Genomic DNA, 56,216 nt, shown 5'->3' with positions numbered 1-56,216 from the left:
CGGCATGCCCGCGGGCAATCCACTCGTCCGTCATTGCCAGCCCGTAGGCGGCCAGTGCGGGCACAAAGCCCTTCCACATCAGCAGCGCCGGGTGCCGCTGCCAGCCGTAATCCGGAACCACCAGTCCGCGCAGCAGCTGCAGGGTCTCCACCCGCTGCTTGCCCAGCCGCGCCTGGTCCAGCACTGCCGCGCTGCGGGCGAAGCTCTCATACGGGAGGAAGGTCTGCACCGGCCCAGTCTGTCACTGTTCGGCGGGCCGGGCCGCCCCGGGAACCGCACCGGCACCTGTACCCGGGCCCGGAGCGGCAGCGCCCAGCACACGGACCATGATCAGGTCACGGAAGGTATGGCTGCCCACCCGGAAGGAGCGGCGGCCGGACGCGTGGAACCCTGACTTGCGGTAGAAGGACTGCGCCCTGACGTTACGGTTGTTGGCGCCCAGCCACAGGGAGCGTGCCCCCACCGAAGCCGCGGCACCGGCGGCCGCTTCAAGCAGCCGGCCGGCCAGCCCGCTGCCGTGCGCGTCAGGGTGCAGGTAGAACTTGTTCAGCTCGACCGAGGGCCGCACCGCCCGGCCCTGATCCAGCGCTTCCAGCACCTCCGGGTCCGCCGGCGCCACAAATACCAAAAGGCAGTAGCCCATCAGCCGGTCGCCGTCCCGGGCCACCAGGACCAGGGCCTTTTCATCCTGGAGATACCCGGCAAAACGTTCAGCTGACAGGTTCTCCGTGACAAAGGCAGTGCTGTCCTCAGGCGTGACCTCCGGCGGACAGGCCAGCGGGAACGTCAGGGCTGCCAGTTCGACGAGCCCGGGGATGTCTTCGGGTGTTGCATGTGAAATCGAGGCTTGCACCACTCCAGCATAGGCATGCCCGGCAGATGCCTGCCCGGGTAGCCGGGCAGGCCGCCGGTTTAGTACCGGGCGTAAAGCTCTCCAACGGGAAGGGCAGCCTCGACGGTGTTCACCGGTCCCGGCAACGGGCAGGCCCAGGCCTCGTCATAGGCGCAGGACGGGTTGTAGAGATAATTGAAGTCCAGGATCAGGCTGCCGGGTACTTCGCCGGTGCCCAGATGAGCTCCCTTGATGGTGTCCAGCAGGTACCGTCCGCCGCCGTAGCTGCCGCCGTCAATACCGGCGGTTGCGTCCTTGACCGGAATGAAAATGCCTCCGCCGTAGGAATCCAGGTTCCAGACGGCCAGGGACCCCACTCCTTCAACGCTGACCGTGCCCAGCCGGGTAAACGGCACCACGCCGTCCGTGCCGGTGGCAACCTCCATGGACTCGCCGGCACCGGCGTCCTCAATCGTCGCCTCGAACCGGAACGCCGGATCGTAGCGGGCGGTGCGCAGACCGCGGAAACGGCGTCGGGTGTCCTCGGGGAGGGGCGACGCAGGGTGCGTACCGAAGAGCCGGTCCCGCCCGGTAGCCCACAGAGAGTGGGCATGGGACACGGAAATCGATTCGGAGGCGCGCCTGGCCTGCTCATAAAGAGCGAACACGTTACGGCGCCAGTCGGCGGTGGCAAGGGCAGTGACGGGGGATACCATCTGTCCAGCGTAGTGTGTTCCAGTGACTACCGGACTTCTTATTGTGGTGCTTGTCGCCATCTTCATCGGAGCGATAGCCCAGCGGATTGCCGGTCTGGGCTTCGCGCTGTTGATTTCCCCGTTCCTAGTGATCATCCTCGGCTCGCACGGCGGAGTGATCATGGTGAATATCTGCGGCCTGGTGTCCTCGCTGCTGATCATGAGCCGGGTGTGGCGGGACGTGGACTGGTCCATGTACCGCTGGCTTGCCGTTCCCGCAGTGATCGCCAGTGTGCCCGCTTCGGCGGCCGCGGTGTTCCTTCCTGCCGCACCGCTGGCGGTGACGGTAGGCGCCGTCGTCCTGGTGGCCCTGAGCATTTCGCTGCTCCTGCAACGGACCTCCGTGGTCCTGACCGGAAACGTCCCCAAGGCCGTGGCCGGTTTCGCGTCCGGGATCACCAACGCCATGGCCGGCGTCGGCGGCCCGGCCGTCAGCGTGTACGCGCTGCTGGCCCGGTGGCCGCAGCGGCCCTTCGCCGCCACCCTGCAGCCCTTCTTCGTCACCACGGCCGCCGTCACCCTGACCTCCAAACTCTTCCTGGACCCAGGACAGATGCCGCCGTTCCAGGCCTGGGCCTGGGCGCTGGTGGCGGTAATGATCGTGGGCGGCATCTACGCCGGGGAGAAGCTGCAGCGCTTCATCCGCGATGACCAGGCGCGCCTGGCCGTGATCGTGATTGCGTTCATCGGAGCAGCCGCTGCGCTGGCGAAAGGCCTGATAGACCTCTGACCCGGAGGCGTTAGCCGACTCACGCCGGAGCCTCGCCGGGCTGCGCGGGGCCGGATGGCACGATAGAAGGCGATGAAGATTTTATTGCGGCGCAAGAAGCCGGGTATGCCGCCCATGCCGCTGTGGCTGCAGGGAACGTTCGAACTGGGCCAGGCTGCCTTGCTCTCAGCACTGGTGGTGCTGCTGCCGCTGGTCGGCGTTTGGTTTGCCAACGGCTTCACCGACCGGGAGTTCTCCTCCCTGGCCCGGCTGGGCGGCCAGGCCTGGCTGCTGATTCACGGGGTTCCGCTGTCGCTGAGCTTTCCCGCAGGGGAACTCGGTGCGGCGCCCTCCACCGGGCTGCTTTCCCTCGTCCCGCTCGGACTGACGCTGATCCCGTTCTTCCTGTCCTGGCGTGCCGGGCGCCGGCTGGCCCGGGCCTCCTACACCGACCAGCTCTGGCAGGCCCTGCTCGGAGCACTGGGCACTTATGCCCTGCTCGGTGCTGCCGCGGCGTATTTGTGCAGCACCGACGGCGTCCGGATTTCCGTGGCAGCCGGCGCGCTCGTGCCCCTGATTGCCGCCGGTGCCGGCATCATCGTAGGCGCCCGGATCGAAGCCGGCTCGTGGGTGCGGCTCATTGGCATGGACCTGACCGACTGGATTGCCCGGACCAGCCAGCATTCGCGCTGGGCTGGCTCCTACCTCTGGTCCGCGCTGCGCGCCGGGGTGGTGGGAATCGTCGCCGCCCTCGGCCTGTCAGCGGTGCTGCTGGTAGTTGCCCTGGCACTGAACTGGGCCACCATTGCCTCGGTGTACCAGCGGCTCGACGCCGGGGTGATCGGCGGCGCGGTGCTCACCGTGGTGGAACTGGGGCTGATGCCGAACTTCGTGGTGTGGACCCTCGGCTGGGCCTCCGGCGCCGGGTTCTCCATGGGCACCGGCAGCATCATCAGCCCGCTGGAAACCACCGTGGGCCCGCTGCCCGCCGTCCCGGTGCTGGCCGCACTGCCCGCAGGCAGCATGGAATACGGCTACGTCGCGCTGCTGATCCCGGTGGCCGCCGGCGTGCTGGCCGGCTGGTGGTTCCTGCGCGAGGGGGAGAACCACTTTGACGAGTGGTTGTCCATCAAGATCCGTGCCCGCTGGTTCACCGCGCCGGTATCCACGCTGGTGCTGGGCGCCATCGTGGGGCTGGTTTCCGGTGTGCTGGCAGCGGCAGCCGGCTGGCTTTCGGACGGCTCGCTAGGCATGGGACGTTTTGTGGGCCTCGGCCCGGACCCGCTGTGGCTGGGCCTGTGGGTGGCCGCAGAGGTGGGGGCCGGCGTCGTGATCGGCTACGCCGTGGGCCCGTGGCTGGAACGCGAGCCTAAACAGGCACGCGAACCAGCGCTCAAGGCCTGAGGCAGGCTACGGCAGCTCGAAGCTCAGGTACTCCGACTGGCAGGATTCGGACGCGTTCAGGGTGATCGCTGACCGCATGCAGGATTCGTAGGTCACCGTCCGGTCCCACAGCAGGGCCATGGCCGCCATGCCAAGCGTGGTGACGAACGTGACGACCAGACCGATGGAGATCAGCACGGGCAGCACGGGCCGCATCTTGGCCCGGGCCGCTTTGACCAGCGCGATGATGCCGACGACGACGGCGGCGGTTCCGAGCGCTATCGGGACCAGTTTCCACGGCAGCACAAGATTGCTGCTCAGGAGGGTGGCGATTGCCAGCAGCCAGAAGATCCTGACGTACTGGACCGCGTTGCGCTTCTGCTCGTCGGGAACACCCTGGCGGCTGTTGTCCGGCCCGGCGGGGGACTTGGTCTGGGTCTGGGCACCGTCGTCGTTCATGCGTTTAACCCTAGGCGACGCGGCACCCTATGGTTGACGCATGCGCATTGTAGTTCTTGTGTCCGGCACCGGATCCAACCTCCAGGCCGTGCTGGACGCCGTCCGGGAAGGCCGGCTCGACGTCGAGATTGCGGCCGTGGGATCGGACCGGCCAGGCGCCTACGGCGTGGAACGCGCGGCCGACGCCGGGTACCCCACCTTTGTGGTGAACTTCCGCGACTACCCGGACCGGGCCGATTGGAACCGGGCGCTCACCCGGGAAGTGGCCGCCTACGCCCCGGACCTGGTGCTCTCCTCAGGGTTCATGCGGATAGTGGACGAGGAGTTCATCAACGCCTTCAACGGCCGTTACCTGAACACCCACCCGGCCCTGCTGCCCTCCTTCCCCGGCGCCCACGGGGTGCGGGACGCGCTTGCCTACGGGGTGAAGATCACCGGCTGCACCGTGCACTGGGCCGACGCCGGGGTGGACACCGGGCCGATCCTCGCCCAGGCCGCCGTCGAGGTGCTCGACGGCGACACGGAGGAAACCCTGCACGAACGCATCAAGGTGCAGGAACGCCGCCTGCTGATAGAAACCCTGGACCGCCTCAGCCGGGAAGGGCTCTAACCGGGTCACCGGACGCTCGTTCGCCGGGTTGCCGGACGCTTAGTCCAGCGCGGCGCCCTTGGTTTCGGGTGCAAAGCGGGCCATCCAGAGGACCGCCAGCAGCACCAGCACCCCGGCCAGCGCAAAGGAAAGCGGCAGCCCGAGGTACGGCCACAGGACCGACACGAAAATCAGCGGACCGAACCCGGCGCCGATCCGGGAGACGGTGGACGCCCAGCCGAACCCGCTGCCGCGCAGCTCGGTCGGGTAGAGCTCGGACACGTAGGCGTAGAGCACCGGAATGGCCACCTGCACCACAAAGCCGTAGACCAGCAGCCAGACGGTGGCAGCCGTGGGCACGTCCACCACCAGAGCGACCACCACCAGGATGGCGGCGGACAGCGGGCCGGTCACTGCCAGAATCCACTTCCGGCCCACCTTCTCCACCAGCAGGGCGGCAGCAATCACGCCCAGCAGCCCGACGGCGGCCATTCCGGAGGTGGTCAGGAACGCCCGGTATTCGGCGAACCCGGCGTCCACGAGGATCTTCGGCATCCACTGCAGCGCCAGGTAATAGACCAGCAGGATGGTCAGGAACAGGGACCATGCGGCAATGGTGGTTTTGGTGCTGAACCGCCAGAGGTCGGCAAGCTGGGTGCCCATGGTGCGCGGTGACAGCTTTTCCGGCTCCGCGGGTTCGGGCAGCCGCCAATCGGTCTGTGTGCCGCCGGTGCGCCGGATCAGGTCCTCAATGACGGCGGACGCCTCAGCGGTCCGGCCCTTCCGGACAAGGTAGAGCGGGGACTCCGGCACCGAGCGGCGCACCCAGAAAACCAGCAGCGCGGGCAGCACCATGATGAGCATGGTGTACCGCCAGTCGGCAAAGGTCGCCATGATCACTGCGGACGTGACGCCGCAGAGCGCGGCGCCCACCGGCCACCAGCCATCCATCGCGGTGAGTACCCGGCCGCGCTGCTTCTTGGGCGTGAACTCTCCGACCAGGGCATAGTCCACGGGCACGCAGCCGCCCAGACCGAATCCGGCCATAAAGCGGAAGATGCAGAACCAGACGATATCCGGCGAGAACGCTCCGAGGACCGTAAACAGGGAGAAAACCAGCAGCGTGGCCGAAAACGCCCGTTTGCGGCCGATCGCATCCGCGATGGATCCCCAGACGAAGGCGCCGATGGCCATGCCCAGCAGATTCGCGGTGCCGATCCACGCCGCCTGCGCCGGCACCAGATCCCATTCCTTGGAGAGCAGGGGAATCAGGACGCCGTTGAGCGTGACGTCCCAGGCATCGAACATAAAGCCGAGGCCGCCGATCAGGAAGATCCTGCCCTGGACTTTCCACCGCCACGGCAGGTTTTGCACAACCTGGTCACCCGTAGGCAGGGTGTTGGTGATCGACATGGCTGAAGGGACCTTCCGGAGGGTGTGCGCGGGCACACAAACGAGTTCGGGAAAACACTACCTCCACAGCACCCCACCTGTGGACAGCGCGCTGGTCCCGGTTTTCATCCGGGACGATAAGGCATGGCGACATCAGGCGGGAACCGATCCCGGGCGTCCTTCGGCGGCCTGCCCGGGCCGGTGTTTTCCGTGGCCGAGGCCCGGGCTGCCGGGATGCCGCCGCAATGGCTGCGCCGCAGGGAATACGACGCCGCCGGGCACGGCCTGCGGGCGGTCCGCGGCCTGGAACCCACTCTCCTTGACCGGGTGCGCCCGCTTGTTTCCGAGACCGGCCACACCGTAGCCAGTCACACCACGGCGGCGGCGCTATGGGGCATATGGCTTCCGTTGCGGCTGGACGCCGGTCCGCTGCATGTGACCCGGCCGCATCGGTATGCCCAGCAGCGGCGGAACGGGGTCAGCGGGCACAACGCTGCCCTTCAGCAGGCAGACGTGGTCCGGTGCGGCGGTCTGCTGGTGACCTCCCCGGCCTTTACCTGGACGGATCTCGCCGGGCTGCTGTCCGTGGATGAACTGGTCACGGCGGGGGATTCCCTGCTGCGCCGTCCCGACGCCCCGCAGCGCGGCGGGTTCCTCTACCGGCCGGATCCGCTGTGCAGCATTGATGCCCTCCGGCAGATCACAGACCGACGGGCCGGCGTCCGCGGAATGGTTGCGGCACGGACGGCGCTCGGGCTGGTTCGGCCCGGGGTGGACTCCGCACCGGAATCGCGGCTGCGGCTCCTGATCCGCCACTCCGGCCTGCCGGAACCGGAGGTCAATCAGTGGATCATCAATCCCGCCGGGCGGCCGGTCTCGCGGCCCGACCTGCAATACCGCCTCCTGCGGATAGCCCTTGAATACGAGGGGGAGCACCATCTGGTGGACCCGGATCAATGGCACCGCGATATTGAACGCGACGACAGGCTGCGGGCGATGGGGTGGACAGTGCTGCGGTTCAGCAAAAAGCACCTGCGTCCTGAGAATCAGGCGGCCGCCGCGGAAAAGGTCCGCAGTGCACTGCTGGCCCGTGGCTGGCATCCCGGACGGCAGGCATAACGTCCAATAGGCATCCTGGCCGGCAGCACTAAGCGGCCAATAGGCACCCGGGGGTGAGGCGGCAGAAGCGTCCACATGGCATCGGGGTGAGGCCGCACAAACGTCCACATGGCATCCGGGTGAGGCGGCACAAGCGTCGAAAACGGCTCCCAGCCCCCGGCTTGAGAATCGAGTCTGCAATTTTTACGGTTTTCAAGCCGGAAAACGGTAAATATTGCAGACTCGATCCGCGGACCCGTACTTTTTGCAGACTCGATGCGTGAATCGGTACTTTTTGCAGACTCGATGCCCCCAGAGCTCCAGACCCCGTGCACGCCACCCAAAGCGCTTCATCCGCATCCGAAGACACCGTGTTACACCGCCCGAGGGCGGGCCGGAGGGGTCAAGGCATAAACTTCTCGTGGGCCGCACGGCCTGCGCACGCCGTTCATCGAATCCTTGGAGTGTCAGTTGTGAGCAACCCCGTCCTTGACCGTGTCCCTATCCGCCGGGCCCTGATTTCGGTCTACAACAAGACGGGGCTGACGGAACTCGCGCAGGGCCTCGCCGCGGCCGGCGTCAGCATTGTCTCCACCGGTTCCACGGCCAAGCAGATTGCCGCCGCCGGTGTCGCCGTCACCGAGGTGTCCGAGGTGACCGGGTTCGCCGAGTGCCTCGACGGCCGGGTGAAAACCCTGCACCCGCGGGTCCACGCGGGCATCCTGGCCGACCGCCGGCGGGAGGATCACCTGGCGCAGCTCGAGGAAATGGAGATTGAACCCTTCGACCTCGTGGTGGTCAACCTCTACCCGTTCGTGGAAACTGTCCGTTCCGGTGCCGCACAGGATGACGTGGTGGAGCAGATCGACATTGGCGGGCCCTCCATGGTCCGCGCCGCCGCCAAGAACCACCCGTCGGTGGCCGTGGTGGTGGACCCGGACAAGTATTCAGACGTGGTCACCGCAGCGGCGGAGGGCGGCTTCGACCTGGCCCAGCGGCGCCGGCTGGCCGCCGAGGCCTTCGCCCACACCGCCGCCTATGACAACGCGGTAGCCACCTGGACCGCCGAGCAGTTCGGGGACGGAACCGAGGACGGCGCCAAGTGGCCGGCCTACACCGGCCTGGCGCTGGAACGCGCCGAAGTGCTGCGCTACGGCGAAAACCCGCACCAGGACGCGGCCCTGTACGTGGAGAAGGGCGGGCAGCCCGGCGTGGCACAGGCCGACCAGCTGCACGGCAAGGCCATGTCCTACAACAACTACGTCGACGCCGACGCCGCCCTGCGGGCCGCCTTCGACTTTGATGAGCCCGCCGTTGCGGTGGTCAAGCACGCGAACCCGTGCGGCATTGCGGTCGCGTCCCCGGATGCAGCCGATCCCATTGCCGATGCCCACGCGAAGGCCCACGCCTGCGACCCGGTCTCGGCCTTCGGCGGCGTCATCGCCGCCAACCGCACAGTCACTGCAGGCATGGCCGAAACGGTGAAGGACATCTTCACCGAGGTGGTGATCGCCCCGGATTTCGAGCCGGCCGCCGTGGAGATCCTCAGCGCGAAGAAGAACATCCGCCTGCTCGCCCTGCCGGACGGCTACGGCCGCAACGCTGCAGAGTTCCGGCAGGTTTCCGGCGGTGTGCTGGTGCAGAAGGCGGACCGGCTCCAGGCCGAGGGCGATGATCCGGCCACCTGGACGCTCGCCGCTGGGGAGCCTGCGGACGAGGCCACGATGGCCGACCTCGCGTTTGCCTGGGCCGCGGTGCGGGCAGCGAAATCCAACGCCATCCTGCTGGCGAAGAACGGTGCATCCGTGGGCGTGGGCATGGGCCAGGTCAACCGGGTGGATTCCTGCCGGCTCGCCGTCGAGCGGGCGAACACCCTCGGCGCTGAGGGCGAGGACCGCGCCCGGGGCTCCGTGGCGGCGTCGGACGCGTTCTTCCCCTTCGCGGACGGACTGCAGATCCTGCTCGACGCCGGCGTCCGTGCCGTGGTCCAGCCGGGCGGTTCCATCCGCGACAACGAGGTCATTGAAGCCGCGGCCGCTGCCGGAGTCACCATGTACTTCACCGGCGCCCGGCACTTCTTCCACTAGCCGGGAAACGCGGGACGGTACAGGTAATGCGCCGTCCCGCGTTTTAGGGCGCAGATAGTGCGCTATGGCATAGTTGAACTCAAATACAAGCCAAAAAGACGGGTTCCGTCATGCCACAAGACATGCTCCGGTTCCCACCAACACACTAGGAGAACGTGTGGCTGAGAAAATCAAGGTTGTGGGCTCTGTCGTAGAGCTCGACGGCGATGAGATGACCCGTATCATCTGGCAGTTCATCAAGGACCGCCTGATCAACCCGTACCTGGACGTAGACCTGAAGTACTACGACCTTTCCATCCAGAACCGCGACGCGACCGATGACCAGGTCACCATCGACGCCGCCAACGCCATCAAGGAACACGGCGTGGGCGTCAAGTGCGCCACCATCACCCCCGACGAAGCACGCGTCGAGGAATTCGGCCTGAAGAAGATGTGGGTCTCCCCGAACGGAACCATCCGCAACATCCTGGGCGGCGTGGTCTTCCGCGAGCCGATCATCATCTCCAACATCCCGCGCCTGGTCCCGGGCTGGAACAAGCCGATCATCATCGGCCGCCACGCCCACGGCGACCAGTACAAGGCCACCAACTTCAAGGTTCCCGGTGCCGGTACCCTGACGCTGACCTACACGCCTGCCGACGGCAGCGAAGAAATCAAGCAGCAGGTTGTTACGTACAACGAAGATGGCGGCGTCGCCATGGGTATGTACAACTTCAACGATTCCATCAAGGACTTCGCCCGCGCTTCCTTCGCCTACGGCCTGCAGCGCAATTACCCGGTGTACCTCTCCACCAAGAACACCATCCTGAAGGCCTACGACGGCCAGTTCAAGGATCTGTTCCAGGAAGTCTTCGACGCCGAGTTCAAGGACCAGTTCGAAGCAGCCGGCCTCACCTACGAGCACCGCCTGATCGATGACATGGTGGCCTCCGCGATGAAGTGGGAAGGCGGCTACGTCTGGGCCTGCAAGAACTACGACGGCGACGTCCAGTCCGACACCGTGGCACAGGGCTTCGGCTCGCTGGGCCTGATGACCTCCGTGCTGATGACCCCGGACGGCAAGACCGTTGAGGCCGAAGCAGCGCACGGCACGGTGACCCGTCACTACCGCCAGCACCAGCAGGGCAAGCCCACCTCCACGAACCCGATCGCCTCGATCTTCGCGTGGACCCGTGGCCTGATGCACCGCGGCAAGCTGGACAACACCCCCGAGGTCATCAACTTCGCCGAGACCCTTGAAGACGTTGTCATCAAGACGGTCGAATCCGGAAAGATGACCAAGGACCTGGCACTGCTGGTCGGACCGGACCAGCCGTACCTGACCACCGAAGAGTTCCTCGCCGCACTGGACGAGAACCTCAAGGCCCGCCTGGGCGCCGAGGTTGCAGCCTAACCGGCTCTCCTCACCGCCCGCCCCCGCCCTGCGCGGGGGAGCACGACGACGGCGCGCTGCCCCTCCGCGGGGCGGCGCGCCGTCGTCGTTTAACCCGGATGACGCGTAATAAATAGCGCGGTCGGACCCGCGGTGCCACCATGTGGGGATGTCGAATTCCACCACTGTGCCGGCCCCGGCCGGTACCGCTGCCGAAGAGCGCAGCGCCCGCATAGCGGTGACCATCTTCCCGCTGCTCATTGTTGCCGGCGGCGTGGTTGCACTGTTCTTCCCGCAGCCCTTCACCGGTCTCTCCGCCTACATCAACCCGGGCCTGATGCTGATTATGTTCGGCATGGGCCTGACCCTCACCCTTCCCGACTTCGCCCTGGTGGCCCGGCAGCCGCTGCCCGTGCTGCTCGGCGTCGTGGCGCAGTTCGTGATTATGCCGCTGCTGGGCCTGGGGATCGCCTGGGCGCTGAACCTCAGCCCGGAACTGGCAGCGGGGCTGATCCTGGTGGGCTGCGCCCCCGGAGGCACGGCGTCGAATGTGGTGACCTATCTGGCGCGCGGCAACGTGGCCCTCTCCGTGGCCATGACCTCGGTATCCACGCTGCTGGCGCCCCTGCTGACTCCGCTGCTGGCACTGTGGCTCGCGGGCCGGTACATGGCAGTGGACGCCGGTTCCATGGCGTGGTCCATTGTGCAGATTGTCCTGATTCCGGTGGTGCTCGGGCTCGTGATCCGCTACCTCATGCCGAGGCTGGTGGACAGGGTGCTGCCCGCCCTGCCCTGGATCTCCGTGGCGGCGATTACGTTTGTGGTGATTGCCGTGGTGGCCGGCAGCGCCCAGGCGATCTTCACTGCCGGCTGGCTGATCCTGCTGGCCGTGGTGCTGCACAACGGCCTGGGCCTGGGACTGGGCTACGGTGCCGCCAAGCTGTTCCGCCAGCCCATCCCGTCCCGCCGGACCATGGCCATTGAAGTCGGAATGCAGAACTCCGGGCTCGCCGCAGGCCTGGCGAAACAGTACTTCGCCCCGGAGGCGGCGTTGCCCGCGGCTGTGTTCTCTGTTTGGCACAACGTCTCAGGTGCGCTGATGGCCGCCATCTGGCGGCGCCGGCCCGTGTCCTAGCCGTGCCGGTGGCAAGTTAGGAGGCGGATAACTGCAGCAGGCCCCGGACCGGAGTCCGGGGCCTGCTGCAGTTCCGGCTGATCGGCTAGATGCCCGCGCCGTGATCGCCGGAGGAGGACGGCCCGGACGACCCCGAGCCCCCGGAACCCATCCCCGATCCTGAGCCGCTGGAGCCCATCCCGGATCCTGAACCGCTGGAGCCCATCCCGGATCCTGAACCGCTGGAGCCCATCCCGGATCCTGAACCGCTGGAGCCGGAGCCCGTTCCGGAGCTGGACGAGACGGAGGCCGGCTCGGAGGAACTCTGGCCCGAAATGGTGTTTCCGTCCTTATACGTCGCGGACACTTCGATCTTCCGCGGTTTTGAACGTTCGCTGACCGGGATAAAGACACTCAGCACGCCGTTCTCGTACTTGGCGGAGATGTTGTCGATATCTATGCCCTGGCCAAGGTTCAGCTGCCGGAGGAAGGATCCGCTTTCCCGTTCCCGGGTCAGCCAGGTTACGCCTTCCGTGGTGTGGATGGTCCGCTCGGCACGGATGGTCAGCAGCTGGCCGTCCACATCAACGTCCACCGAGCCGGGATCGATGCCCGGAAGATCTGCATTGAGGATGTAATGGTCGCCCTCGCGGTACAGATCGATGGGCATCAGCCGAAGCCGCTGACGGGGGTCCAGAAGAGCACCTGCCATTCGGTCCAGCTCACGGAATGGATCAAACTTCATCGCCATGGTCATCAACTCCTTTGTGCCACCGACGTCCGTCGGGCATCGGTGGTTGAAACGCCGATTATGGAGGGTCGATAAAGGTTGAGTCGCACTACCTCAACGATGAAAATACGCTAGCACTCGGGCAATATGAGTGCCAGATCACATGATCAAAAAGGATTCGGAAGGACGGAATTCGAGGTGGCGTCAGCCCACCGGCCAGGCATGCACGGCGGTATTGGTGTGCATGTTTTCCCAGTAGAGACGGGACATCTCGGCCAGTGCCGCACTGCGTTCGAGCCCCGACTCCTCCAAGCGGCGAAGCGTGGCGATCTGCCAGGCTGCCCCGTTCTGCTCCGTACGTGCCCGCTCCGAGACGACATCCAGATAGCGGTCTATGAGCGTTTGATCCACCTTCAGGGCCCGCAGCCCCTCTGCTGCCTGCGGGATCAGGTGCCTCACAATGAGTTCAGCCACCGGAATCTCGCCGATACCGGGCCAGTACACTGTGGCTTCCAGTCCCTGCCGGGCACAGGAGAGGAAATTGTCGGAAGCGGTTTTGAACGCCAGCCGGCTCCACAGCGGGCGGTCCGCCGTACGAATGTACTCGACCAGGCCGTAGTAAAAAGCGGCATTGGCCACCACGTCAATGACGGACGGACCTGCCGGCAGCACACGGTTTTCCAGTCTCAGGTTGGGCGTGCCGCTGCCCGGGTCATAGATGGGGCGGTTCCAGCGGTAAACGGTCCCGTTGTGCAGCCGCAGTTCAGACAGCAGCGGCGCACCTGCGGGGGTGGTTTCATCCCCTCGGCCCGAGAGCTCCGGGAGGAGAGCCGGGAAATAGCGGACGTTCTCCTCAAACAGGTCAAAGATGGAGGTGATCCACCGTTCTCCGAACCAGACACGGGGGCGCACACCCTGCTGGCGCATTTCCGGGGGCCGGGTGTCGATTGACTGCTTGAACAACTCAATCCGGGTTTCATGCCACAGGATGTGTTCCATGAAGATGGGGGAGTTGGCAGCCAGAGCAACTTGGGGAGCGGCGATCATCTGTGCTGCATTCCACGCCGGGGCGAATTCCTCCGGTGAGACTTCCAGATGCAGCTGCACCGACGTGCAGGCTGCTTCGGGGGCAATGTTTTGGGCGTAGAAGGACAGGGGCTCCGGGCCCGAGAGGTCCAGGAGGACGTCTTCGCCCCGTGCCTGAAGCACTGACGTGTTCAGTGCCGCATAGCGCTGGCCGCTGCTCAGCCACTCCCAGCCGTCCATGAACCCGGGTGTCAGCGTGGGCAGGATGCCCACCATCATGATGTCCGCGCCCTCCTGCTCGGCACGTTCATCGGCACGGTTGAGCTGCATCCGCAGGCCGTCTTCAAGGTCCTTGAGCCCGAACTGTCCGATGGAAAGAGCCGGATGATTCATCTCGATGTTGAAGGCACCTATTTCGGTCTGGAAAGCCGGATCTGCGATGCGCTTCAACACAGCCTGGTTGCGCAGGGCGGGGGAGAAGTCACGATTGGTGAGGTTCAGTTCAAGTTCCAGTCCGATGCTCGCCGTATCGGCAAACCGGGCAGTGGACAGGTAATGGGCAAAGTGGTCCAGGTTTTCCAGCAGCCGCTGCCGGTAAGCGGTCCGCTGTGCCCTGCTGAACGTCCGGCTCGTAACCTCGGCACCCATGAACCCTACTTCTCCTTCAGTCCCTTGTAGACGTTGACGGGACGCTGCATCTCACCGTGCTGGGCTCCCATCACAATGACAGTTCCGGAGAGCACGGGGATGCTCCACTGAAGGATCTTCAGCTGCCTTTGAGCCGCCTTCAGTTCCTTGGAAGCGCCTTCCCCGGGCTCGGTGGCTCCCTGGCTGCCCTGCTCCGAAAGCTTCTCCACCTTTCCGCCGAGGATGCCCGCATACAGGGTGACCGCCGCGCCGAGGATGGTAACCGCGGTTTTGTACACGGTAAGCCGGCCCACCCCTTTCTGCCGGGCCACCCGAGCGCTGTTATCGCCCAACAGGGCGAGTCCGGCAAGGAAATGGGTCCCGAGTGCCGCTGCCTGGACAGGTGCCCACTTCTTCCAGCCGAGGGCCGACAGCCGGGTCCTCTCGGTGGGATCCTTCGCTTCCGCGGCAGCTCCGTTGAGGCCGACGGCGCCCATAAGGGAGCCTCCGAACCAGGCTGCCGCCGTGAGGTCATGGACAGATCGCGTAAGTGCCGCCATGGTGATGCTCCTGGGGGTCTGGGACAAGCGGATGTACGGCAGGGAAGCCGAAACCCGTCGCCTCTTCTCTCATCGGTGCAAAACATCAGACAACCACGCAGCAGGCGCATAAGCAAGGTTGCTTATGATCCGGCAGGCTGCATACTATGAGCTAAGCATGCTTAGTATTGCGATGCGGTTCGATCTGAATCAACAGTGCGATGACGAAAGAGAGCGATGATGACAGACAACTTCAGCCCGCGCGACGGAAGCCATGCAGCATCCCCCACCGCAGGACAGGGATCTGACACAACCGCAGCCGCCAAGGCCGATGCGGCCAAACAGCAGGCGGGCGACCTCGCCCAGCACGCCAAGGGCAACGCCCAGCAGGTGGCTGAGACAGCCAAGACCGAAGCAGCCGGCGTCGCATCCGAGGTGAAGAGCAACGCCAAGGACCTCTTCACCCAGGCGCGCTCCGACCTCACCGAGCAGGCGGGGGCACAGCAGCAGAAGGTGGCCGAAGGCCTGCGGTCGGTGGCCGACGAACTTCAGTCCATGGCGCAGTCCGGTCAGTCCGGTGTAGCGGCCGATCTTGTAGGCGAAGCGGCCAGCCGCGCCTCCTCCGTGGCCGGTTGGCTTGACGGCCGCGACCCGGGATCGCTCCTGGACGAGGTCAAAGGCTTTGCCCGTCAGCGGCCCATGGCCTTCCTTGCCATCGCCGCCGGTGCGGGTTTCCTCGCCGGCCGCCTGAATAAGAGCCTCAGTGCCGGAGCTCCGGCGCAGGGCGCGACCGGCGGCACAACCGGCCAGCATGTGGCCCCGCCGGCGCCCCCGGTTCCGCCGATACAGCCGCCCCGGCCCGCTGCGGGCACCGAAACGGCCGCGCAGGGCGCCGCGTCCCAGAGTGCTGCGGGAACCGATGACCCCTTCGGCTCCGAGCCGGTACGCAGTGCCGGTTCCGGCCCGGCCTCGGCCCAGACCCTGCCGCCCACTCCGTCTACCGGAGTCCCGGCAGCTGATCCCTACAGCGGTGGTCGGCGCTAATGAGTACCGAAATGCCTCCCACTCCTGCACAGGCCAAGGCCGAGTCCACCTCTCTGGGGGACCTTCTCGGCCAGGTGACGCAGGACATGACCACGCTGATGCGTCAGGAAGTTGAACTGGCGAAGGTGGAGATGAAGCAATCGGCCACCCGTGCAGGAAAAGGGGCGGGAATGTTTGGCGGCGCCGCCGTCGCCGGTTATTTCGTCCTCCTTTTCCTATCCGTTGCTCTCTGGTACGCCCTCGGCACCACAGCGATCGGCTTCGGCTGGTCCGCCGTGATTGTGGCCCTCATCTGGGCCATTGTCGCCGCTGTCCTGGCAGCCCGCGGACGCGCGGAAATGAAGAAGATCAAGGGCATGCCGCAGACCTCCGAAACGCTGCAGGAAATCCCCCGGACCATGAAACCAAGCGAGGAAACACGATGAGTGAAAACCCTGATGAGATTCGCGCCGACATTGAGCGTACCCGCCAGCGGCTGGGTACGAACGTGGACGCCGTGGCGGACAAGGTAACCCCCTCCCACATCGTCCAGCGGCAGACGGACAAGGTGAAGGACAAGGTATTCGGAGTGAAGGACAAGGTGATGGGTGTGGCCGATTCAATGGGTAACAGTGCCTCAAATGCCGGTGGCAGCGTGTCCGACAGTATGTCCGCTGCCGGTTCAGCTGTGCAGGATGCCCCGGGTCAGCTGGTGGGCAAGGCCCAGGGCAACCCCATGGCAGCGGGCCTGATCGCCTTCGGCGCCGGGCTGCTTGCCGCTTCCCTGATTCCCGCCAGTGAGAAGGAACGTGTCGCGGCGGACAACCTCAAGACCGCGGCCAAGCCGATGACCGACGAGCTGGCAGGGGCGGCAAAGGAAATGGCACAGGGGCTCAAGGAACCTGCCCAGGAGGCCATGGAGAACGTCAAGGCTACTGCTGCCGACGCCGCGCAGAACGTTAAGTCCGAGGGACAGAGCGCTGCGACGGAGGTCAAGGAGTCCGCGACGGACGCCCAGCAGAATGTTCGGAACGCCTGACCGGTAGAGTACTGCACCGGCAATAAACGACGGCGGCCCCGCACCGGCCGCCGTCGTGCGTTCATCAGCGCGGTACAGCCGCTTCGTCGTTGCGGTAAAGCACACCCATCTGCGCGCGGGCGGCATCAAAGATGCGCATGGTGCGCAGTGAATCGGCCCAGGTCATGGTGGGGCTTTCCAGCAGTCCCGCCTGGATGCAGCGGGTGACTTCACGCAGTTCGTAGGTATAGCCGTTGCCCACCTGCGGGAACCGTTCAATCCGGGTTTCGCCCATGTGCGGGGCAATGGTCAGTTCCACCGGGTTGTGCAGCGGGGAACCGGTGCGCAGCCAGCCCTTCGTGCCGGAAATGAGTGCCGTGCGCGGGCAGGCCGACACCAGGGACGACGTCAGCTGGGCCATCCCGCCGGATGCATAACCGAGCGTCAGGGCGTTCTGGACATCCACGCCGTCCGCATTGACCGCACCCACGGCATGGACCGTTTCCGGAAATCCCAGCGCACCCAGCGCAAACGTCAGCGGGTAGACGGTGAGATCCAGCAGCGCGCCGCCGCCCGCGGCCGGGTCCCAGAGCCGGTGCGACGGGTCATAGGCGGCGGGGAACCCCAGATCCGCCTGGACCCAGTGGATGTCTCCCAGCTCGCCGGACGCCACCAGCTCCCAGATGCGGTTAATGCAGGGCAGGAACCGGGTCCACACCGCCTCCATGAGGAACACGTTGCGGGAGCGTGCCAGCTCAATGAGATCCTCAGCCTCCCTGGCATTGATCGTCAGGGATTTTTCGCACAGGACGTGCTTGCCGGCTTCCAGGGCCCTGCGGGTTATTTCGTAGTGCTGCGCATGCGGGGAAGCAATATAGACAACGTCTACGTCCGGATCGGCAAACAGCCGGTCGTAGCCCTTGCCCTCCGAAGAGTCGAAATAGCTGGTGGCGAAGCCAAACCGCTGGGCAAAGTCTTCCGCGGTGGCCTGGCCGCGCGAACTTACGGCCTGCAGGACGGCATCTTCGAGCCGGGCGATGTCTTCGGTGACCCGTTCGGCGATGTTGCCGGTGGCGACGACGCCCCAGCGCAGGGTTCGGCCGGTGGCCTGGACAGGGCTGGGCGCCCCGGGCTGGACACAAGGCGGGGTGGGAATGTGTTGAAGGGTGGTCATGGTCCTCGTCTTCCGCGTCGTTGCAGGGAGTGGTCCCTACTCTATGGTGGGCAGCGGCCGGAGCCTAGGGGGCGCCAACGTCCTCACCGCCGGTCCGGTTCCGGACCATCTCCATGCCTGGCGTGAGCCGTGCGACGGTTCCCCCGATGACGCCCTCGTTCAGCCGGCTGTCGGCTGGGAGGCCGCGACGGCGCTGCGGTGTTCGGCGGCGGTGAGCCGGTAGTTCTCCGCGTTCGCGCGGACGCCGTTAAACTCCTCATCGCTGAGCGGGCGGCGCACCTTGGCCGGGACGCCGGCCACCAGGGAACGAGGGGGCACAACGGTTCCTTCGAGCACCAGGGCCCCGGCTGCCACGAGCGAACCGGCACCGATGACGGCACCGTTCATCACGGTGGCGCTCATCCCGATCAGGCAGTCATCCTCCACTGTGCAGCCGTGCACCACGGCATTGTGGCCCACGCTGACGCGTTCCCCGACCGACGTCGGGAAGCCCGGATCGGCGTGCAGGACCACATTGTCCTGCAGGTTGGTGCCTGCCCCCACCGTGATGCTGTTGGAATCGCCGCGCACACATACGCCGTAAAAGGCACTGGAATCCGGCGCCATGGTGACATCGCCAATCAGTGACGCCGTGGGCGCAAGGAAAACGGTGGGATCGATGGAGGGAGACTTGCCCCGGAAATCAATAATGTGTGCCATGACACACAGCTTAGCCGGAGCGGGAAGCGCCCTAGTTGAAGACGATGGTCCGCATGCCGTCCAGCAGGACGCGGTGTTCGGCATGCCACTGCACCGCCTTGGACAGCGCCCGCCCTTCGACGTCGCTGCCCAGCGCAGCCAGCTGGGCGGCGGAGCGGGCATGGTCCACCCGGATGACCTCCTGCTCGATGATCGGACCTTCGTCCAGGTCCGACGTCACGTAGTGAGCCGTGGCCCCGATGAGCTTCACGCCGCGGGCATGCGCCTGGTGGTAGGGCCGGGCACCCTTGAAGGAGGGCAGGAAGGAATGGTGGATGTTGATCGCCCGGCCGGAGAGGTCGGCGCAGAGTTCATTGCTCAGGATCTGCATGTAGCGGGCCAGGACCACCAACTCAATGTCGAGTTCGGCCATCAGGGCCCGCAGACGGTCCTCGGCCTGCCGCTTGGTCTCCGGCGTCACCGGAATGTGGTGGAAGGGTACGCCGTAGAACTCCGCCAGCGGCTCGAGGTCGCGGTGGTTGGACACAATGGCGGGGATCTCCACCGGCAGTGTGCCGGCCCGCTGCTGGAACAGCAGATCATTGAGGCAATGCCCGGATTTGGACGCCATGATCAGGGTGCGGACCCGCGTTCCGGCACGGTGCAGCTGCCAGGACATGGAGAAACCGTCAGCTACGGCCGACAGTTCGCTGCGCACCTGCTCATAGGACCGGGGGGAGGTGAACTCCACCCGCATGAAAAAGGAACCGGTCTCCGGGCTGCCGTACTGCGCCGACTCGGTAATGTTGCCTTCCGCTGCCACGAGCGATGCGCTCACGGCATGCACAATCCCCGGCCGGTCCGGGCAGGAGAGAGTAAGTGTGTAGGCGCCTGGGCGTGCGCTGGCGGGCAGCGGAGAAATCGATTCGGTCACCCTAGCTAGGTTACCGGCTCTGCCGCCTTGGCTTAGGGTTGGGCTCATGGATGTGACGTTCCTGCCGCTTTCGGACAAGGATGAGGAAGAACTCGTCCGGTTCCTCACCACCAACAGCTTTCCGTACCACCGGATCAAGGCGCCTTCCGAAGGCCTGGTCCGGCGGCTGCTGATCGAAGGGCGCTTCGACGGGGATGCGGTCCGCACCTACTGGGTGATCGGGGACAACCACCGGCTGGGCCTGGTCATCCTGGAGGAACTGGACACCCCCACCCCCATGCTGGACCTCCGGCTGGTGGAACGGTTCCGGGGACGCGGCAACGCGGTGCCCGTGCTGCAGGCCCTGACTGAAAAAGTATTCGGGGACTACCCCGGCATCCACCGTTTCGCCGGCCGTACCCGCGAGGACAACGTCGCCATGCGCAAGACGCTGCTGCGCTCGGGGTTCCTGAAGGAAGCCCACTACCGGGAAGACTGGCCCCTGGAGGACGGGCGCCGGGTGGCCACGGTGGTGTATGCCATCCTGCGCCGCGACTGGGAGCAGGGAACGGTTAGCCGCTTTGACTGGGAAGAGCTGGAACAGCCCCGATAGGGGTATCTCCGTCCCCGCCCTCCTCCAGCAGCCGCACTGCAGCCAGCGCGGCGGAGCGGCCGGCCCTGGTTGCACCCAGTGTGGACGAGGATTCCCCGTAGCCAACCAGGAAAAGCCGGGGTTCACGCACCACCCGCACCCCGTCCATCCGGATGCCTCCGCCCGGTTCGCGCAGCCGCAGCGGGCCCAGATGCTCCAGTGCGGCGCGGAACCCGGTAGCCCAGAGGATCACGTCCACCTTCTCCACCGAGCCGTCCTGGAAGGTAACCGTGTCCGCGGCCAGACTGCGCAGGGGTCCGCGGGAGACAAGGATGCCGGCCGCAATGCCGTCCCGGTATTCCGGGGTCAGCGGCAGCCCGGTGGCAGCAACGACGCTCAGCGGCGGCAGCCCGGCACGGGTACGGGCGCTGACCCGGGCTTCGACTGCCCGGCCCCACTCAGCGTCAAACGGCCGGCGGGTGAACTCGGGCGGCCGGCGGGTGGACCACACGGTCTGCGCCCCGGCGCGGTTCAGCTGGAGCAGGAACTGCACGGCGGAGGTGCCCCCGCCCACCACCAGGACCCGCCGGCCGGCAAACTCGGCGGCGCTGCGGAAGTCATGGGTATGCAGCTGCCGGCCCCGGAACAGACCCCGGCCCGGGTAGTAGGGCCAGTAGGGGCGGTCCCAGGTTCCGGTGGCATTGATGACCGCCCGGGCCTCCCAGCTGCGGCCGTCGGCGGCGGTGACGGCGAGCCGGCCCGCCTCACCGGCGGATACGGACGACACGGACACCGGACGCACGACGTCGAATCCGAACTCCTGTTCGTACTGTCCGTAATACCGGGTCACCACGGAGGAGGCAGGTTCGGCCGGGTCCGGGGTCCCCAGCGGCATACCGGGGAGGTCATGCAGGGCATGGGCGGCGCCGAACGTCAGCGAATCCCATCGATGCCGCCAGGCACCGCCGGGGCCGGGATTGGCATCCAGCACCACAAACCCGGCACCGGGTGCAAGGCCGCGGCGGCGCAGGTGGTGCGCGGCGCTGAGACCTGCCTGCCCGGCGCCGATGACCACTACATCCGTCTGCCCGGATTTCCCGTTCGTTTCCATGCCACGGATAACTTCAACGGGTTCGGCGGTATTCCGGCCGGTGGACCGGTCCGTAACAGGGGCGGTTTGTTTCAGCCGCCCTGCAGGCCGCGGCAGACGGGAGGTTAGGATGGGTTTGTCGCGACTGGCGTCGGGTGGGTCACCACCGGGAAGCGGCACGGGTGCCTGCATTGGTGCCTTCGACCACGGATCGCACGCCTGGGCCGCGGGTCACGCATGACTGTCAGCACCCGGAGTGTGTCCTCCATCCGGGGACCGGCAGGTAGCCTGACCTATAGAGACCCCGTTCCCAGGAGATCCACGTGAGAGTATCCACCCAGCCCGTCACCAACGCGCCCCTTTCGGATGTCGATCCCGAAATTGCGGCCGTTCTGAACGATGAACTGTCCCGCCAGCGCAGCACCTTGGAAATGATCGCCTCGGAGAACTTCGCGCCGCGTGCCGTCCTGGAAACCCAGGGATCGGTGCTGACCAACAAATATGCCGAAGGGTATCCCGGACGCCGCTACTACGGTGGCTGCGAGCATGTCGACGTGGCCGAGAACCTGGCCATCGACCGGGTCAAGGCGCTCTTCGGTGCCGAGTTCGCCAACGTCCAGCCGCACTCCGGTGCGCAGGCCAACGCCGCCGCGCTCGCCGCCCTGATGCAGCCGGGCGAAAAGCTCATGGGACTGAACCTTGCCCACGGCGGCCATCTCACCCACGGTATGAAATTGAACTTCTCCGGCAAGCTCTACGGCGTCGCCGCCTATGGCGTGGACGAGCAGAGCTACCGGGTGGACATGGACAAGGTCCGTGAGCAGGCGCTCGCCGAACGTCCGCAGGTTATTGTCGCCGGCTGGTCCGCCTACCCCCGGCAGTTGGACTTCGAGGCCTTCCGCTCCATCGCCGACGAGGTGGGCGCCTACCTCTGGACGGATATGGCGCACTTCGCCGGACTGGTGGCAGCGGGGCTGCATCCGAACCCGGTGCCGGCCTCCGATGTGGTGACCTCCACCGTGCACAAGACCCTGGCCGGCCCGCGCTCGGGCATGATCCTGGCAAAGCAGGAGTATGCCAAGAAGCTGAACTCGGCGGTTTTCCCCGGCCAGCAGGGCGGGCCGCTGATGCATGTGATTGCGGCAAAGGCCGTGGCCTTCAAGATCGCCGGGTCCGAGGAATTCCGGGAACGGCAGGAACGCGTGCTCGAGGGCGCCCGGATCATTGCGGACCGCCTCAACGCAGCCGATGTGGCCGAACACGGTGTTTCGGTGCTGACCGGCGGCACCGACGTGCATCTGATCCTGGTGGACCTGCGCAACTCGGCGCTGGACGGAAAGCAGGCCGAAGACCTGCTGGACTCCGTCGGGATTACGGTCAACCGGAATTCAGTGCCCTTTGATCCGCGCCCGCCCATGGTCACCTCGGGCCTGCGGATCGGCACCCCGGCGCTGGCTACCCGCGGCTTCGGCAGCAACGAATTTACCGAGGTCGCCGAGATCATTGCGGCGGCGCTAAAGCCGGCCCCCGACGTCGACGCGCTGCGCGGCCGTGTTGCGGCGCTGGCGGAGAACTTCCCCCTCTACCCCGGACAGGAGCAGTGGTAACCGTGGAAAAAGGAACCAATATGGAAGGCAGCGTTGCCAAAACACCCGTCGCCGAACCATCAGCTGAAACCCCCGAGGAGCCCGGTGTGAACCTGGGCTGGGACGTGAAGGAGAAAACGGAGTTCGGCACCCCGGTCGCCGCCCGGATCCTCGACGGACGGGCCGCTGCGCGCGATATCAAGGACGAGCTCACCGAACGCGTCCGGGTGCTGAAGGACGAGCACGGCATCACGCCCGGGCTGGGCACCGTCCTGGTGGGGGATGACCCGGCCAGCCACTCCTACGTGGGCGGCAAGCACAAGGACTGCAAGCAGGTGGGCATCAACTCCATCCGCCGCGACCTGCCCGGCGACATCAGCCAGGCGGACCTGGAAAAGGTCATCGACGAGCTGAACGAGGACCCGGCCACCACCGGCTACATTGTCCAGCTGCCGCTGCCGGCCCACATTGATACCAATGCCATCCTGGAACGCATTGCCCCGGAGAAGGACGCCGACGGCCTGCATCCGGTGAACCTGGGCCGCCTGGTGCTGAACGTCAGCGAGCCGATGACCTCCCCGCTGCCCTGCACCCCGCACGGGATTGTGCAGCTGCTGGTACGCAACGGCATTGCCCTGACCGGTAAGAAGGTGCTGGTGGTGGGCCGCGGCGTCACCGTCGGCCGCCCGCTGGGGCTGCTGCTGACCCGCCGGCCGATCAACGCCACCGTCACCCTGGCGCACACCGGCACGGTTGACCTTTTCGAACACCTGCGCTCTGCCGACGTCGTGGTGGCCGCCGCGGGATTCCCCGAGATGATCAAGGCCGAGGACCTCAAGCCCGGCGCGATTGTCCTGGACGTGGGCGTCACCCGGGTCACGGACCCGGATACCGGCAAGACCACGCTGACCGGCGACGTGGATCCTGCGGCCGCCGACGTCGCATCCTGGATCTCGCCCAACCCCGGCGGCGTGGGGCCGATGACCCGCGCCATGCTGCTGGCCAATGTTGTGGAAGCCGCCGAGCGGCAGGCCGGAATCCTGGCCTAGGAGCGTTTCCGACGGCTGTGTGACGGGCCGGTGCGTGCAGACACGCGCCGGCCCGTGCTGCGTCCACTATGCTGTCTGAGTGTCGCAGATCACAGCAAGCCACAATGTCCTTGAAACCCGCTCCGATTACGTGATTTCCGCCCGGGACCTGACCAAGTCCTACGGCAGCTTTACGGCCGTTGACGGCATCTCCTTTGACGTCCCGCCGGGGGAGTCCTTCGGGCTGCTCGGCCCTAACGGGGCGGGCAAATCCACCACCATGAAGATGATCGGCGGCGTGTCCCAGCGGACCTCCGGCGACCTGAGCATCATGGGCCTGGACCCCAATAGATACGGGCCGGAGGTGCGGGCACACCTGGGCGTGGTCCCGCAGCAGGACAACCTCGATGAAGACCTGCGGGTACGGGACAACCTGCTGGCCTACGGCCGGTATTTCGGCCTGCCCAAAAGCTACCTGGGACCCAAGGCGGACGAACTGCTGGAGTTCGCCCAGCTCACCGACAAGGCCAAGGCCCGCGTTGACTCCCTCTCGGGCGGCATGAAGCGGCGCCTGACCATTGCCCGCTCGCTGATCAATGATCCGAAAATCCTGCTGCTGGATGAACCCACCACCGGGCTGGATCCGCAGGCCCGGCACATCCTCTGGGACCGGCTCTTCCGGTTGAAGGAAGCCGGCGTGACCCTGATCCTCACCACGCACTACATGGACGAGGCCGAGCAGCTGTGCGACAGGCTGATCGTGGTGGACAAGGGCGCCATCATGGCCGAAGGGTCCCCTGCGGCCCTGATCCGCGAACACTCCACCCGGGAAGTGGTGGAACTGAGGTTCGGCTCGGAGCGCAACACCACGGTTGCTGCGGAACTGGAGGGTATTGGCGAGCGGCTGGAGACGCTTCCGGACCGCGTGCTGATTTACGCCAACGACGGCGAGGCCGCCCTGGAGGCTGTGACCGGCCGCGGGCTGCGGCCCATTACCTCCCTGGTCCGCCGTTCCTCCCTGGAAGACGTGTTCCTGCGCCTGACCGGGAGGAGCCTCGTTGACTAATCTGCCTACGCAAGATGGCCGGCACAGCGTGCTCGGGCTGCGCTCACCGCTGACGCCGCTGCAGACCGCAGCCAAGGCCCGGCGTTACGGTGCGTTCTACTACGCCGGAATGTGGATCCGCCGGATGCGCGGCTACCAGTGGACCGTGCTGATGACCGCTGTCGGTACCCCTGCGGTCTATCTCCTGGGCATGGGCACCGGTCTCGCCGTCCTCATCGACGGTAATTCGAACGCGGGTTTCCCCGGTGCGGACGGATCCACCGTGTCCTATCTGGTGTTCCTGGGACCTGCCCTGGTGGCCACGGCTGCCCTCATGATCTCCAGCGAGGAAAACACCTATACCGTCATGGGCGGGTTCAAATGGCACCGGACCTACTACGGTCCCAACGCCAGCCCCCTTGCCAGCGGGCAGATTGCCATGGGGCACGTGCTGGGGCTGACCGTCCGCATCCTGTTCACCACGGGCATCTACTACCTGTTCCTGCTGTTTTTCGGAGCAGTGGAACAGCCGGGAACCGGTTGGCTGATGATCTTCACCGCGCTGCTGGCAGGCCTGGCGTTCGGTATGCCGCTGCTGGCCTTCAGCGCCACGCTGAAGGAGGACAAGGGCCAGTTCGCGATGGTCCAGCGGTTTGTTGTCATGCCGCTGTTCCTGTTTTCGGGAACCTTCTTCCCGCTGGAATCCCTGCCGCTGGGCGTGCGCTGGATCGGCTGGATCTCCCCGCTCTGGCATTCCACCGAACTGGGCCGCCTGCTGAGCTACGGGCACCCCGAACCGCCGGCCCTGACGGTGCTGCATCTGGCCTACCTGCTGGCCCTCACCGCCGTCGGCCTGCTGCTGGCCCGGCGCAACTTCACCAGGAGGCTGGCGGGATGAGTACCCACGCGGAAAACCGCACAGCTCCCACCACGCTGGTGCCCAGGGACCGGTTCCTGGGTTCCCTCTACGGGCGGAACATCCGGGCGGTGATCGCCCGCGGACTGAAAGCGACCTGGGGCACCAACTGGTCCATCATGGTCAGCGGGTTCGTGGAACCGGTGCTTTACCTCGTGGCCATGGGTATTGGCCTGGGTGCCCTGGTGGGCACGGTGGCCGGTCCGGGCGGACAGGAAATGAACTACGCGAACTTCATCGCACCGGCCCTGCTGGCGGTATCCGCGATGAACGGAGCCGTTTACGACTCCACCATGAACGTGTTCTTCAAACTGAATTACGCCCGCCTGTATGAGGGGATGCTGTCCACCCCGCTGGGTCCGCTGGACGTTGCCATGGGAGAGATCTTCCTGGCCTTGCTGCGCGGTGCCATGTACGCCACCGGTTTCACCGCGGTGATGGGGGCCATGGGACTGATCACCTCGCCCTGGGCGCTGCTGATGATCCCCGCCGCCGTGGTGATTGCCTTCGGGTTTGCCTCCTTCGGGATGGCCATCACCAGCTACATGAAGACCTTCCAGCAGCTGGACTGGGTGAACATGATCATGCTGCCCATGTTCCTGCTCTCGGCGACCTTCTATCCGCTCAGCGTCTACCCCGAAGGCGTGCAGTCCGTGATCCAGGCGCTGCCGCTGTGGCACGGCGTGGAACTGCTGCGCCAAATCAGCGTCGGTATCTTCACCTGGGGAACGGCGGGGCACCTGCTCTACTTCGTCGTGATGATTGCCGTAGGCCTGACGCTGACCACCAACCGGTTGAAAGCATTGTTCCTGAAGTAGGAATTGTTCCTGAAGTAGGAGCGGACCCCGGGCCGGGCATCCGGCCCGGGGTCCGTATGCCTAGTCCGCGGACTGTTTGTTCGCGCGGCGGAAAATGTCGGTGAGCCGGTCATTGAACAGCACGAACTCCGCCCGTTCGAGGTTGCCCGGCCGGTGCGCGGCCACTTCCGCCAGCGCCAGCTCGGCGACCGTCCCGGGGTCCCAGCCGTAAACGCCTGCGCTGACGGCGGGGAACGCGATGCTGCGTGCCCCCAGTTCCTCGGCGGCTGCCAGCGCGGTCCGGAAACAGGAGCGCAGCAGCTCGGGGTCGGTTTCTCCCGCCGTCGCGTTGGGGCCCACTGTATGCACCACCCAGCGCGCCGGCAGGTCGAATCCCTCAGTCGCCACGGACTGTCCCGTGGGCAGTCCGTTCGGCAGAGTGGTGGCGCGCAGCTCCCGGCAGGCGGCCAGCAGGCCCGGGCCCGCTGCGCGGTGAATGGCCCCGTCCACGCCCCCGCCGCCCAGCAGGGAGGAATTGGCGGCATTCACAATAACGTCGGTGTCGCGTTCGGTGATGTCTCCGGTGAGAATCTCAATCTGCATCGGCCCAGTGTGCCACCGCCGTGCGGCGGGCACCAGCTCAGGCAAGCGCCGTCGTGCCCGGCCGTCGGCGTCAAAGCAGGCCCCGGCGGTCACCCTGAGCGAAACCGGCACCGGACCCCTGCGGAAGTTTGAGAGAATAAAACCATGCAGTCGATCCGAAACGGCAAGACGCCGTCGCCTTCGTCCACGCCCGGCCGCGGTATCAGCCGCAAGATGGGCAACATCGGCATCACCGTGATGCTCATCGTGTTCCTCGTAGCGGTGGTTTTTGCCGCCAACCAGAATGACGTTATTGGCTGGCTGGTGGTCATCGTCTCCCTGGGTTGGCTGTGCCTGGCTACCTTCGTTGTCTTCTCCGTCCGCGGGGCCGCGCGCAAGGCCACCGCGAAGCTGGCCGACGCCACGGCAGGGCTGCGCCCCGCAGGCGCAGCCGGAGTCTCCGTGGTGGACGAGGGCACCATCGTCCGCGACCGGAAGCTGGACCACAGCTTCAAGATCATCCAGGTCCAGTCCAAGGTCATTCGAGAGAACTTGGACACAGACCGCGAGATGGTGGACCGCGCCCTCGAGACCATCGAAATAACCGCGCATAACGCGCGTGGCATGATCAAGAAGGAGGATGGCGGGCCCGTCGAGGGCACCGTCGTCGATTAGCAAAGCGGCAGCGTCCCCGGCACCGCCGCTTTGACCGCGGCAGGCGCGGGGACGCCGTTCGGGGTGAGCAGCTACTGAGGAGTATGGTTATTCGCGTGAGTTCGGCATCAGAGGAAACGGCGTCAGCAGAGACTATGGACAGCTCCGGAAAAGCACTGCGCGTTGCGTCAGTCAACGTCAACGGAATCCGTGCAGCCTACAAGCGCGGCATGGCCGAGTGGCTGGCCGAGCGTGACGTGGACATCCTCTGCCTGCAGGAAGTCCGTGCACCCGACGCAATCCTCCGCGGACTGCTGGGGGACACCTGGCACATCCAGCACGCCGAATGCGTGGAAGCCAAGGGCCGCGCAGGGGTGGCCATTGCCTCCCGGATGGCGCCCACGGCTGTGCGCGAGCACATCGGCGACGAATACTTTGCCCTCTCCGGACGCTGGGTGGAAGCCGATTACAAGGTCACCGTGGACGGTGCCGAAAAGATCCTGACCGTGGTCAGCGCGTACGTTCACTCCGGTGAGGTGGACACACCCAAGCAGGTGGACAAGTACCGCTTCCTGGACACCATGAGTGCCCGGCTGCCTGCCCTGGCGCAGGAGAGCGACTATGTCCTGGTGGTGGGAGACCTGAACGTGGGGCACACGCCGCTGGATATCAAGAACTGGAAGGGCAACGTCAAGCGTGCCGGCTTCCTGCCCGAGGAACGGGCCTACTTCGACCGCTTCTTCGGCGAGGAGATCGGGTACACCGACGTACACCGCCGGCTGGCAGGCGACGTCAACGGCCCCTACACCTGGTGGTCCTGGCGCGGCCAGGCGTTCGACAATGACTCCGGCTGGCGCATTGATTACCACATGGCCACCCCGGAGCTGGCGGCGCGTGCCGCAAACGCCGTCGTGGACCGTGCGCCCACCTATGACTCCCGCTTCTCAGACCACGCTCCGCTAGTGATCGACTACCACTTCTAAGGTTTTCTCCATGACTTCGAACTCCTCCACCGGCCGCGCGCGCATTCTCTCGGGGATGCAGCCCTCCGCCGACTCGCTGCACTTGGGCAACTACCTCGGTGCCCTGGTGAACTGGGTGCGGCTGCAGGACGAGTACGACGCTTACTTCTTCATTCCCGACCTTCACGCCATCACGGTCCCGCAGGACCCGGCGGACCTGCGCAAGCGCACCCGGGTCACCGCCGCGCAGTACATCGCCGGCGGGGTCGACGTCGAGAAGGCCACGCTCTTCGTCCAGTCCCAGGTGCCCGAGCATGCGCAGCTTGCCTGGGTGCTCAACTGCCTCACCGGGTTCGGCGAGGCCTCCCGGATGACGCAGTTCAAGGACAAGCAGCAGCGTTTCGGCAGCGATTCAGCCAGCGTCGGCCTGTTCACCTATCCCATCCTGCAGGTGGCGGACATCCTGCTCTACCAGCCGCACGGCGTGCCGGTGGGGGAGGACCAGCGCCAGCATGTGGAACTGAGCCGGGATCTGGCCAAGCGGTTCAACACCCGCTTCGGCGAGACCTTCACGGTTCCCGAAGTCTTCATCCAGAAACAGGCCGCGAAGATTTACGACCTGCAGAACCCCGGCGCCAAGATGTCCAAGTCGGCAGCATCGCCGGCAGGCCTGATCAATCTTCTCGACGAGGACAAAGTCATCGCCAAGCGGATCAAGTCCGCGGTGACCGATGACGGCAGCGAAATCCGCTTTGACCGGGATACGAAGCCGGGCATCTCGAACCTGCTGTCCATTTACTCCCTGATCAGCGGACGCAGCGTGGAGACCCTGGAAAAGGAGTACGAAGGCAAAATGTACGGACACCTCAAGGTGGACCTTGCCGAGGTAGTCACTGAACATGTCCGGCCGATCCGCGAGCGGGCCCTGCACCTGCTGGATGATCCGGCGGAGCTGGACCGGCTGCTGGCTGTCGGCGCGCTGAAGGCCCGCGAGACCGCTTCCGTCACTCTGGCGGACGTCTACGAGAAAGTCGGCTTCCTGCCCCTGGGCAGCGCCACGGTCTAGTGCCATGAGAATCTCCGAATCCCTCGACCAGGTCCAGGCTGCCGGTGCCCCCGAAGACAGCCGGGTAGCGGAGTGCGCTGCCCGCTGTGTGGGCATCGTGATTGCGGTTCCCGAACCCATGGCCAGTGAGCTTCGGGCCGCCCGGGCATCCTTCGGAGATCCGATGGCGGCAGTGATTCCCGCCCACATCACCTTGGTGACCACCACCGAGACCAGCGACTGGGACGCCACCGTGCAGCACGTGCGGGGGATTGCCGCGGCGCAGGAACCGTTCCGGGTCACCCTGCAGGGAAGCGCCTCGTTCCGTCCGGTGTCCCCGGTGGTCTACGTGAACGTGGACCGGGGCTTCGATGAGTGCATAGCGCTGCACAAGGAACTCCAGAGCGGTCCGTTGGCCCGGGATCTGGCCTTCCCCTTCCATCCGCACGTCACGGTGGCACACGATGTCAGCGAGCAGAGCATGGATGAAGCCGTCAAGCGCCTGGACGGCTACCACGCGTCCTTCACTGTGGACAGCGTGGGGCTGTATGAGCACGACGCCACCGGGCTGTGGAAGCTGCACGAGCACGTGCGGCTCGGCACCGGGGACTGAACCCGGCGCAGGCCCGCCTGAACGCCGCTGTGCGGCCTCCAGGGACCGTCCCGGTTAGGGTTCGTCCAGATCCAGGTACGTGCCCGCCCACGCTGCGATGATGGCGGCGGCCCGGGAGGTCTGGGCGCGCTCGACCATCAGATGGTCGCTGCCTTCCAGAGAGATAAAGTTCCGCGGATGCCGGGCAGTGGAGAAAATCTCGCTCGCGTTATCGATCCCCACCGTGTTGTCGGTGGGGGAATGCATCACCATCAGGGGCAGATGCAGGTCCCGGATGTCCCCGGTCAGGTCATGGCTGCGCAGATCCTCGATCAGGTGGCGGCGGATTTCCAGTTCCCCGCCGCCCAGGTCCACCCGCGCCGACCCCTGGTCTTTGATCTGATCCAGTTCGGACTCGAACAGGTGCACCACGTGGGAGGGCCGGAACGGCGCAGCGATGGTGGCCACGGCCCGCAGCCCGGAAATCTCCGATGCGGCGGCCAGAACGGCCGCTCCGCCCAGGGAATGCCCTACCAGCAGGGAGACCGGACGGCCGGATTCGGCCATATAAGCCGCTGCCCGCTGCAGATCGGCCACCTTGGTGCTGAAGCTGCCGTCCTCCCACTTGCCGGTGGAACTGCCCAGCCCTGCTGCGTCATAGCGCAGCACCCCGATCCCGTGGCCGGCCAGCGCCTTGGAAATCCGTGACACCGCAGCACTGTTCTTACCCAGGGTGAAACCATGGCTGAAAAGTGCCCACGCCCCGGTTCCGCCATCGGGAATGTCCAGGGTGCCGGCCAGGGTGGTGCCGTTGACACCGGGGAAGGAGACAGATTCAAACGTAGGCATGCGGTCAACTCTATCCAGTACGCAAAAACGCCGGCCCGCGGAAAACCGCGGACCGGCGTTTTTTGATGCAGGTTACAGCGAGCGGGCCAGGATGGCCTGCTTGACCTCGGAAATGGCCTTGGTGACCTGAATGCCGCGGGGGCATGCTTCCGAGCAGTTGAAGGTCGTCCGGCAGCGCCACACGCCTTCCTTGTCGTTCAGGATCTCCAGGCGCATGTCGCCGGCGTCGTCACGGGAGTCGAAGATGAAGCGGTGCGCGTTCACGATCGCTGCCGGGCCGAAGTACTGTCCGTCGGTCCAGAACACCGGGCAGGACGAGGTGCACGCGGCGCACAGGATGCACTTGGTGGTGTCATCAAAGCGCTCACGGTCCTCGGCGGACTGCAGGCGTTCCTTGGTGGGCTCGTGGCCCTTGGTGACCAGGAAGGGCATGATCTCGCGGTAGGACTGGAAGAAGGGTTCCATGTCCACGATCAGGTCCTTCTCCACCGGCAGGCCCTTGATCGGCTCAACGAGGATGGGCTTGGACGTATCCAGGTCCTTCAGCAGCGTCTTGCAGGCCAGGCGGTTGCGGCCGTTGATGCGCATGGCATCGGAGCCGCAGACACCGTGGGCGCAGGAGCGGCGGAATGAAACCGAACCGTCATGCTCCCACTTCACCTTGTGCAGGGCGTCCAGCACACGGTCGGTGCCGTACATGGTCAGCTTCCATTCATCCCAGTAGGCTTCGTCGGAAACCTCGGGGTTGTAACGGCGGACCTTGAGCGTGATCTCGAACGAGGGGATGTCCCCGCCCACAGATTCCGGGAGCTCGATCTTGGAGGCGGGCTCCGCGATTTCCGTTGTCATTAGTACTTCCTCACCATCGGCTCGTAGCGCGTGAAGACGACCGGCTTGGTGTCCAGGCGAATGCCGGCGGTGTGCTCGGCGTTCTCTGCTTCATCAACCTTGTACGCCATCGAGTGCTTCATGAAATTCTCGTCGTCGCGCTCGGGGAAGTCCTCGCGGAAGTGTCCGCCACGGGATTCCTCGCGGTGGAGGGCTGCCACCGTCATGACCTTCGCGAGTTCCAGCAGGAAGCCCAGTTCCACGGCTTCGAGCAGGTCCAGGTTGAAGCGCTTGCCCTTGTCCTGGACGCTGATCTTCTTGTACCGCTCTTCGAGCGAGGCAATGTCGGTCAGCACCTGGTTGAGCGTATCCGCAGTACGGAACACCTGCATGTTGGCATCCATGGTGTTCTGCAGGTCCCGGCGGATCTCAGCGACCCGTTCGGTTCCCTCGGAGTTGCGGACAACGTCCAGCAGTTCGATCGTGGCTGCTTCCGGGTTTTCCGGCAGGTCCACGAAATCGGCGGTCAGGGCGTACTCGGCGGCGTGGATGCCGGCCCGCTTGCCGAACACGTTGATGTCCAGCAGCGAGTTGGTGCCCAGCCGGTTGGAGCCGTGGACCGAAACGCAGGCAACTTCGCCGGCTGCGTAGAGGCCCGGGATCACCGTGTCATTGTCCTGCAGGACCTCGGCCTTGATGTTGGTCGGGATGCCGCCCATGGCGTAGTGGGCCGTGGGGAAGACCGGCACCGGCTCGGTGTAGGGCTCCACGCCGAGGTAGGTGCGGGCGAACTCGGTAATGTCCGGGAGCTTGGCATCAATGTGTGCCGGTTCCAGGTGCGTCAGGTCCAACAGGACGTAGTCCTTGTTCGGGCCGCAGCCGCGGCCTTCGCGGACCTCGTTGGCCATGGAGCGGGCAACAATGTCGCGCGGGGCAAGGTCCTTGATGGTGGGGGCGTAACGCTCCATGAAGCGCTCACCCTCCGAGTTGCGCAGGATCGCGCCTTCTCCGCGGGCTGCTTCGGAAAGCAGGATGCCCAGCCCGGCAAGGCCGGTCGGATGGAACTGGAAGAACTCCATGTCTTCCAGGGGGATGCCGCGGCGGAAGGCGATGCCCATGCCGTCACCGGTCAGGGTGTGGGCGTTGGAGGTGGTCTTGAAGACCTTGCCGGCGCCGCCGGAGGCGAAGATGACGGACTTGGCCTGGAAGACGTGCAGTTCACCGGTTGCCAGGTCGTAGGAGACAACGCCGGCCACCCGCTTCTGCCCGAACGTATCCTCTACCGTGAGCAGGTCAAGAACGTAGTACTCGTTGTAGAACTCCACGTTGTGCTTGACGCAGTTTTGGTAGAGGGTCTGGAGGATCATGTGGCCGGTGCGGTCCGCGGCGTAGCAGGCACGGCGAACCGGTGCCTTGCCGTGGTCGCGGGTATGGCCGCCGAAGCGGCGCTGGTCAATGCGACCCTCGGGCGTGCGGTTGAAGGGCAGGCCCATCTTCTCCAGGTCCAGCACGGCGTCAATGGCTTCCTTTGCCATGACCTCTGCTGCGTCCTGGTCCACCAGGTAGTCACCGCCCTTGACGGTGTCGAAGGTGTGCCATTCCCAGTTGTCTTCTTCGACATTGGCCAGTGCTGCACACATACCGCCCTGCGCCGCACCCGTGTGGGACCGGGTGGGGTACAGCTTGGTCAGTACCGCCGTCCGTGCGCGCTGACCGGATTCAATGGCGGCACGCATACCGGCGCCGCCGGCGCCGACAATGACGACGTCGTACTTATGGACCTGCATACCAGATGCTCTTTCTGTTGAAACTACTAAAAACTCAGGGACTTACCGCACCGTGGGTGCCGTGCAGCTGCTACAAGGAGCTGCAGAAATCAGGGATCAGGTCAGCCGGAGCGTTTGCGGGGCAGGGATCGAAGGTGAAGATCACGAGGGTGCCGAGCAGGATGATCACAGCGGTTGCGACGTAAAGAACCGTCTTGAGCCACATACGGGTGGCCTTCTTGTCCGCGTAGTCGTTGATGATGGTGCGTACGCCGTTGCCGCCGTGCAGCATGGCCAGCCACAGCATGACCAGGTCCCAGACCTGCCATACGGGGTTGGCCCACTTACCGGCAACAAAGCCGAAATCCACGGCGTGGATGCCGTCGCCGACAACCAGGTTCACAAACAGGTGGGTGAAGATCAGGACGACCAGGATCACGCCGGATACGCGCATGAACAGCCAGGCGAGCATTTCAAAGTTGCCGCGGCCTGATCCGTTGCGCGTGTACTTGGGAGCAATGCGTCCGGAGCGGGGTGCTTCGAGGGCGTGCGCTTCGTTGGTTGATGTAGTCATTGCGTTAACCCCCGAAAACGTTCGGAATGTGGCGAATTGAGAAGCCGATGAGCGTCACTGCCCACAGGCCAACGACGGCCCAGAGCATCTGTCGCTGGTACTTCGGCCCCTTCTTCCAGAAATCGATCAGGACCACGCGCAAGCCGTTGAAGGCATGGAACACGATGGCTGCGACGAGGCCAAGCTCGCCGAGCCCCATTATCGGGTTCTTGTAGGCTCCGATCACCACGTTGTAGGCCTCGGGCGATACTCGCACCAATGAGGTATCCAGAACGTGGACCAAAAGGAAGAAGAAGATCACCACGCCAGTGATGCGGTGGGCAACCCACGACCATTGGCCCTCACGGCCACGGTAGAGAGTGCCTGCTGGTAACTTCGACACTGAATTTTCCTCCCTGCATCGCAGCGGCGTTAGCGCGTCTTCCACGCAGTGATGACGCCGGTGCGACAGCGCTATAAGCTCTACCATAATCTAGGTGTGCGTGACGGCGGTTTCAATTTAGGTCCGCCTATGGTGTGACCCTGCTTACATTGATTTGACGCCGGAAAGAGTGTAGAAAACTCCGGCTTCCCCGAACCCCGGCCCTGCCTCGGCTAATCTTGGCTGTGATGAGTACTGAAAAGGCAAACCCCGCACCTTCGTCCGCCGTTCTCGACCGTTTCTACGGCGTGATCCCGGCCGGCGGCGTCGGCACACGGCTCTGGCCGCTGTCGCGGGCGGCCGCACCGAAGTTCCTTCATGACCTCACCGGCTCCGGTTCCACCCTGATCCGGGCCACCTATGACCGCCTGGCACCGTTGAGCGGAGACCGGGTCATGGTGGTCACCGGCGCGGTGCACCGGCAGGCGGTACGGCAGCAGCTGCCCGAAATCTCCAACAAGAACCTGGTGCTGGAGCTTGAGCCCAAGGACTCCGCCGCGGCCATCGGCCTCGCTGCGGCCATCCTCTATAAGCGCGACCCGCAGATCATCATGGGTTCCTTTGCGGCCGATCAGGTGATCGCCCCGGTTGAAGTGTTCCAGGAGGCCGTCCGCGAGGCAGTGCATACCGCGGCGCAGGGCTTCATTGTTACCATCGGCATCCAGCCGACGCATCCCTCCACCGGTTTCGGCTATATCCGTGCGGGGGAGCAGCTGAACGTCGCGGGCGCCCCCAGTGCGCATTCCGTGGTCGAGTTTGTCGAAAAGCCTTCGGCCGACGTGGCGCAGACCTACCTCGCCAGCGGCAGCTACAGCTGGAATGCCGGCATGTTTGTGGCCCCCGTGGACCTGATGCTGAAGCATCTGGAAGCCAACGAGCCGGTGCTCTACGCGGGTCTGATGGAAATCGCCGATGCCTGGGACACGACCCGCCGCCGGGAGGTTGTACGGCGGATTTGGCCCACCCTGCCGAAAACGGCCATCGACTATGCGGTGGCCGAGCCCGCCGCGGCTGCGGGCGACGTCGCCATGATTCCGGGTGCCTTCAGCTGGGATGATGTGGGGGACTTCGCCGCAATCGGCCGGCTGAACCCGGCCGAGGAGAACAGTGACCTCACCGTCATGGGTGACGGGGCCCGGGTGTATTCGGAAAATGCCAGCGGGATAGTCGTCTCCGACACCAAGCGGGTGATCGCCCTGATCGGCATCGAGGACGTGGTGATTGTTGATACACCCGACGCCCTGCTGGTCACCACCAAGGAACATGCCCAGGAAGTCAAGAAAGCCGTTGAGCATCTGAAGGCCAGCGGAGACACCGACGTCCTGTAGGCGGGGAACGCACGTGTCATAAGTGGTCGCATCCGGGGGTGCATATTCCCGTTTTCCAAGCTGAATTGGCTAACCTAGAGGTTGTGCAAACTATCCCGTTGAGCAATTCACCTGTCCCCTCGATTCGGGGAAGTGTGGCTCCGTTGCTGGGCGGGTTGATTGACTTCCGGCGGGACCTCCATGCCCACCCCGAGCTGTCAACCAAGGAGTACCGGACCACCGATCGGATCGTCGAAGCACTCGAGGCAGCCGGCCTCGCACCCAAGCGTCTGCAGAACACCGGCGTGGTGGTGGACATCGGAGACGGCCCCCTCCGGCTGGCGCTGAGAGCGGATATTGATGCCCTTCCGGTCCTGGAGGAAACCGGCCTGCCCTATGCCTCGGAGCACACCGGCATAGCCCACGCCTGCGGACATGACATCCACACAACGGTAATGCTCGGCGTTGCCCAGGTGCTGGCGAAGTTCGACGCCGCCGGTGAACTCGGCGGGCGCGTCCGGGTGATCTTCCAGCCCGCTGAGGAAGTGATGCCCGGCGGCGCCCTGTCTGTCATTGAACAGGGAGCCCTCGACGGCGTTCCGCGCATCCTTGCCCTGCACTGCGATCCGCGGGTGGACGTTGGCCAGATCGGCACCCGCATCGGCGCCATTACCTCGGCGTCGGACACCATCCGGATTGAACTCAGCGGACGGGGAGGGCACACCTCGCGGCCGCACCTGACCGAAGACCTGGTTTTCGCCCTGGCCGAGATTGCCGTCAGCGTCCCCGCCGTGCTGTCCCGGCGGATCGATGTACGCAGCGGTGTCTCCGTGGTCTGGGGACAGATGCATGCGGGATCGGCACCCAACGCGATCCCCGGCCACGGCTTCATGGCCGGGACCATGCGCTGCCTGGACGCCGAGGCCTGGTACGCCGCCGGTGAGCTCCTGGACAAGGTGGTCCGGGAAGTTGCCGCCCCGTTCGGTGTCGAGGTGGCCCTGGAACATACCCGCGGCGTGCCGCCGGTGATCAATGCCGACGCCGAAATCAGCCTCATTGAGGCCTGTGCCCGCGCGGAACTGGGGGAAGACGCCGTCGTCCTGGCCCCGCAGTCCATGGGCGGCGAGGACTTCGCCTGGATGACCCAGGCTGTTCCGGGTGCCCTGATGCGGCTGGGTACGCGCTCTCCCGGCGGAGAGACCTTCGACCTGCACCGCGGGGACTACAACCCCGATGAGCGGGCCATCAGCTGCGGCGTGAGCGTGATGGCGGCTGCTGCCCTGCGTGCAGCCCGCGGGCTTCGGCACTAGGGGGCATGTCTTTCGCGGCGCGGAGCTGCCAAGGGGCCGTTCCGGCGCGCGCACGGAGATTAGCAGTATGCCCCGGGCCGTCCCGTGTCATTTGATAACAACATGTAAACAATTGTTCCCACGGGGCCTAAATGTGACTGGTGTCGCTTCGGAGACACTATGGTTGTCTTGCTGCGGTCCAACGACGGACGGAGCGCCGCATCACACCGGGTACCGGTGCGTTCCTCCCGGCAGGACCAGGGAGAGGCGCCGGATACCCTCATAGGGCGAACGCCATTTTCTTTCCTGGAGGAACATTGAAGAATTTCCCGCGCAGCTTCAAGCGCAATGCCGGCGTCTCCGCCGCCATGCTCGGCGTCTCGGCACTCCTGCTCTCCGGTTGCGGCGCTGCACCGGAAGAGGAGAACGAGGGCAGCTCCGAGGCTGCTGCAAGCAGTGACTTCACCGGCTGCATTGTCTCCGACGCCGGTGGCTGGGATGACCGCTCGTTCAACCAGTCCACCTACGAAGGCCTCATGGCTGCCAAGGATGCACTGGGCATTGAAACCCGTGAAGTCGAGTCCAAGGATGCATCCGACTACACCAACAACGTGAACAGCACGGTGGATGCAGGCTGCGACCTGACCGTCACCGTCGGCTTCCTGCTCTCCGATGCCACCAAGGACGCGGCAGAAGCGAACCCGGACACCAACTTCGCCATCGTTGATGACAACGCCATTGAGCTCGACAACGTTAAGCCGATCATCTACGACACGGCCCAGGCTGCGTTCCTGGCCGGCTATGTTGCCGCAGGCACCACCCAGACCGGCACCGTGGCCACCTACGGCGGCATGAACATCCCCACCGTGACCATCTTCATGGAGGGCTTCGCCGACGGCATCGAGTACTACAACGAAGAGAACGGCACCGATGTAAAGCTCCTCGGCAGCGACTCCTTCGTTGACAGCTTCGACAACCGTGCCGCCGGCAAGACCCTGACGCAGAACTTCATCAACGAAGGCGCCGACATCATCATGCCCGTCGCCGGTCCGGTGGGCCTGGGCACCATGGAAGCCGTGGTTGAAGCCAACGACGGCGGCAAGGACGTCAAGGCCGTATGGGTTGACTCCGACGGCTACGAGACCGCCGGCATCGGCCAGGAATACATCCTGACCTCGGTCATGAAGCTCATGGGCGACGCCGTTGAGGACATCGTTACCGAATCCGCCGAGGGCAACTTCAGCTCCGAGGCCTACGTCGGTACGCTCGAAAACGGCGGCGTCGACCTGGCTCCGTTCCACGACCAGGACGGCAACGTCCCGGATGAGGTCAAGACCGCTATCGAAGACCTCAAGGAAAAAATCATTTCCGGTGAGATCAAGGTCGAATCCAAGTCCAGCCCCCAGCAGTAACGGGCACCGGACTGCCTGCAGGCAAACTACCGCCATGTCCCGCAGCCACGCTGCGGGGCATGGCGGTTTGTCTGTGCACACCAGGTTTTCCCTCCACACCGCAGCGTGCTCCGGCGCGTAGCGGCTTTTCCACCCACACAGCACTTTCGAACAGATTGGTTGGGGTTTTGTGAAACTCGAACTCAAGGGCATCACTAAGCGATTCGGTTCGCTGGTTGCCAACGACCACATCGACCTCGTGGTCGAACCCGGGCAGGTCCACAGCCTGCTGGGTGAAAACGGCGCCGGCAAATCGACGCTGATGAACGTCCTCTACGGACTGTATGAACCTACCGAGGGGCAGATCCTCCTCGACGGCAAACCGGTGACCTTCAACGGCCCGTCCGACGCCATGGCTGCCGGAATCGGCATGGTGCACCAGCACTTCATGCTGGTGCCCGTGTTTACCGTGGCAGAGAACGTCGCGCTGGGTAACGAGTCCACCCGCCTCGCAGGCGCGCTGAACCTGCAGACCACCCGCGCACGCATCCGCGAAATCTCCGACAAGTACGGGTTCGACGTTGATCCCGACGCAGTGGTCGAAGACCTTCCCGTCGGCGTGCAGCAGCGCGTGGAGATCATCAAGGCACTGATCCGGGACGCCGAGGTGCTGATCCTTGATGAACCGACCGCCGTCCTGACGCCCCGCGAAACGGACGAGCTGCTCGCCATCATGCGCCAGCTCACCAGCGACGGCAAAGGCGTGGTCTTCATTTCGCACAAGCTGCGCGAGGTCAAGGCGGTGTCCGATGTCATCACCGTGATCCGCCGCGGCAAGGTCATGGGCCAGGCGGAGCCCTCCGCCAGCACAACCGAGCTGGCCGCACTGATGGTGGGACGCTCCGTGAGCCTGACCCTCGGCAGGGAAGCGGCAACGCCGGGCGAGGAAACCTTCCGCGTGGAGAATCTCTCCGTGCTGTCCGGGAGCGGACAGGCCGTGGTGAACGGCCTCAGTTTCGGCATTGCCAAGGGCGAAATCCTGGCGGTGGCCGGGGTCCAGGGCAACGGCCAGACCGAACTCACCGAAGCGATCATGGGCCTTCAGGAACACGTCGCCGGGTCCATCAAGCTCGACGGCCGGGAACTGGTAGGCATGAAGACCAGCCGGATCATCGACGCCGGAGTCGGATTCGTCCCCGAGGACCGTTCCGTGGACGGCCTGGTGGGAACGTTCTCGGTGGCCGAAAACCTGGTCCTGAACCAGTACAACGAGGCGCCGTTCGCCAGCGGGCCGTCCATGAAGCCTTCGGTAGTCGCCGCCAACGCGGACAGGAAGATTGCCGAGTTCGACATCCGGACCCAGTCCGCCGCCGCCCTGGCCGGCACGCTTTCGGGCGGCAACCAGCAGAAGGTGGTCATGGCACGGGAGCTGTCCCGTCCGCTGTCACTGTTCATCGCGAGCCAGCCCACCCGCGGCGTCGACGTCGGCTCCATCGAGTTCCTGCATCGGCGGATCATCGCCGAACGCGATGCGGGCACGCCGGTGATGATCGTGTCCACGGAACTGGACGAAGTGCTGGAACTGGGTGACCGCATCGCCGTGCTGTATGGCGGACGCCTCATGGGCATTGTGCCCGGAGGAACCTCGCGGAACGTACTGGGCCTGATGATGGCCGGCATGACGGCCGAAGAAGCACTGGCCCGCGAAGCTGCGTCAGAAGAAAACAATACCGAGGGAGGGGCCCTGTGAGCCCGGAAAAGTCCACCGAAGGTGGGCACAACGCAGACCGCGAAACGTCGGAAGCTGAAGAGCTCCGGCTGGAAGCCGCGGCCGAAACCGCGGGCGGGCAGCTGCCGCCGCCCGCCGCTGCCGTAGGAACCACCATCAAAGCCGGTCCCGATGCGGCACCGGGCGTGCTCGAACGCATCGTGACCGGCAGCGGCCTGGTGTCCGTGCTGGCAGTCCTGATGGCGCTCGTGGTCGGCGGGGTGCTGATTGCCCTGACCGACGAGGACACCACCGCCGCGGCCGGCTATCTCTTCAACCGGCCCGGAGACTTCTTCGCCGCCGCATGGGACGCCGCCGCGGGCGCATACTATTCGCTCTTCCAGGGCTCGATTGTCAATTTCGAGGCAGCGAGCTTCACCCGCGCCATCTACCCCCTGACCCAGACACTAACCACTGCCACACCGCTGATCTGCGCCGGCCTCGGCGTCGCGCTGGCGTTCCGCGCCGGCCTGTTCAACATCGGCGCCCAGGGCCAGATCATCATCGGAGCCGCACTGGCCGGATGGGTCGGGTTCACCTGGCAGCTGCCCATGGCACTGCACCTGCTGCTCGTGATCATTGCCGGCCTGCTCGGCGGAGCCATCTGGGGCGGCATTGCCGGCCTGCTGAAGGCCCGTACCGGTGCGCACGAAGTGATCGTGACCATCATGCTCAACTACGTCGCCATCCAGCTGGTGGCCTACCTGCTCACCACCCCGGGCTTCCAGCGCGAGGGATCGAACAACCCCATCAGCCCGCAGCTGAACGAAAGCGCCATGTTCCCCAAACTCCTGGGGGACAGCTTCCGGTTGCACTGGGGCTTCGTACTGGCCATCGCCGCCACCGTCTTCGTCTGGTGGCTGCTGAACCGCTCCACGGTCGGCTTTGAGCTCCGCGCCGTCGGTGCCAACCCCGACGCCGCCCGTAACGCAGGCATCAGCACCACCAAGGGCTACGTGGTGGTCATGCTGATCGCCGGTGCACTCTCCGGCCTGGCCGGCGTTTCGCAGGTCTCCGGCACCGAACGCGTGCTGACCGCAGACGTCGCCGCGAGCTTCGGCTTCGATGCCATCACCGTGGCACTGCTGGGACGTTCGACGCCGTGGGGGACCTTCGCGGCAGGCCTGCTGTTCGGCGCCTTCCGTGCCGGCGGCGTGGCCATGCAGACCAACACCGGGACCAGCATTGACATTGTCCTGGTGGTCCAGTCCCTGATCGTCCTGTTCATTGCAGCCCCGCCCCTGGTGCGTTCCCTGTTCAGGATCCCGCCACCCGGAGCCTTCCGCACCAACCGCAAGAGCGCCGAAGCCGCCGGAGGAGCAGCATGAGCACCGCAACCACCACAGCCCCCGCGCCGTCCCCGGCGCCGGAAACAGTAGTGCGAAGCTGGAAAACCCCCATCCTGCTGGGCGTGCTGGCCTTGCTCGGACTGGTTTTCTTCGCGTTCCTTTCCCCGGACACCGAGGTCACTTTCCGCCTCACCGACCCGGAAGCGGCCATCACGCTGCCGGACCTGGTCTTCTCAGCCCGGGCCTTCGGCTGGGCCGGCGCCATCGCGCTGGTGCTGCTGGCCGCGTGGTCCTTTGTCCTGGTCCGTTCGGGCCGTCGGCTGCCCCTGTGGCTGCCGATCATTTTCGGCGTCGTCTTCGTATCGGGCTTCCTTGCCTGGTCCGTGGGCAGCACCGGCAACCCCAATGTTGCCCTGTACGGCCTGCTGGCCGGCAGCGTGACGCTGGCCGTACCGCTGGTCTTCGGTTCGCTTTCGGGCGTGCTCTGTGAACGCTCCGGCGTGGTCAACATTGCCATCGAGGGCCAGCTGCTCTTCGGCGCCTTTGCCGCCGCCGTGGCCGGTTCCCTCTCGGGCAATGCGTTCATCGGCCTGCTCGCGGCAGCCATCGCCGGTGTGCTCGTTTCCCTGGTCCTGGCGGTGTTCAGCATCAAGTACATCGTCAACCAGGTGATTGTGGGCGTGGTGCTCAACGTGCTGGTTTCCGGACTCACCGGATTCCTGTTCTCCACCGTCCTGAGCAACAACGCCGCGGAGCTGAACACCGCGCCTCGGCTGCCGAACATCCGGATCCCGCTGCTGGCGGACATCCCGATCATCGGGCCGATCCTCTTTGACCAGTCACTGATCGGCTACCTGATGTACTTCGCGGTGGCGGCTGTCTACTTCGGGCTGTACCGCACCCGCTGGGGACTGCGCACCCGTGCCGTGGGTGAACACCCGAAGGCGGCGGACACCCTGGGCGTCAACGTGAACCGGACCCGCTTCACCAACGTGCTGCTGGCCGGCGCGGTGGCAGGCATCGGCGGTTCGTTCTTCACCCTGGTCTCCGTCTCCAGCTTCGGCCAGGACATGACCGGCGGTCAGGGCTACATTGCCCTGGCAGCGCTCATCCTGGGCCGCTGGAACCCGCTGGGCGCCGCAGCAGCAGCCCTGCTCTTCGGCTTCGCCACCAACCTGCAGTACGTCCTGGGCCTGCTGGGAACTCCGGTCCCCAGCCAGTTCCTGTCCATGCTGCCGTACGTGGTGACCATCTTCGCCGTCGCAGGCGTGGTGGGCCGCTCCCGCGGACCGGCAGCCAGCGGCGTGCCGTACATCAAGGGATAACCGCAGCGGGACCGGCGGCCGGAACACCGGCCGCCGGTCCCGCCGTCGTTTCCGGCCCATACCGGGCCGGGGCGCAACCGGAAGGAAAGACATGACCGCTCAGACCCCCCAAGCGGACTGGGACGTGCTCCTGGAGCATGCCCGTGCAGCCCTCGCCCACGCCTACGTTCCGTACTCGAAGTACCCGGTGGGTGCCGCCGCACTGACCGATGACGGCCGAATTGTTTCCGGCTGCAACATAGAAAACGCCTCCTACGGGCTGACGCTCTGCGCCGAATGCTCCATGATCAGCCAGCTGCACATGACCGGCGGCGGACGCCTGGTGGCGTTCACCTGCGTGGACGGCTCCGGCGCGGTGCTGATGCCGTGCGGCCGCTGCCGGCAGCTGCTTTATGAATTCCGTGCTCCCGGGATGGAACTGATGACCGTCAGCGGCATCCGCAGCATGGACGAGGTCCTGCCTGACGCTTTTGGACCGCAACACCTGGAAGGGTAAATACGCATGAACAGTACAGACTTCGATGCCGTAGACATCATCCGCACCAAGCGGGACAAGGGCGTCCTCTCCGCCGCGCAAATCGACTGGACCATTGACGCCTATACCCGGGGCACCATCGCCGACGAGCAGATGGCCGCGCTGAACATGGCGATCCTGCTCAACGGCATGAACCGCGAGGAAATCTTCCGTTGGACCGCGGCCATGATTGCCTCCGGTGAGCGCATGGACTTCGCCTCGCTGGGCAAGCCCACCGCGGACAAGCACTCCACCGGCGGTGTGGGGGACAAGATCACCCTCCCGCTCGCCCCGCTGGTGGCAGTGTTCGGCGTGGCCGTTCCGCAGCTGTCCGGCCGCGGGCTGGGCCACACCGGCGGCACCCTGGACAAACTGGAAGCCATCCCCGGATGGCAGGCGTCACTGAGCAACAGCGCGCTGATGAACCAACTGCGCGACGTGGGTGCCGTGATCTGCGCTGCCGGTGCAGGCCTGGCCCCGGCCGACAAAAAGCTCTACGCACTGCGCGACGTGACCGGCACGGTGGAAGCCATTCCGCTGATCGCCTCCTCCATCATGAGCAAAAAGATCGCCGAGGGTACCGACTCCCTGGTGCTGGACGTCAAGGTGGGCTCCGGTGCGTTTATGAAGGACGAGGCCATGGCGCGGGAACTCGCCGAAACCATGGTCGCCCTGGGCAAGGACGCCGGTGTCAACACCGTTGCCCTGCTGACGGACATGTCCACCCCGCTGGGCCTCACGGCCGGCAACGCCATCGAGGTACAGGAATCGGTGGACGTGCTGGCCGGCGGCGGACCCGAAGACGTGGTGGAACTGACCGTCCGCCTCGCCGAGGAAATGCTCACCGCGGCCGGAGTGCGCGACGCCGATCCCGCGGCAGCGCTGAAGGACGGCCGGGCCATGGACGTCTGGCGCCGGATGATCTCCGCGCAGGGCGGGGACCCGGATGCGGCACTGCCCGTGGCCAGGGAATCCGAGACCATCTACGCGCCGGCCGACGGCGTGCTGGTGGAACTGGATGCCCTCTCCGTGGGGGTCGCCGCCTGGCGCCTCGGCGCAGGACGGGCCCGCAAGGAAGACGCCGTCCAGGCCGGAGCCGGCGTCGTGATGCACGCCAAGCCCGGTGCCACGGTCCGGGCCGGCGAGCCGCTCATGACGCTGCTGACCGATACCCCGGAGAAATTCGACCGTGCCCGTGAAGCGCTGGCGGACGCCGTCGTTATTGCGCCCGAGGGCTCACGCCCGGCAAACCGGCTGATTATCGACCGGATCAGCTAGCAGTTTCAGGCCGGCCCGTACCGAGGTGCCCGTGGCAGAACGCCACGGGCACCTCTGCGTTCGTGGCATGCTTGTAGAGGATCAAGAGCCCAACCCAAGGAGCGGCAACTGTTGGACTTTCTCAGTGGAACAGTGGACGGCATCAACAGTTTCATCCTCTCCACCGCGGGCTCCCCGTGGGTATACATCGGTCTGTTCCTGTGCTGTCTGATTGACGGTTTCTTTCCGCCGGTACCGAGCGAGTCCCTCGTGGTTGCGCTGGCCTCCCTCTCCATGAGCGGCGCAGGGGTGAACATCTGGCTGATTATTCCGGCGGCCGCCCTGGGCGCGTTCCTGGGCGACAACCTCGCCTATCTGATGGGACGCGGGATCGGCATGGACCGGTTCGGCTGGATGAGGCGCCCCAAGACGCGCCGGTCCTTTGCCTGGGCGCGGCACGAGCTGGAGAAACGCTCGGTGTCCCTGATCCTCGTGGCCCGGTTCATTCCCGTCGGACGGGTGGTGGTGAACCTTACCGCGGGTGCCACCGGGTTTCCGCGCCGGCGCTTTGTCTTCCTGACCGCCATCTCCGGTGCCGTCTGGGCGGCATACAGTGTGGCCATTGGTGCCATAGCGGGTTCCTGGTTTACCGAACACCACCTGCTCGGTGTGGTGGTCGGCGTCAGCGGCGCACTGGTCCTGGGCCTGGTCATCGACCGCATCATCACCATGGTCCGCGGTACCGCTCCGGGAGCACCGCGTCCGGCGGAGGACACAGAGCCGGCCGAAGATGACGAAAGCACACGGAAGATCGCCTGAGACACCGTAGAGTTGCCGTGTGACTGAGCCTACAGATTCCTCCGTAAACCCTTCCCGACTCGACGTACGCAGCCTGCCGAAGGTCTCCCTCCATGACCACCTGGACGGCGGCCTGCGCCCGGCAACGATCATCGAACTGGCAGCAGACGCCGGCCACCAGCTTCCCGCCACCGATCCGGTGGCCCTGGGGGAGTGGTTCCGCGAGTCGGCGGATTCCGGGTCGCTGCCGCGCTACCTCGAAACCTTCGACCACACCATCGCCGTGATGCAGACGCGCGAGGGACTGACCCGCGTTGCCCGCGAATTCGTGGAAGACCTCGTGGCCGACGGCGTGGTGTACGCCGAGATCCGCTGGGCACCGGAGCAGCACCTGCGCGGCGGACTGAGCCTGGACGAGGCCGTTGAAGCAGTCCAGGCCGGACTGGAGGAAGGGGTCATCAACGCCGAGGCGGCAGGCAGCTTCATCCAGGTAGGCCAGCTCATCTCGGCGATGCGGCACGCGGACCGCGGCATGGAAATCGCCGAACTGGCAGTGCGGCACCGGGATTCGGGCGCCGTGGGCTTCGACATTGCCGGTGCCGAAGACGGCTTCCCGGCCTCGCGCTTCGACGAGGCCTTCACCTACCTGGCCGAGAACCAGTTCCCGGCCACGGTCCACGCCGGCGAGGCCGCGGGCCTCGACAGCATCGTCGATGCGCTGGTGCACGGCAGGGCCCTGCGGCTGGGCCACGGCGTGCGGATCGCCGAAGACATCACGGTTGAGTTCGAAGCCGACGACGCCGCGGCCCCGGACGAGCCCGAAGTGGGCATGGTGAGCATCGGCCGGGTTGCCGGCTGGGTGCGGGACCGAGGCATTGCCCTGGAAGTCTGCCCGTCCTCGAACCTGCAGACCGGCGCCGTTGCCTCCTTCGGGGAGGACATCGAGACCCACCCCATTGACCTGCTGTACCAGACCGGCTTCGCCGTGACGGTGAACACCGACAACCGGCTGATGAGCCACGTCAGCCTCACCGGCGAGTTCGAGCTGCTGATGGACACCTTCGACTACGACCTCGATGACCTGCTGGAGCTCACCATGAACGCCGTGAACGCCGCGTTCCTTCCGCTGGATGAACGTGCTGCGCTCTCCGCCTTTGTGACCGAGGGATTCAACCGCGCCCGTGGCTGAGACAGACCTTCCCGATGACCTGGGCGAGCGGTTCACCCGCCTCGCCCGGGTCATCGGCACCCTGCGTGAACGGTGCCCCTGGACCGCTGCGCTGACCCATGAATCCCTGCTGGAATACCTGGTGGAGGAAAGCTACGAGGTCATCGAGGCCATCGAAGGCGGCACCGCCGGTGCGGAACGCGCTGCCGAACTGCGCGGGGAACTCGGCGACCTGCTCCTGCAGGTGCTGCTTCACGCCCGCCTGCAGCAGGAGACCGGCAGTTTTTCCGTGGCCGATGTTGTGGATTCGCTCACGGCCAAAATGATCCGCCGCAATCCGCACGTTTTCGCCCCCGACGGGTCGCTCCGGGAGGACTCCGGGTCTGCGGATATTGCCGCCATCGAAGCCGCCTGGGACCAGGCGAAAAAGACCGAAACTCCGGACCGGACGTCCGCCTTTGAAGGTATCCCCGCGTCCATGCCGGCCTTGCTGCTGGCCGCCAAAACACTGGGCCGCGCCCGCAGGGCAGACCTTCCGCTGCCGCCCGTCCCGGCATCCCCGATGAACCAGGATGCCCCGTTTGCGGGGGAGGCGGAACTGGGGGATGCGCTGCTGGACATGGTCCGCCGCGCCTCGGAACAGGGGTACGACGCCGAGTCGGCGCTGCGTGCCGCCGTCCGCCGGTACACGGACCGCAGCCAAGGCGCCGCAGACTGATCAGCGGCCGCTGAGCGCACGTATTCGGCGTCCGGACCTTACCCGCGGCCCCGATTCTATTAGGCTAAGAGGCAGACACCGTGGCCTGCCGCATAGGCAGGACGTTAGTTCTTCCACCATCGTTCCAACGAACAGGAGCAATTCAATGGCCATCATCGATGCCATCCATGCCCGCGAGATCCTCGACTCCCGCGGAAACCCGACCGTTGAGGTGGAGGTGCTGCTCGACGACGACACCTTCGGCCGGGCCGCAGTTCCCTCCGGTGCTTCCACCGGCGCCTTCGAAGCCAACGAACGCCGCGACGGAGAGAAGAACCGCTACCAGGGCAAGGGCGTGCTGCAGGCCGTCGAAGCCGTGATCGAGCAGATCCAGCCGGCACTGCTGGGCTTTGACGCCGCTGACCAGCGCGCCATCGACCAGGCCATGATTGATCTGGACGGCACCGAGAACAAGTCCGGCCTGGGCGCCAACGCCATTCTCGGCGTCTCCCTGGCCGTGGCCCGTGCCGCTGCCGAGTCCGCAGCCCTGCCGCTGTACCGCTACCTCGGCGGCCCCAACGCGCACATCCTGCCCGTGCCGCTGATGAACATCCTCAACGGCGGTTCGCACGCTGACTCCGACGTGGACATCCAGGAATTCATGATCGTACCCCTGGGTGCCCAGACCTACTCCGAAGGCCTGCGCTGGGGCGTGGAGGTCTACCACAACCTCAAGTCCGTGCTGAAGGAAAAGAACCTCTCCACCGGCCTCGGCGATGAAGGCGGCTTCGCACCGAACCTGCCTTCCAACCGTGCTGCCCTGGACCTCATTGTCGAAGCCATCGAGCGTGCCGGCTACGTTCCGGGCAACGACATTGCCCTGGCTCTGGATGTTGCCTCCTCCGAGTTCTACAAGGACGGTGCCTACGTCTTCGAGGGACAGAACCGCACCGCCGAGGAAATGTCCGCCTACTACGAGGAACTGGTCCGCGACTACCCGCTGGTTTCCATCGAAGATCCGCTGGACGAAGAGGACTGGGACGGCTGGCAGGCACTGACCGCCCGCCTGGGCGACAAGGTCCAGCTGGTGGGTGACGATCTGTTCGTCACCAACCCGTCCCGCCTGGAGACCGGCATCAAGAACAACGCCGCGAACTCCCTGCTGGTCAAGGTCAACCAGATCGGCACCCTGACCGAGACCCTGGACGCGATCACCATGGCCCAGCGTGCCGGCTACACCACCATCACCTCGCACCGCTCCGGCGAGACCGAAGACACCACGATCGCCGATATCTGCGTTGCCACCAACGCCGGCCAGATCAAGACCGGTGCCCCGGCCCGTTCCGAGCGCGTCGCGAAGTACAACCAGCTCCTGCGCATCGAAGAAGAGCTCGACGACGCCGCACGCTACGCCGGGCGCAGCGCTTTCCCGCGCTTCAACGCCTAGCACGCCGTGCCTCCGCAACGCCTGCGGTCAACCCCGCAGGCGTTGCGGAACCGGCTGTAGCACCGTGGGTGGGTAACCTCATTGGAGGAGACCCGCCCACACTGGTTTCCGGTCCGTGACGACTTACCACTGATCAACGCAAAGAAGGACCTGCATGCCAACCCGACGTCCCAAGGTGCCCCGGCCTGCTGCCGCCAAATCCGCCGGGACCAAGCCCGGCGCCGCCAAGCCAGGCGCCGCCAAATCCGGTGCAACCAAGTCCAGCGGCAGCGCCTCCAGCGTCACCAAGCCAGCCGGGACGAAGGCCGCCAAACCGGTGGAGCGCCAGGGGCGTCCCAGGAATGCCGGAGGCGCGGCGGCAGCCTCCGATGCGCGCGCTGCCATCCGTTCCCAGCTGTCTGGGGACATCCGCCGGCAGGACGGGCCGGAGCCGGACCGGACGCAGAAGCGGGCTGCAACAGGGGCAGGCGAGGCGCCCGGGAGCGAGCTGCGGCCCGTGCCGGCCAAGGCGTTCTCCGGCAGGCTGCTGGTGCTGGCCATGGTGATGGTGGCCATTACCGTGCTGCTGGCTCCCTCGGTGCGCACCTACCTGCAGCAGCGTTCGGATATTGCCGCTGCCAAGGCGGAAATTGAACAGGCGCAGGAAGTGCAGGCTGACCTGGAGGTCCAGCTGGGCCGGTGGGAGGATCCGGCCTATATCAAGCAGCAGGCCAGGGACCGCATTTTCCTGGTGATGCCCGGTGAAACACGGTATTTGGTCAAGGGCGAAAACGGAGTGGAGGAAGCGGACCGCAAGGCCGCCGAAGAAGCCCCCGAGGACCTGCAATGGGTCGATTCGCTCTGGGACTCGGTCAAGAGATCCGCCACGGCACAGTAATCTGGAGGCTGATAGTACAAGCAGCCCGGGGCCGTCCAGGCCCCCACGGAAGGAACCACCTGCATGACCCAGGACCAGCTCACCCCCACCCAGGAAGACCTGGAAACGCTGAGCCGGCAGCTCGGCCGGCCGGTGCGCGACGTCGTCGAAATCGGCGCCCGCTGTGTCTGCGGCAACCCGCTGGTGGCCACCACCGCCCCCCGGCTGAGCAACGGCATCCCGTTCCCCACCACCTACTACCTGACGCACCCGGTCATCACCGCCGCTGTTTCGCGGCTTGAAGCTGCCGGCCTGATGACGGAGATGACCCGTCGGCTGGAAGAGGACCCGGAGCTGGCGGAGCGTTACCGCCTGGCCCACGAGAGCTACCTGCAGGTCCGGAACGAAATAGGTGAGCGGACCGGCACCGGTCCGGTTCCGGAGATCGACGGCGTGTCGGCCGGCGGGATGCCCACCCGGGTCAAGTGCCTGCACGTACTGGTCGGCCATTCGCTGGCTGCCGGTCCGGGCGTCAATCCGCTGGGTGATGAAGCCCTGGCCGCCATCACCGAATGGTGGACCCGGGACCGCTGCTACTGCGAGGGCGCCTGGGACACCACCGCTCCGGCTCCTGACCGGGACCTGAGCCGGCATACGAAAACCCAGGGCCTGAGTCCTGAGGAACTGGAAGACAAAAAGGCCGCACGCCGCGGCGGCGAGGCCCAGGCCGATGCCGCCGACGCAGCATCAACCAAGGGGGAACTGTGACAGCTCAGGACCGGGAGAACGGTACCGCAGTGCGCGTTGCGGCTGTGGACTGCGGCACGAATTCCATCAGGCTCCTTATCGCAGACGTGACCCGGGACGCGCAGGGCAGCGCCCGGCTCACCGATGTGGTCCGCCTGATGCGCGTGAACCGGCTGGGGCAGGGCGTTGACGCCACGGGCCGCCTGGCTCCCGAGGCCCTGGAACGGACCTTTGCCGCGGCAGATGAGTACGCGGCACTGATCCGCGAACACGGGGCAGCCCGGATCCGGTTTGTGGCGACCTCCGCCAGCCGTGATGCCGAGAACCGGCAAGAGTTCATTGACGGCATCCGCGACCGCCTCGGCGTCGAGCCGGAGGTCATCAGCGGCGACGAGGAAGCCGCGCTCTCCTTCGCCGGAGCCGCCAGCGTCTTCACCGAAACCAACGGTGCGAAAACCCTGGTGGTAGACCTCGGCGGTGGCAGCACGGAATTCGTCCTGGGCGACTCCACCGGTGTGCTCGCGGCCAAAAGCACCGACATGGGCTGCGTGCGTTTCACGGAACGCCATCTGCGCTCCGATCCGCCCACCGAAGCGGAGATCACGGTGGCACGGGCGGACATCCTGGATATGATCGCGCAGGCCCTGGCCTCCGTGCCGCTGGCCGATGCCGACCGTCTGGTGGGCGTGGCCGGAACCATCACCACTGTCACAGCCGCCGCGCTTCACCTGCCCGAGTACTCTGCGGAGGCCATCCACGGCACCGAGCTGACCCGGGAGCAGATTGACCAGGCAGCCGATGACCTGCTCCGGCAGGACCGGGCCGCGCGCGCAGCCCTGCCCTACATGCACCCCGGACGGGTGGACGTCATCGGTGCCGGCGCCCTGATTTGGCGCACCATCGTTGACCGGGTCGATGAGCTGACCGACGGACGGGTCACGTCCGCCGTAACCAGCGAACACGACATTCTTGACGGCATTGCCCTGAGCGCTGCCGGATGAGTACCATCAACGCCGCCCCGAAAGCCCTTGGACCGGCGGCTCGCCTGCGACTGGCCGCCGCTGCCCTTTGCGCCGCGGTGGCGCTTCCCCTCCTGGCTCCTGCGCCGGCGCACGCCGACGAATGGCGGGACAAGCAGTACTGGCTGGCCGACTACGGCATTACCGAGGCATGGAAGACCAGCAAGGGTGCGGGGGTGAAGGTTGCCGTCATCGACACCGGTGTTGATGCCACCCATCCCGACCTTGCGGGTGCCGTGAGCGGCGGCGTCGACGTCTCCGGAGCCGGTGACCCGAAGGGCACCAAGGGACTGGGCAGTACCCCCGAGCACGGCACGCTGGTGGCGACGCTGCTCGCCGGCCGCGGCCACGAAAAACCCGATGACGACGCCAAGGATGACGGCAAGGACGGGGAGAAGAAAGAGGACAAAAAGGACGGCGCCGCGGACCGGCCCGACGGAATCATCGGGGTAGCCCCCGAAGCGGAAATCCTCGCCGTGTCCGCCTGGATCGGCGGCACCAACCCCGGCGGCATCCCGATCGATACTCAGATCCCCAACGCCGTCCGCTGGGCAGTGGACAGCGGAGCCAAAGTCATCAACATGTCCCTGGGCAGCACCTCCACCGCCTGGCCGGAAAGCTGGGACGATGCCTTCCTGTATGCCGAACAAAACGACGTGGTGATTGTGGCTGCGGCGGGCAACCGGGGGGTCGGCATGGTGCAGGTGGGCGCCCCCGCCACCATTCCAGGCGTGCTCACTGTTGCCGGCCTGAACCGCGACGGTGAAGCCAGCTACGATTCCTCCTCCGAGGGCATCAGCATCGGAGTGGCAGCCCCGTCCGAAGACCTGATCGGCGGACTGCCGGAGGGCACCTCGCGGTACGCGCGCTGGGAAGGCACCTCCGGGGCGGCACCGCTGGTTGCCGGCGTCGCTGCACTGATCCGTTCGGCACATCCGGAGCTGAGCGCTGCCGACGTCGTCAACCGGATCGTCAGCACGGCCCGCGACGCCGGGGCACCGGGAACGGACACCATCTACGGTTACGGCATCCTCGACGCCAACGCCGCGGTGAATGCGGATGTCGCTTCTGTGACCACCAACCCCCTGGGCACCATCGAGGAGTGGATCCGAGTACACCGGCGGGTCGCCGAGGCGCCCGGCGCCGCGGATATTCCGGCGCCCACGGTCCCGGACCTGCCAGAGCCCACGGTGCCCGCGGCCGCTGAACCGGTAGTGGAGAGCGATAACCTGCCCGCCACCGTGGTGCTGGGCTTCGGCGCCCTGCTGATTCTGGTGCTGGGGGCAGGAAGCGTCCATGTAGCCCGGGTCCGGAAGCGGGAGGCGGCGGAAGCACCGGCGGGAAGCAGCCCGGAAACCGGGCAGCTGGACGAGGCGCGGGTCCGCTGACACGCCGGAACAGGTGCGCCCGATAGCTCGTGAAGACTTTCACAAACTCGGGTAGCATGAAGGGTATGGCATCGAACAAACAGTTTTCTGATCGTCCCCGCGTTCTGGTGGTCGGCGGTGGTTACGTCGGTCTGTATGTAGCCAAGGACCTCCAGAAGAAGGTCAAGGCACAGGGCGGCATCGTTACGGTAGTGGACCCGCTGCCGTACATGACGTACCAGCCGTTCCTTCCCGAGGTGGCCGCAGGCACCATTGAGGCCCGCGACGCCGTTGTATCCCACCGCATGCACTTGAAGAACACCGAGCTGATCACCGGCAAGGTCACTTCCATCAACCATGCAGCCCGCACCGCCACCGTTGAACCGGGCGACGGCAGCGAGCCGTTTGAGCTGCCCTACCAGGATGTTGTCCTGGCCGCCGGCTCGATCACCCGCACCTTCCCGATCCCGGGCCTCGCCGAGGCCGGCATCGGCATGAAGAGCATCGAAGAAGCCGTGGCCACCCGCAACCACGTCCTCGAGCGCATTGAAACCGCATCCCTGATGCCCGCAGGCGCTGAGCGCGAGCGGGCGCTGACGTTCGTCGTCGTCGGCGGCGGTTTTGCCGGCATCGAAACCCTGACCGAGCTTGAGGACATGGCCCGCGACGCGGTTCGCCTCAATGACCGGGTCCGCCAGGAAGATCTCCGTTTTGTGCTGATCGAGGCCATGGGCCGGGTCATGCCGGAGGTCAAGCCGGACCAGGCCGAGTGGGTGGTTTCCAGCATGCGTGCGCGCAGCATCGAGGTGCTGCTGAACACCTCGCTGGCCTCCGCCGAAGGCGGCCTGCTGAAGCTGATCAACATGGCTGATAAGTCCCCGGCCGGAGAATTCGGCACCGATACGCTCATCTGGACCGCCGGTGTGCAGGCCAACCCCATGGTTCGCGGCACCGACTTCCCCATCGACGAGCGCGGCCGCGTCCGCGCCAACCCCGAGCTGCGGATCACCGGCGACGACGGCCCCATCGACGGCGCCTGGGCTGCCGGCGACGTTTCCGCTGTTCCGGATCTCTCCGGCGGCGGCGTCGGCGGCTTCTGCGTCCCGAACGCGCAGCACGCCGTCCGCCAGGCCAAGCTGCTGGCCAAGAACATCATGGCCGCACGCTACGGCGTCGGCAACGTCGAGGAATACAACCACAAGAGCCTCGGCGCCGTTGCCGGCCTGGGCCAGTACAAGGGCGTTGCCAACATCATGGGCTTCGGCATGAAGGGCTTCCCGGCCTGGCTGGCCCACCGCGGCTACCACGGCCTGGCCATGCCGATGTTCGAACGCAAGTTCCGCGTGGTTTCCGGCTGGCTGCTGAATGTCGCCTACGGCCGCGACCTCACGGACATCCGCAACCTGAAGCACCCGCGCCGCGGCTTCGAGGAAGCCGCAACGCCGGCTAAGAAGCCGGCGGCGAAGGCCTAGGTTGACGGTTTTTCCTTAGCGAAAACACAAGAACGGCGGCTTCTCCTGCGGGAGGGCCGCCGTTGTTGTGTTTCCTGCCGTCCCGGGCTTTCCAGTAGGCTTGGGAAGGCATACGCCGCGCCCCAGTAGCCCAATTGGCAGAGGCAACCGACTTAAAATCGGTGTGTTGTCGGTTCGAGTCCGACCTGGGGTACTTCCCATCCGTGCAGGCATTTCGCTGCACCGTATCCGGGCGAAATGTCCAGGGATTCCATCCGCTGTCCGGAACTGCCGGCAGCACCGGCGCCCGCTCGGCTAGCCGCGCGTGCGGCGGTTGCGGTGCCTGAGCAGCAGCGTTCCCGCGAGCAGGCCCAGAATCACCACGGCCGCTATGGCCGGCAGGGCCAGCGAGGTACGTTCCGTTTCCGCCGCCTCAGGTGACGGCGTGGGCGTTGAGCTTTTCGTGGCGCTGGGCGACGGCGTCGCCGCAGGGGCCGGGGCCACATCCGGTCCGCCGGCCGGTGCAGGGGCCGGAGCGGGCGCGGTGGTCGGTGCCGGCGCAGCAGTGGTCGGAACCGGTGCGGGTGCGGCGGACGGTTCCGCCGGGACGGGAACTGCCGGAACGGCCTCGTGGTATTCGCCGGTTTCGGGGTTGTAATAGCTTTCGCCCGGGTTGTAGGACGGCGCTGCGTTGTCGGGACTGTACTGGGTGGGAGCGCAGACCTCGGCCCCGTTCACCACCGCCGGGGCCAGGCCGGGTCCGCAATCAAGCGCGTGCGCCTGGCCTGCCGGACCAAGCAGCAGCAGGGCTGCCAGCGGAAGCGCGGATACGGCGGTGGCCAGGTGTGGAACGTGCATTTTTCCCCCAAGAGAACGTAATACGGCCATCATATAGTCCCGCGCCGTACAAACGGACAAGGGTGGATAAGCCGTAATGTGACGAGCGTTACAAGGCTGTAACCCCAAACTCTTATATTCGTCACAATGTTCAACTAGCTTTTCTTCTAATCAGGAACACCTGGTATTCGCATCAAAGGCACCCGCCTTTCGATCGGGGAGATAACTTTTATGACTGCACTACGAAATGCAGGCCGTCTTGGGGTGGGTGAAGGCTACGCCCGCACCGCCAGGATTGCCGCCCTCGGTTTGGGTCTTGCCCTGTTTGCCAGCGGCTGCAGCGGCGGAGGATCGGACTCGTCCGCCGAAGAAACCTCAGGCTCAGGTAACGAGACCGAAGCGGTTGCGTCCGTCCTGACCTGCCCGGAAAGCCAGGGCGGCACGGGGGAGGACCCGGGTACGAAGGGTGACCCGGCGGCCGTTCCGGCTTCCACCGGCACCACCGAGACGCCGCTGAAGATTGGTTCCCTGCTGCCCACCACCGGTTCCCTTGCCTACCTCGGCCCGCCTGAAATTGCCGGTGTCAACGTAGCCATCGAGGAAATCAATGAGGCCGGCGGAGTTCTTGGCAAGCCGGTAGAGGTGGTCCACCGCGATTCCGGTGACACCACCACAGACATCGCCACGCAGTCGGTCAACGACCTGCTTAGCCAGGGTGTCAGCGCCATTGTCGGTGCAGCATCATCCGGTGTGTCAAAGACGGTCATCGGCAACATCACCGGGGCCGGCGTCATCCAGTTCTCCCCGGCCAATACCTCGCCGGACTTCTCCACCTGGGATGACA

General features: G+C 65.7%; 56 protein-coding genes, 1 tRNA gene and 1 pseudogene (2 of these 58 cut by a window edge). 39 read left to right on the top strand and 19 right to left on the bottom strand.

Going from position 1 to position 56,216, the window contains the following annotated elements; genetic code table 11:
• The 3 genes in view from AC5RTS_RS03020 to AC5RTS_RS03010 are tightly spaced (at most 59 nt apart) and all read right to left on the bottom strand, a layout consistent with a single transcriptional unit that may run on beyond the window.
• A protein-coding gene (locus tag AC5RTS_RS03020; RefSeq protein ID WP_493990593.1) for an MSMEG_6728 family protein crosses the window boundary here: on the bottom strand, window positions 1–229 show its beginning. The gene continues 584 nt to the left of window position 1, outside the view; 229 of the gene's 813 nt are visible here — the first part of the coding sequence; the start codon lies at window positions 227–229; its stop codon lies off the left edge, out of view.
• Between the two features lie 12 nt (window positions 230–241).
• Window positions 242–853, bottom strand: coding sequence for a GNAT family N-acetyltransferase (locus tag AC5RTS_RS03015; RefSeq protein WP_493990592.1), 612 nt, complete (start codon window positions 851–853; stop codon window positions 242–244).
• Between the two features lie 59 nt (window positions 854–912).
• The gene (locus tag AC5RTS_RS03010) at window positions 913–1,548 is read right to left on the bottom strand and encodes a DUF1684 domain-containing protein (RefSeq protein ID WP_493990591.1); all 636 of its coding nucleotides are present in this window, start codon (window positions 1,546–1,548) and stop codon (window positions 913–915) included.
• A 22-nt stretch (window positions 1,549–1,570) separates the two neighbouring features.
• Here AC5RTS_RS03010 and AC5RTS_RS03005 point away from each other — a divergent pair, with 22 nt between their 5' ends.
• Both AC5RTS_RS03005 and AC5RTS_RS03000 read left to right on the top strand, forming a co-directional pair.
• Window positions 1,571–2,317, top strand: coding sequence for a TSUP family transporter (locus tag AC5RTS_RS03005; protein ID WP_493990590.1), 747 nt, complete (start codon window positions 1,571–1,573; stop codon window positions 2,315–2,317).
• A gap of 72 nt (window positions 2,318–2,389) precedes the next feature.
• Window positions 2,390–3,700, top strand: a complete 1,311-nt coding sequence (locus AC5RTS_RS03000; protein ID WP_493990589.1) for a cell division protein PerM — start codon at window positions 2,390–2,392, stop codon at window positions 3,698–3,700.
• A 6-nt stretch (window positions 3,701–3,706) separates the two neighbouring features.
• Here the strand turns inward: AC5RTS_RS03000 and AC5RTS_RS02995 are convergent, their stop codons facing one another.
• Complete coding sequence (locus AC5RTS_RS02995; RefSeq protein ID WP_493990588.1) at window positions 3,707–4,138, bottom strand: hypothetical protein; 432 nt, start codon at window positions 4,136–4,138, stop codon at window positions 3,707–3,709.
• A 40-nt stretch (window positions 4,139–4,178) separates the two neighbouring features.
• Here AC5RTS_RS02995 and purN point away from each other — a divergent pair, with 40 nt between their 5' ends.
• On the top strand, window positions 4,179–4,748 hold the full coding sequence (purN, locus tag AC5RTS_RS02990; protein WP_493990587.1) for a phosphoribosylglycinamide formyltransferase: 570 nt from the start codon (window positions 4,179–4,181) through the stop codon (window positions 4,746–4,748).
• A 39-nt stretch (window positions 4,749–4,787) separates the two neighbouring features.
• Here purN and AC5RTS_RS02985 read toward each other — a convergent pair whose 3' ends face one another.
• Window positions 4,788–6,140 carry an MFS transporter gene (locus tag AC5RTS_RS02985; protein WP_493990586.1) on the bottom strand — a complete coding sequence of 451 codons (1,353 nt, stop codon included), beginning with the start codon at window positions 6,138–6,140 and terminating at the stop codon, window positions 4,788–4,790.
• Window positions 6,141–6,263: 123 nt separating this feature from the next.
• Between AC5RTS_RS02985 and AC5RTS_RS02980 the strand changes: the two genes are divergently transcribed.
• The 4 genes from AC5RTS_RS02980 (at window position 6,264) to AC5RTS_RS02965 (ending at window position 11,811) form a co-directional block, all read left to right on the top strand.
• Window positions 6,264–7,238: an endonuclease domain-containing protein gene (locus AC5RTS_RS02980; protein ID WP_493990585.1), complete on the top strand. Its 975-nt coding sequence runs from the start codon at window positions 6,264–6,266 to the stop codon at window positions 7,236–7,238.
• Window positions 7,239–7,690: 452 nt separating this feature from the next.
• Window positions 7,691–9,304 carry a bifunctional phosphoribosylaminoimidazolecarboxamide formyltransferase/IMP cyclohydrolase gene (purH, locus tag AC5RTS_RS02975; protein WP_493990584.1) on the top strand — a complete coding sequence of 538 codons (1,614 nt, stop codon included), beginning with the start codon at window positions 7,691–7,693 and terminating at the stop codon, window positions 9,302–9,304.
• 157 nt (window positions 9,305–9,461) lie between these two features.
• Window positions 9,462–10,697, top strand: coding sequence for an NADP-dependent isocitrate dehydrogenase (locus tag AC5RTS_RS02970; protein ID WP_227904152.1), 1,236 nt, complete (start codon window positions 9,462–9,464; stop codon window positions 10,695–10,697).
• Between the two features lie 148 nt (window positions 10,698–10,845).
• Entirely contained in the window at window positions 10,846–11,811 is a 966-nt protein-coding gene (locus AC5RTS_RS02965; RefSeq protein ID WP_493990583.1) for a bile acid:sodium symporter family protein, read from the top strand.
• 322 nt (window positions 11,812–12,133) lie between these two features.
• Here the strand turns inward: AC5RTS_RS02965 and AC5RTS_RS02960 are convergent.
• From AC5RTS_RS02960 to AC5RTS_RS02950, 3 genes and pseudogenes are all read right to left on the bottom strand, one after another.
• Window positions 12,134–12,541: pseudogene (locus AC5RTS_RS02960) on the bottom strand (Hsp20/alpha crystallin family protein); the annotation flags it as partial.
• A 183-nt stretch (window positions 12,542–12,724) separates the two neighbouring features.
• Complete coding sequence (locus AC5RTS_RS02955; RefSeq protein WP_493990582.1) at window positions 12,725–14,194, bottom strand: glutamate-cysteine ligase family protein; 1,470 nt, start codon at window positions 14,192–14,194, stop codon at window positions 12,725–12,727.
• A 5-nt stretch (window positions 14,195–14,199) separates the two neighbouring features.
• Entirely contained in the window at window positions 14,200–14,733 is a 534-nt protein-coding gene (locus AC5RTS_RS02950; protein ID WP_493990581.1) for a hypothetical protein, read from the bottom strand.
• Window positions 14,734–14,952: 219 nt separating this feature from the next.
• Here AC5RTS_RS02950 and AC5RTS_RS02945 point away from each other — a divergent pair, with 219 nt between their 5' ends.
• The 3 genes from AC5RTS_RS02945 to AC5RTS_RS02935 are packed head-to-tail and all read left to right on the top strand — an operon-like array spanning window position 14,953 to window position 16,774.
• Window positions 14,953–15,756, top strand: a complete 804-nt coding sequence (locus AC5RTS_RS02945) for a hypothetical protein (RefSeq protein ID WP_493990580.1) — start codon at window positions 14,953–14,955, stop codon at window positions 15,754–15,756.
• Window positions 15,756–16,181, top strand: coding sequence for a phage holin family protein (locus AC5RTS_RS02940; RefSeq protein WP_493990579.1), 426 nt, complete (start codon window positions 15,756–15,758; stop codon window positions 16,179–16,181). The genes AC5RTS_RS02945 and AC5RTS_RS02940 overlap by 1 nt, the downstream gene beginning before the upstream one ends.
• Window positions 16,178–16,774: a DUF3618 domain-containing protein gene (locus tag AC5RTS_RS02935; protein WP_493990578.1), complete on the top strand. Its 597-nt coding sequence runs from the start codon at window positions 16,178–16,180 to the stop codon at window positions 16,772–16,774. Before AC5RTS_RS02940 ends, AC5RTS_RS02935 begins: the two co-directional genes overlap by 4 nt.
• A 64-nt stretch (window positions 16,775–16,838) precedes the next feature.
• Here AC5RTS_RS02935 and AC5RTS_RS02930 read toward each other — a convergent pair whose 3' ends face one another.
• The 3 genes from AC5RTS_RS02930 to purU form a co-directional block, all read right to left on the bottom strand.
• A complete protein-coding gene (locus tag AC5RTS_RS02930) occupies window positions 16,839–17,927 on the bottom strand; it encodes a Gfo/Idh/MocA family protein (RefSeq protein ID WP_493990577.1) in 1,089 nt (362 codons plus the stop codon).
• 159 nt (window positions 17,928–18,086) lie between these two features.
• Entirely contained in the window at window positions 18,087–18,626 is a 540-nt protein-coding gene (locus AC5RTS_RS02925) for a gamma carbonic anhydrase family protein (protein WP_493990576.1), read from the bottom strand.
• A gap of 31 nt (window positions 18,627–18,657) precedes the next feature.
• Window positions 18,658–19,443 carry a formyltetrahydrofolate deformylase gene (gene purU / locus AC5RTS_RS02920; protein WP_493990575.1) on the bottom strand — a complete coding sequence of 262 codons (786 nt, stop codon included), beginning with the start codon at window positions 19,441–19,443 and terminating at the stop codon, window positions 18,658–18,660.
• A gap of 142 nt (window positions 19,444–19,585) precedes the next feature.
• On the opposite strand from purU, the gene AC5RTS_RS02915 reads away from it, so the two are divergent.
• Entirely contained in the window at window positions 19,586–20,131 is a 546-nt protein-coding gene (locus AC5RTS_RS02915; protein ID WP_493990574.1) for a GNAT family N-acetyltransferase, read from the top strand.
• On the opposite strand, the gene AC5RTS_RS02910 is transcribed toward AC5RTS_RS02915, so the two are convergent.
• Window positions 20,091–21,221 (bottom strand): FAD-dependent oxidoreductase, encoded by a 1,131-nt coding sequence (locus AC5RTS_RS02910; protein WP_493990573.1) that lies wholly within the window; start codon window positions 21,219–21,221, stop codon window positions 20,091–20,093. The two genes, AC5RTS_RS02915 and AC5RTS_RS02910, sit on opposite strands and share 41 nt — an antisense overlap.
• A 302-nt stretch (window positions 21,222–21,523) precedes the next feature.
• On the opposite strand from AC5RTS_RS02910, the gene glyA reads away from it, so the two are divergent.
• The 5 genes from glyA to AC5RTS_RS02885 all read left to right on the top strand — a co-directional run bounded on the left by glyA (window position 21,524) and on the right by AC5RTS_RS02885 (window position 26,593).
• Complete coding sequence (glyA, locus tag AC5RTS_RS02905) at window positions 21,524–22,807, top strand: serine hydroxymethyltransferase (RefSeq protein ID WP_493990572.1); 1,284 nt, start codon at window positions 21,524–21,526, stop codon at window positions 22,805–22,807.
• Window positions 22,808–22,827: 20 nt separating this feature from the next.
• Window positions 22,828–23,835 carry a bifunctional methylenetetrahydrofolate dehydrogenase/methenyltetrahydrofolate cyclohydrolase gene (locus tag AC5RTS_RS02900; protein ID WP_493990571.1) on the top strand — a complete coding sequence of 336 codons (1,008 nt, stop codon included), beginning with the start codon at window positions 22,828–22,830 and terminating at the stop codon, window positions 23,833–23,835.
• A gap of 79 nt (window positions 23,836–23,914) precedes the next feature.
• Window positions 23,915–24,880: an ABC transporter ATP-binding protein gene (locus tag AC5RTS_RS02895; protein ID WP_493990570.1), complete on the top strand. Its 966-nt coding sequence runs from the start codon at window positions 23,915–23,917 to the stop codon at window positions 24,878–24,880.
• Window positions 24,873–25,757 (top strand): ABC transporter permease, encoded by an 885-nt coding sequence (locus AC5RTS_RS02890; RefSeq protein WP_493990569.1) that lies wholly within the window; start codon window positions 24,873–24,875, stop codon window positions 25,755–25,757. Before AC5RTS_RS02895 ends, AC5RTS_RS02890 begins: the two co-directional genes overlap by 8 nt.
• The gene (locus tag AC5RTS_RS02885) at window positions 25,754–26,593 is read left to right on the top strand and encodes an ABC transporter permease (RefSeq protein ID WP_493990568.1); all 840 of its coding nucleotides are present in this window, start codon (window positions 25,754–25,756) and stop codon (window positions 26,591–26,593) included. The genes AC5RTS_RS02890 and AC5RTS_RS02885 overlap by 4 nt, the downstream gene beginning before the upstream one ends.
• 60 nt (window positions 26,594–26,653) lie before the next feature.
• Here the strand turns inward: AC5RTS_RS02885 and AC5RTS_RS02880 are convergent, their stop codons facing one another.
• On the bottom strand, window positions 26,654–27,175 hold the full coding sequence (locus AC5RTS_RS02880; RefSeq protein ID WP_493990567.1) for an O-acetyl-ADP-ribose deacetylase: 522 nt from the start codon (window positions 27,173–27,175) through the stop codon (window positions 26,654–26,656).
• A 144-nt stretch (window positions 27,176–27,319) separates the two neighbouring features.
• On the opposite strand from AC5RTS_RS02880, the gene AC5RTS_RS02875 reads away from it, so the two are divergent.
• The 4 genes from AC5RTS_RS02875 to AC5RTS_RS02860 all read left to right on the top strand — a co-directional run bounded on the left by AC5RTS_RS02875 (window position 27,320) and on the right by AC5RTS_RS02860 (window position 30,428).
• Entirely contained in the window at window positions 27,320–27,829 is a 510-nt protein-coding gene (locus AC5RTS_RS02875; protein ID WP_493990566.1) for a hypothetical protein, read from the top strand.
• Between the two features lie 134 nt (window positions 27,830–27,963).
• Window positions 27,964–28,791, top strand: a complete 828-nt coding sequence (locus AC5RTS_RS02870; protein WP_493990959.1) for an exodeoxyribonuclease III — start codon at window positions 27,964–27,966, stop codon at window positions 28,789–28,791.
• A 10-nt stretch (window positions 28,792–28,801) separates the two neighbouring features.
• Complete coding sequence (trpS, locus tag AC5RTS_RS02865; RefSeq protein ID WP_493990565.1) at window positions 28,802–29,836, top strand: tryptophan--tRNA ligase; 1,035 nt, start codon at window positions 28,802–28,804, stop codon at window positions 29,834–29,836.
• 4 nt (window positions 29,837–29,840) lie between these two features.
• Window positions 29,841–30,428, top strand: a complete 588-nt coding sequence (locus tag AC5RTS_RS02860; RefSeq protein ID WP_493990564.1) for a 2'-5' RNA ligase family protein — start codon at window positions 29,841–29,843, stop codon at window positions 30,426–30,428.
• A 54-nt stretch (window positions 30,429–30,482) separates the two neighbouring features.
• Here the strand turns inward: AC5RTS_RS02860 and AC5RTS_RS02855 are convergent, their stop codons facing one another.
• From AC5RTS_RS02855 to sdhC, 5 genes are all read right to left on the bottom strand, one after another.
• Window positions 30,483–31,256, bottom strand: a complete 774-nt coding sequence (locus tag AC5RTS_RS02855; protein WP_493990563.1) for an alpha/beta hydrolase family protein — start codon at window positions 31,254–31,256, stop codon at window positions 30,483–30,485.
• 72 nt (window positions 31,257–31,328) lie between these two features.
• The gene (locus AC5RTS_RS02850) at window positions 31,329–32,105 is read right to left on the bottom strand and encodes a succinate dehydrogenase iron-sulfur subunit (protein ID WP_227904175.1); all 777 of its coding nucleotides are present in this window, start codon (window positions 32,103–32,105) and stop codon (window positions 31,329–31,331) included.
• Window positions 32,105–33,871 (bottom strand): succinate dehydrogenase flavoprotein subunit, encoded by a 1,767-nt coding sequence (gene sdhA, locus AC5RTS_RS02845; RefSeq protein ID WP_493990562.1) that lies wholly within the window; start codon window positions 33,869–33,871, stop codon window positions 32,105–32,107. The genes AC5RTS_RS02850 and sdhA overlap by 1 nt, the downstream gene beginning before the upstream one ends.
• 70 nt (window positions 33,872–33,941) lie before the next feature.
• A complete protein-coding gene (locus tag AC5RTS_RS02840) occupies window positions 33,942–34,424 on the bottom strand; it encodes a succinate dehydrogenase hydrophobic membrane anchor subunit (RefSeq protein WP_227904177.1) in 483 nt (160 codons plus the stop codon).
• Between the two features lie 4 nt (window positions 34,425–34,428).
• Entirely contained in the window at window positions 34,429–34,806 is a 378-nt protein-coding gene (gene sdhC, locus AC5RTS_RS02835; protein WP_227904178.1) for a succinate dehydrogenase, cytochrome b556 subunit, read from the bottom strand.
• Between the two features lie 227 nt (window positions 34,807–35,033).
• Between sdhC and AC5RTS_RS02830 the strand changes: the two genes are divergently transcribed.
• From AC5RTS_RS02830 to AC5RTS_RS02745, 18 genes are all read left to right on the top strand, one after another.
• A complete protein-coding gene (locus AC5RTS_RS02830) occupies window positions 35,034–36,173 on the top strand; it encodes a mannose-1-phosphate guanylyltransferase (protein ID WP_493990561.1) in 1,140 nt (379 codons plus the stop codon).
• A gap of 98 nt (window positions 36,174–36,271) precedes the next feature.
• Complete coding sequence (locus tag AC5RTS_RS02825; RefSeq protein ID WP_493990560.1) at window positions 36,272–37,462, top strand: amidohydrolase; 1,191 nt, start codon at window positions 36,272–36,274, stop codon at window positions 37,460–37,462.
• A gap of 296 nt (window positions 37,463–37,758) precedes the next feature.
• Complete coding sequence (locus AC5RTS_RS02820; RefSeq protein WP_493990559.1) at window positions 37,759–38,853, top strand: BMP family lipoprotein; 1,095 nt, start codon at window positions 37,759–37,761, stop codon at window positions 38,851–38,853.
• A gap of 169 nt (window positions 38,854–39,022) precedes the next feature.
• A complete protein-coding gene (locus tag AC5RTS_RS02815; protein ID WP_493990558.1) occupies window positions 39,023–40,582 on the top strand; it encodes an ABC transporter ATP-binding protein in 1,560 nt (519 codons plus the stop codon).
• Entirely contained in the window at window positions 40,579–41,928 is a 1,350-nt protein-coding gene (locus tag AC5RTS_RS02810) for an ABC transporter permease (protein WP_493990557.1), read from the top strand. The genes AC5RTS_RS02815 and AC5RTS_RS02810 overlap by 4 nt, the downstream gene beginning before the upstream one ends.
• A complete protein-coding gene (locus AC5RTS_RS02805) occupies window positions 41,925–43,214 on the top strand; it encodes an ABC transporter permease (RefSeq protein ID WP_493990556.1) in 1,290 nt (429 codons plus the stop codon). The genes AC5RTS_RS02810 and AC5RTS_RS02805 overlap by 4 nt, the downstream gene beginning before the upstream one ends.
• Before the next feature lie 91 nt (window positions 43,215–43,305).
• Entirely contained in the window at window positions 43,306–43,710 is a 405-nt protein-coding gene (locus AC5RTS_RS02800; RefSeq protein WP_493990555.1) for a cytidine deaminase, read from the top strand.
• 6 nt (window positions 43,711–43,716) lie between these two features.
• Window positions 43,717–45,006, top strand: a complete 1,290-nt coding sequence (locus AC5RTS_RS02795) for a thymidine phosphorylase (RefSeq protein ID WP_493990554.1) — start codon at window positions 43,717–43,719, stop codon at window positions 45,004–45,006.
• Between the two features lie 132 nt (window positions 45,007–45,138).
• The gene (locus AC5RTS_RS02790; RefSeq protein WP_493990958.1) at window positions 45,139–45,804 is read left to right on the top strand and encodes a DedA family protein; all 666 of its coding nucleotides are present in this window, start codon (window positions 45,139–45,141) and stop codon (window positions 45,802–45,804) included.
• Between the two features lie 19 nt (window positions 45,805–45,823).
• On the top strand, window positions 45,824–46,972 hold the full coding sequence (locus AC5RTS_RS02785) for an adenosine deaminase (RefSeq protein ID WP_493990553.1): 1,149 nt from the start codon (window positions 45,824–45,826) through the stop codon (window positions 46,970–46,972).
• On the top strand, window positions 46,965–47,669 hold the full coding sequence (locus AC5RTS_RS02780) for a MazG nucleotide pyrophosphohydrolase domain-containing protein (RefSeq protein ID WP_493990552.1): 705 nt from the start codon (window positions 46,965–46,967) through the stop codon (window positions 47,667–47,669). Before AC5RTS_RS02785 ends, AC5RTS_RS02780 begins: the two co-directional genes overlap by 8 nt.
• 145 nt (window positions 47,670–47,814) lie before the next feature.
• Window positions 47,815–49,095, top strand: a complete 1,281-nt coding sequence (eno, locus tag AC5RTS_RS02775; RefSeq protein ID WP_493990551.1) for a phosphopyruvate hydratase — start codon at window positions 47,815–47,817, stop codon at window positions 49,093–49,095.
• Between the two features lie 154 nt (window positions 49,096–49,249).
• Window positions 49,250–49,972, top strand: a complete 723-nt coding sequence (locus AC5RTS_RS02770) for an FtsB family cell division protein (protein ID WP_493990550.1) — start codon at window positions 49,250–49,252, stop codon at window positions 49,970–49,972.
• A gap of 63 nt (window positions 49,973–50,035) precedes the next feature.
• On the top strand, window positions 50,036–50,719 hold the full coding sequence (locus tag AC5RTS_RS02765) for a DUF501 domain-containing protein (protein WP_493990549.1): 684 nt from the start codon (window positions 50,036–50,038) through the stop codon (window positions 50,717–50,719).
• Complete coding sequence (locus AC5RTS_RS02760; protein WP_493990548.1) at window positions 50,716–51,699, top strand: Ppx/GppA phosphatase family protein; 984 nt, start codon at window positions 50,716–50,718, stop codon at window positions 51,697–51,699. The genes AC5RTS_RS02765 and AC5RTS_RS02760 overlap by 4 nt, the downstream gene beginning before the upstream one ends.
• On the top strand, window positions 51,696–53,105 hold the full coding sequence (locus tag AC5RTS_RS02755) for a S8 family serine peptidase (protein WP_493990547.1): 1,410 nt from the start codon (window positions 51,696–51,698) through the stop codon (window positions 53,103–53,105). Before AC5RTS_RS02760 ends, AC5RTS_RS02755 begins: the two co-directional genes overlap by 4 nt.
• Before the next feature lie 65 nt (window positions 53,106–53,170).
• Window positions 53,171–54,556: an NAD(P)/FAD-dependent oxidoreductase gene (locus tag AC5RTS_RS02750; protein WP_493990546.1), complete on the top strand. Its 1,386-nt coding sequence runs from the start codon at window positions 53,171–53,173 to the stop codon at window positions 54,554–54,556.
• Window positions 54,557–54,675: 119 nt separating this feature from the next.
• A tRNA-Leu gene (locus AC5RTS_RS02745) sits at window positions 54,676–54,749 on the top strand.
• A 101-nt stretch (window positions 54,750–54,850) separates the two neighbouring features.
• Here the strand turns inward: AC5RTS_RS02745 and AC5RTS_RS02740 are convergent.
• A complete protein-coding gene (locus AC5RTS_RS02740; protein WP_493990545.1) occupies window positions 54,851–55,393 on the bottom strand; it encodes a hypothetical protein in 543 nt (180 codons plus the stop codon).
• Window positions 55,394–55,603: 210 nt separating this feature from the next.
• Between AC5RTS_RS02740 and AC5RTS_RS02735 the strand changes: the two genes are divergently transcribed.
• Window positions 55,604–56,216, top strand: the 5' portion of a protein-coding gene (locus tag AC5RTS_RS02735; RefSeq protein WP_493990544.1) for an ABC transporter substrate-binding protein. The gene runs 785 nt beyond the window's last position; only the first 613 of its 1,398 coding nucleotides appear in the window; its start codon is at window positions 55,604–55,606; its stop codon lies beyond the right edge, outside the window.

Source organism: Arthrobacter sp. MDT1-49-2 (assembly GCF_059090185.1).
This window is presented reverse-complemented; position numbering and strand designations above follow the sequence as displayed.

What these genes read in the sequence shown, in the direction of transcription:
- AC5RTS_RS02755 (WP_493990547.1), top strand. Translation starts at nt 51,696, where the DNA reads ATGAGTACCATCAACGCCGCCCCGAAAGCCCTTGGACCGGCGGCTCGC.
- AC5RTS_RS02955 (WP_493990582.1), bottom strand. Translation starts at nt 14,194, where the DNA reads ATGGGTGCCGAGGTTACGAGCCGGACGTTCAGCAGGGCACAGCGGACC.
- AC5RTS_RS02830 (WP_493990561.1), top strand. Translation starts at nt 35,034, where the DNA reads ATGAGTACTGAAAAGGCAAACCCCGCACCTTCGTCCGCCGTTCTCGAC.
- AC5RTS_RS02880 (WP_493990567.1), bottom strand. Translation starts at nt 27,175, where the DNA reads ATGCAGATTGAGATTCTCACCGGAGACATCACCGAACGCGACACCGAC.
- AC5RTS_RS02860 (WP_493990564.1), top strand. Translation starts at nt 29,841, where the DNA reads ATGAGAATCTCCGAATCCCTCGACCAGGTCCAGGCTGCCGGTGCCCCC.
- AC5RTS_RS03000 (WP_493990589.1), top strand. Translation starts at nt 2,390, where the DNA reads ATGAAGATTTTATTGCGGCGCAAGAAGCCGGGTATGCCGCCCATGCCG.
- AC5RTS_RS02900 (WP_493990571.1), top strand. Translation starts at nt 22,828, where the DNA reads ATGGAAGGCAGCGTTGCCAAAACACCCGTCGCCGAACCATCAGCTGAA.
- AC5RTS_RS02950 (WP_493990581.1), bottom strand. Translation starts at nt 14,733, where the DNA reads ATGGCGGCACTTACGCGATCTGTCCATGACCTCACGGCGGCAGCCTGG.
- AC5RTS_RS02750 (WP_493990546.1), top strand. Translation starts at nt 53,171, where the DNA reads ATGGCATCGAACAAACAGTTTTCTGATCGTCCCCGCGTTCTGGTGGTC.
- AC5RTS_RS02855 (WP_493990563.1), bottom strand. Translation starts at nt 31,256, where the DNA reads ATGCCTACGTTTGAATCTGTCTCCTTCCCCGGTGTCAACGGCACCACC.
- AC5RTS_RS02740 (WP_493990545.1), bottom strand. Translation starts at nt 55,393, where the DNA reads ATGCACGTTCCACACCTGGCCACCGCCGTATCCGCGCTTCCGCTGGCA.
- AC5RTS_RS02870 (WP_493990959.1), top strand. Translation starts at nt 27,964, where the DNA reads ATGGACAGCTCCGGAAAAGCACTGCGCGTTGCGTCAGTCAACGTCAAC.
- AC5RTS_RS02765 (WP_493990549.1), top strand. Translation starts at nt 50,036, where the DNA reads ATGACCCAGGACCAGCTCACCCCCACCCAGGAAGACCTGGAAACGCTG.
- AC5RTS_RS02885 (WP_493990568.1), top strand. Translation starts at nt 25,754, where the DNA reads ATGAGTACCCACGCGGAAAACCGCACAGCTCCCACCACGCTGGTGCCC.
- AC5RTS_RS02925 (WP_493990576.1), bottom strand. Translation starts at nt 18,626, where the DNA reads ATGGCACACATTATTGATTTCCGGGGCAAGTCTCCCTCCATCGATCCC.
- purN (WP_493990587.1), top strand. Translation starts at nt 4,179, where the DNA reads ATGCGCATTGTAGTTCTTGTGTCCGGCACCGGATCCAACCTCCAGGCC.
- AC5RTS_RS02940 (WP_493990579.1), top strand. Translation starts at nt 15,756, where the DNA reads ATGAGTACCGAAATGCCTCCCACTCCTGCACAGGCCAAGGCCGAGTCC.
- AC5RTS_RS02800 (WP_493990555.1), top strand. Translation starts at nt 43,306, where the DNA reads ATGACCGCTCAGACCCCCCAAGCGGACTGGGACGTGCTCCTGGAGCAT.
- AC5RTS_RS02930 (WP_493990577.1), bottom strand. Translation starts at nt 17,927, where the DNA reads ATGACCACCCTTCAACACATTCCCACCCCGCCTTGTGTCCAGCCCGGG.
- AC5RTS_RS02805 (WP_493990556.1), top strand. Translation starts at nt 41,925, where the DNA reads ATGAGCACCGCAACCACCACAGCCCCCGCGCCGTCCCCGGCGCCGGAA.
- AC5RTS_RS02850 (WP_227904175.1), bottom strand. Translation starts at nt 32,105, where the DNA reads ATGACAACGGAAATCGCGGAGCCCGCCTCCAAGATCGAGCTCCCGGAA.
- sdhA (WP_493990562.1), bottom strand. Translation starts at nt 33,871, where the DNA reads ATGCAGGTCCATAAGTACGACGTCGTCATTGTCGGCGCCGGCGGCGCC.
- trpS (WP_493990565.1), top strand. Translation starts at nt 28,802, where the DNA reads ATGACTTCGAACTCCTCCACCGGCCGCGCGCGCATTCTCTCGGGGATG.
- AC5RTS_RS03010 (WP_493990591.1), bottom strand. Translation starts at nt 1,548, where the DNA reads ATGGTATCCCCCGTCACTGCCCTTGCCACCGCCGACTGGCGCCGTAAC.
- AC5RTS_RS02770 (WP_493990550.1), top strand. Translation starts at nt 49,250, where the DNA reads ATGCCAACCCGACGTCCCAAGGTGCCCCGGCCTGCTGCCGCCAAATCC.
- AC5RTS_RS02995 (WP_493990588.1), bottom strand. Translation starts at nt 4,138, where the DNA reads ATGAACGACGACGGTGCCCAGACCCAGACCAAGTCCCCCGCCGGGCCG.
- AC5RTS_RS02795 (WP_493990554.1), top strand. Translation starts at nt 43,717, where the DNA reads ATGAACAGTACAGACTTCGATGCCGTAGACATCATCCGCACCAAGCGG.
- AC5RTS_RS02910 (WP_493990573.1), bottom strand. Translation starts at nt 21,221, where the DNA reads ATGGAAACGAACGGGAAATCCGGGCAGACGGATGTAGTGGTCATCGGC.
- AC5RTS_RS02985 (WP_493990586.1), bottom strand. Translation starts at nt 6,140, where the DNA reads ATGTCGATCACCAACACCCTGCCTACGGGTGACCAGGTTGTGCAAAAC.
- AC5RTS_RS02875 (WP_493990566.1), top strand. Translation starts at nt 27,320, where the DNA reads ATGCAGTCGATCCGAAACGGCAAGACGCCGTCGCCTTCGTCCACGCCC.
- AC5RTS_RS02840 (WP_227904177.1), bottom strand. Translation starts at nt 34,424, where the DNA reads ATGACTACATCAACCAACGAAGCGCACGCCCTCGAAGCACCCCGCTCC.
- eno (WP_493990551.1), top strand. Translation starts at nt 47,815, where the DNA reads ATGGCCATCATCGATGCCATCCATGCCCGCGAGATCCTCGACTCCCGC.
- AC5RTS_RS02965 (WP_493990583.1), top strand. Translation starts at nt 10,846, where the DNA reads ATGTCGAATTCCACCACTGTGCCGGCCCCGGCCGGTACCGCTGCCGAA.
- AC5RTS_RS02945 (WP_493990580.1), top strand. Translation starts at nt 14,953, where the DNA reads ATGACAGACAACTTCAGCCCGCGCGACGGAAGCCATGCAGCATCCCCC.
- AC5RTS_RS02980 (WP_493990585.1), top strand. Translation starts at nt 6,264, where the DNA reads ATGGCGACATCAGGCGGGAACCGATCCCGGGCGTCCTTCGGCGGCCTG.
- AC5RTS_RS02935 (WP_493990578.1), top strand. Translation starts at nt 16,178, where the DNA reads ATGAGTGAAAACCCTGATGAGATTCGCGCCGACATTGAGCGTACCCGC.
- AC5RTS_RS02915 (WP_493990574.1), top strand. Translation starts at nt 19,586, where the DNA reads ATGGATGTGACGTTCCTGCCGCTTTCGGACAAGGATGAGGAAGAACTC.